General features: G+C 74.5%; 51 protein-coding genes and 1 riboswitch (1 of these 52 cut by a window edge). Of the genes, 24 read left to right on the forward strand and 27 right to left on the reverse strand.

Annotation, left to right across the window (positions count from 1 at the left end; translation table 11 throughout):
• Positions 1-138: 138 nt before the first annotated feature.
• Positions 139-573 (reverse strand): hypothetical protein, encoded by a 435-nt coding sequence (locus tag BUE45_RS08695; protein ID WP_073377262.1) that lies wholly within the window; start codon positions 571-573, stop codon positions 139-141.
• A 157-nt stretch (positions 574-730) separates the two neighbouring features.
• On the opposite strand from BUE45_RS08695, the gene BUE45_RS08700 reads away from it, so the two are divergent.
• Positions 731-1,582 (forward strand): MOSC domain-containing protein, encoded by an 852-nt coding sequence (locus tag BUE45_RS08700; protein ID WP_073377264.1) that lies wholly within the window; start codon positions 731-733, stop codon positions 1,580-1,582.
• A gap of 52 nt (positions 1,583-1,634) precedes the next feature.
• Here BUE45_RS08700 and BUE45_RS08705 read toward each other — a convergent pair whose 3' ends face one another.
• The 4 genes from BUE45_RS08705 to BUE45_RS08720 all read right to left on the reverse strand — a co-directional run bounded on the left by BUE45_RS08705 (position 1,635) and on the right by BUE45_RS08720 (position 7,285).
• Positions 1,635-4,706, reverse strand: coding sequence for a sacsin N-terminal ATP-binding-like domain-containing protein (locus tag BUE45_RS08705; RefSeq protein WP_073377266.1), 3,072 nt, complete (start codon positions 4,704-4,706; stop codon positions 1,635-1,637).
• Positions 4,707-4,805: 99 nt separating this feature from the next.
• The gene (locus tag BUE45_RS08710; RefSeq protein WP_073377269.1) at positions 4,806-5,561 is read right to left on the reverse strand and encodes a DUF3027 domain-containing protein; all 756 of its coding nucleotides are present in this window, start codon (positions 5,559-5,561) and stop codon (positions 4,806-4,808) included.
• Positions 5,562-5,751: 190 nt separating this feature from the next.
• Entirely contained in the window at positions 5,752-6,135 is a 384-nt protein-coding gene (locus BUE45_RS08715) for a cold-shock protein (RefSeq protein ID WP_073377271.1), read from the reverse strand.
• A gap of 382 nt (positions 6,136-6,517) precedes the next feature.
• On the reverse strand, positions 6,518-7,285 hold the full coding sequence (locus tag BUE45_RS08720) for a hypothetical protein (protein ID WP_073377273.1): 768 nt from the start codon (positions 7,283-7,285) through the stop codon (positions 6,518-6,520).
• A 242-nt stretch (positions 7,286-7,527) separates the two neighbouring features.
• Between BUE45_RS08720 and BUE45_RS08725 the strand changes: the two genes are divergently transcribed.
• The 8 genes from BUE45_RS08725 (at position 7,528) to BUE45_RS08760 (ending at position 16,883) form a co-directional block, all read left to right on the forward strand.
• Positions 7,528-9,258 carry an L-aspartate oxidase gene (locus BUE45_RS08725; RefSeq protein ID WP_073377275.1) on the forward strand — a complete coding sequence of 577 codons (1,731 nt, stop codon included), beginning with the start codon at positions 7,528-7,530 and terminating at the stop codon, positions 9,256-9,258.
• An 18-nt stretch (positions 9,259-9,276) separates the two neighbouring features.
• Complete coding sequence (locus tag BUE45_RS08730; protein WP_073377277.1) at positions 9,277-10,194, forward strand: RNA polymerase sigma-70 factor; 918 nt, start codon at positions 9,277-9,279, stop codon at positions 10,192-10,194.
• Positions 10,195-10,304: 110 nt separating this feature from the next.
• On the forward strand, positions 10,305-11,060 hold the full coding sequence (locus BUE45_RS08735; protein ID WP_073377280.1) for an SDR family oxidoreductase: 756 nt from the start codon (positions 10,305-10,307) through the stop codon (positions 11,058-11,060).
• A gap of 126 nt (positions 11,061-11,186) precedes the next feature.
• On the forward strand, positions 11,187-13,658 hold the full coding sequence (locus BUE45_RS08740; RefSeq protein ID WP_073377282.1) for a helicase-associated domain-containing protein: 2,472 nt from the start codon (positions 11,187-11,189) through the stop codon (positions 13,656-13,658).
• A gap of 48 nt (positions 13,659-13,706) precedes the next feature.
• Positions 13,707-14,126: a hypothetical protein gene (locus BUE45_RS08745; protein ID WP_073377284.1), complete on the forward strand. Its 420-nt coding sequence runs from the start codon at positions 13,707-13,709 to the stop codon at positions 14,124-14,126.
• A 133-nt stretch (positions 14,127-14,259) separates the two neighbouring features.
• Positions 14,260-14,730 carry a hypothetical protein gene (locus BUE45_RS34005; RefSeq protein WP_342746016.1) on the forward strand — a complete coding sequence of 157 codons (471 nt, stop codon included), beginning with the start codon at positions 14,260-14,262 and terminating at the stop codon, positions 14,728-14,730.
• Positions 14,731-14,768: 38 nt separating this feature from the next.
• Positions 14,769-15,170, forward strand: coding sequence for a hypothetical protein (locus BUE45_RS08755; RefSeq protein ID WP_073377287.1), 402 nt, complete (start codon positions 14,769-14,771; stop codon positions 15,168-15,170).
• Between the two features lie 66 nt (positions 15,171-15,236).
• Positions 15,237-16,883, forward strand: a complete 1,647-nt coding sequence (locus BUE45_RS08760; protein WP_073377289.1) for a DNA repair helicase XPB — start codon at positions 15,237-15,239, stop codon at positions 16,881-16,883.
• A gap of 3 nt (positions 16,884-16,886) precedes the next feature.
• Here BUE45_RS08760 and BUE45_RS08765 read toward each other — a convergent pair whose 3' ends face one another.
• Entirely contained in the window at positions 16,887-17,123 is a 237-nt protein-coding gene (locus tag BUE45_RS08765) for a hypothetical protein (RefSeq protein WP_073377292.1), read from the reverse strand.
• A gap of 205 nt (positions 17,124-17,328) precedes the next feature.
• Here BUE45_RS08765 and BUE45_RS08770 point away from each other — a divergent pair, with 205 nt between their 5' ends.
• The gene (locus tag BUE45_RS08770; RefSeq protein ID WP_143173297.1) at positions 17,329-18,279 is read left to right on the forward strand and encodes a R2-like ligand-binding oxidase; all 951 of its coding nucleotides are present in this window, start codon (positions 17,329-17,331) and stop codon (positions 18,277-18,279) included.
• 22 nt (positions 18,280-18,301) lie between these two features.
• Here the strand turns inward: BUE45_RS08770 and BUE45_RS08775 are convergent, their stop codons facing one another.
• Positions 18,302-19,387 (reverse strand): zeta toxin family protein, encoded by a 1,086-nt coding sequence (locus tag BUE45_RS08775; protein WP_073377296.1) that lies wholly within the window; start codon positions 19,385-19,387, stop codon positions 18,302-18,304.
• Between the two features lie 210 nt (positions 19,388-19,597).
• Positions 19,598-20,890 carry a glycoside hydrolase family 6 protein gene (locus tag BUE45_RS08780; RefSeq protein WP_073377298.1) on the reverse strand — a complete coding sequence of 431 codons (1,293 nt, stop codon included), beginning with the start codon at positions 20,888-20,890 and terminating at the stop codon, positions 19,598-19,600.
• Between the two features lie 227 nt (positions 20,891-21,117).
• Between BUE45_RS08780 and BUE45_RS08785 the strand changes: the two genes are divergently transcribed.
• The 3 genes from BUE45_RS08785 (at position 21,118) to BUE45_RS08795 (ending at position 25,088) form a co-directional block, all read left to right on the forward strand.
• A complete protein-coding gene (locus tag BUE45_RS08785; protein WP_073377300.1) occupies positions 21,118-21,537 on the forward strand; it encodes an NUDIX hydrolase in 420 nt (139 codons plus the stop codon).
• A 63-nt stretch (positions 21,538-21,600) separates the two neighbouring features.
• Entirely contained in the window at positions 21,601-23,322 is a 1,722-nt protein-coding gene (locus BUE45_RS08790) for an ABC transporter transmembrane domain-containing protein (RefSeq protein WP_073377302.1), read from the forward strand.
• A gap of 47 nt (positions 23,323-23,369) precedes the next feature.
• Positions 23,370-25,088 (forward strand): ABC transporter ATP-binding protein, encoded by a 1,719-nt coding sequence (locus BUE45_RS08795; RefSeq protein WP_084737068.1) that lies wholly within the window; start codon positions 23,370-23,372, stop codon positions 25,086-25,088.
• Positions 25,089-25,722: 634 nt separating this feature from the next.
• On the opposite strand, the gene groL is transcribed toward BUE45_RS08795, so the two are convergent.
• From groL to thrC, 7 genes are all read right to left on the reverse strand, one after another.
• Complete coding sequence (groL, locus tag BUE45_RS08800; RefSeq protein WP_073377306.1) at positions 25,723-27,351, reverse strand: chaperonin GroEL; 1,629 nt, start codon at positions 27,349-27,351, stop codon at positions 25,723-25,725.
• Between the two features lie 283 nt (positions 27,352-27,634).
• Positions 27,635-28,438, reverse strand: coding sequence for an ABC transporter permease (locus BUE45_RS08805; protein WP_073377308.1), 804 nt, complete (start codon positions 28,436-28,438; stop codon positions 27,635-27,637).
• Entirely contained in the window at positions 28,435-29,400 is a 966-nt protein-coding gene (locus BUE45_RS08810) for an ATP-binding cassette domain-containing protein (RefSeq protein WP_073377310.1), read from the reverse strand. Before BUE45_RS08810 ends, BUE45_RS08805 begins: the two co-directional genes overlap by 4 nt.
• Positions 29,401-29,506: 106 nt before the next feature.
• On the reverse strand, positions 29,507-30,109 hold the full coding sequence (locus BUE45_RS08815) for a PadR family transcriptional regulator (RefSeq protein ID WP_073377312.1): 603 nt from the start codon (positions 30,107-30,109) through the stop codon (positions 29,507-29,509).
• 82 nt (positions 30,110-30,191) lie between these two features.
• Positions 30,192-30,674, reverse strand: coding sequence for a GNAT family N-acetyltransferase (locus BUE45_RS08820; protein ID WP_073377314.1), 483 nt, complete (start codon positions 30,672-30,674; stop codon positions 30,192-30,194).
• A 436-nt stretch (positions 30,675-31,110) separates the two neighbouring features.
• Positions 31,111-31,389, reverse strand: a complete 279-nt coding sequence (locus tag BUE45_RS08825; RefSeq protein ID WP_073377316.1) for a ubiquitin-like small modifier protein 1 — start codon at positions 31,387-31,389, stop codon at positions 31,111-31,113.
• Between the two features lie 69 nt (positions 31,390-31,458).
• Positions 31,459-32,718 (reverse strand): threonine synthase, encoded by a 1,260-nt coding sequence (thrC, locus tag BUE45_RS08830; protein WP_073377318.1) that lies wholly within the window; start codon positions 32,716-32,718, stop codon positions 31,459-31,461.
• A 13-nt stretch (positions 32,719-32,731) separates the two neighbouring features.
• A riboswitch (SAM riboswitch) is annotated at positions 32,732-32,873 on the reverse strand.
• Positions 32,874-33,236: 363 nt separating this feature from the next.
• On the opposite strand from thrC, the gene BUE45_RS08835 reads away from it, so the two are divergent.
• Complete coding sequence (locus BUE45_RS08835) at positions 33,237-34,673, forward strand: alpha,alpha-trehalose-phosphate synthase (UDP-forming) (protein WP_073377320.1); 1,437 nt, start codon at positions 33,237-33,239, stop codon at positions 34,671-34,673.
• Positions 34,674-34,843: 170 nt separating this feature from the next.
• Positions 34,844-35,380, forward strand: a complete 537-nt coding sequence (locus tag BUE45_RS08840) for a hypothetical protein (protein ID WP_073377322.1) — start codon at positions 34,844-34,846, stop codon at positions 35,378-35,380.
• A 12-nt stretch (positions 35,381-35,392) separates the two neighbouring features.
• On the opposite strand, the gene BUE45_RS08845 is transcribed toward BUE45_RS08840, so the two are convergent.
• Together BUE45_RS08845 and BUE45_RS08850 are read right to left on the reverse strand one after the other, a co-directional pair.
• A complete protein-coding gene (locus BUE45_RS08845) occupies positions 35,393-35,986 on the reverse strand; it encodes a GrpB family protein (protein ID WP_073377324.1) in 594 nt (197 codons plus the stop codon).
• A 560-nt stretch (positions 35,987-36,546) separates the two neighbouring features.
• Positions 36,547-37,701: a S8 family serine peptidase gene (locus BUE45_RS08850; RefSeq protein ID WP_143173298.1), complete on the reverse strand. Its 1,155-nt coding sequence runs from the start codon at positions 37,699-37,701 to the stop codon at positions 36,547-36,549.
• Between the two features lie 193 nt (positions 37,702-37,894).
• On the opposite strand from BUE45_RS08850, the gene BUE45_RS08855 reads away from it, so the two are divergent.
• Together BUE45_RS08855 and otsB are read left to right on the forward strand one after the other, a co-directional pair.
• Positions 37,895-38,179: a DUF3263 domain-containing protein gene (locus tag BUE45_RS08855; RefSeq protein ID WP_073377328.1), complete on the forward strand. Its 285-nt coding sequence runs from the start codon at positions 37,895-37,897 to the stop codon at positions 38,177-38,179.
• Positions 38,180-38,430: 251 nt separating this feature from the next.
• Positions 38,431-39,258 carry a trehalose-phosphatase gene (gene otsB, locus BUE45_RS08860; protein ID WP_073377330.1) on the forward strand — a complete coding sequence of 276 codons (828 nt, stop codon included), beginning with the start codon at positions 38,431-38,433 and terminating at the stop codon, positions 39,256-39,258.
• 91 nt (positions 39,259-39,349) lie between these two features.
• Here otsB and BUE45_RS08865 read toward each other — a convergent pair whose 3' ends face one another.
• Positions 39,350-40,381, reverse strand: a complete 1,032-nt coding sequence (locus BUE45_RS08865) for a serine hydrolase domain-containing protein (RefSeq protein ID WP_073377519.1) — start codon at positions 40,379-40,381, stop codon at positions 39,350-39,352.
• Between the two features lie 171 nt (positions 40,382-40,552).
• Here BUE45_RS08865 and argJ point away from each other — a divergent pair, with 171 nt between their 5' ends.
• Positions 40,553-41,713, forward strand: coding sequence for a bifunctional glutamate N-acetyltransferase/amino-acid acetyltransferase ArgJ (gene argJ, locus BUE45_RS08870; RefSeq protein ID WP_073377332.1), 1,161 nt, complete (start codon positions 40,553-40,555; stop codon positions 41,711-41,713).
• 328 nt (positions 41,714-42,041) lie between these two features.
• On the opposite strand, the gene BUE45_RS08875 is transcribed toward argJ, so the two are convergent.
• Both BUE45_RS08875 and BUE45_RS08880 read right to left on the reverse strand, forming a co-directional pair.
• Positions 42,042-43,256, reverse strand: a complete 1,215-nt coding sequence (locus BUE45_RS08875) for an FAD-dependent monooxygenase (protein WP_073377334.1) — start codon at positions 43,254-43,256, stop codon at positions 42,042-42,044.
• 99 nt (positions 43,257-43,355) lie between these two features.
• Positions 43,356-44,570, reverse strand: a complete 1,215-nt coding sequence (locus tag BUE45_RS08880; protein ID WP_143173299.1) for an FAD-dependent monooxygenase — start codon at positions 44,568-44,570, stop codon at positions 43,356-43,358.
• A gap of 1,618 nt (positions 44,571-46,188) precedes the next feature.
• On the opposite strand from BUE45_RS08880, the gene BUE45_RS08885 reads away from it, so the two are divergent.
• The gene (locus BUE45_RS08885) at positions 46,189-47,271 is read left to right on the forward strand and encodes a DUF6924 domain-containing protein (RefSeq protein WP_073377336.1); all 1,083 of its coding nucleotides are present in this window, start codon (positions 46,189-46,191) and stop codon (positions 47,269-47,271) included.
• 42 nt (positions 47,272-47,313) lie between these two features.
• Here BUE45_RS08885 and BUE45_RS08890 read toward each other — a convergent pair whose 3' ends face one another.
• A complete protein-coding gene (locus BUE45_RS08890; protein ID WP_178378484.1) occupies positions 47,314-47,994 on the reverse strand; it encodes a TMEM175 family protein in 681 nt (226 codons plus the stop codon).
• Between the two features lie 169 nt (positions 47,995-48,163).
• Entirely contained in the window at positions 48,164-49,135 is a 972-nt protein-coding gene (locus tag BUE45_RS08895; protein ID WP_073377341.1) for an alpha/beta hydrolase family protein, read from the reverse strand.
• Between the two features lie 182 nt (positions 49,136-49,317).
• Here BUE45_RS08895 and BUE45_RS08900 point away from each other — a divergent pair, with 182 nt between their 5' ends.
• Complete coding sequence (locus BUE45_RS08900; protein WP_073377345.1) at positions 49,318-49,917, forward strand: TetR/AcrR family transcriptional regulator; 600 nt, start codon at positions 49,318-49,320, stop codon at positions 49,915-49,917.
• A 116-nt stretch (positions 49,918-50,033) separates the two neighbouring features.
• Here the strand turns inward: BUE45_RS08900 and BUE45_RS08905 are convergent, their stop codons facing one another.
• Positions 50,034-50,402: a winged helix-turn-helix domain-containing protein gene (locus BUE45_RS08905; RefSeq protein WP_073377349.1), complete on the reverse strand. Its 369-nt coding sequence runs from the start codon at positions 50,400-50,402 to the stop codon at positions 50,034-50,036.
• A gap of 4 nt (positions 50,403-50,406) precedes the next feature.
• The gene (locus BUE45_RS08910; protein WP_073377353.1) at positions 50,407-50,883 is read right to left on the reverse strand and encodes a hypothetical protein; all 477 of its coding nucleotides are present in this window, start codon (positions 50,881-50,883) and stop codon (positions 50,407-50,409) included.
• A gap of 390 nt (positions 50,884-51,273) precedes the next feature.
• On the opposite strand from BUE45_RS08910, the gene BUE45_RS08915 reads away from it, so the two are divergent.
• Positions 51,274-51,657 (forward strand): hypothetical protein, encoded by a 384-nt coding sequence (locus tag BUE45_RS08915; protein WP_073377357.1) that lies wholly within the window; start codon positions 51,274-51,276, stop codon positions 51,655-51,657.
• A gap of 154 nt (positions 51,658-51,811) precedes the next feature.
• Positions 51,812-52,825 carry a DUF6924 domain-containing protein gene (locus tag BUE45_RS08920; protein WP_073377360.1) on the forward strand — a complete coding sequence of 338 codons (1,014 nt, stop codon included), beginning with the start codon at positions 51,812-51,814 and terminating at the stop codon, positions 52,823-52,825.
• 48 nt (positions 52,826-52,873) lie between these two features.
• Here the strand turns inward: BUE45_RS08920 and BUE45_RS08925 are convergent, their stop codons facing one another.
• Entirely contained in the window at positions 52,874-53,539 is a 666-nt protein-coding gene (locus BUE45_RS08925; RefSeq protein WP_073377363.1) for a DUF4097 family beta strand repeat-containing protein, read from the reverse strand.
• 367 nt (positions 53,540-53,906) lie between these two features.
• Between BUE45_RS08925 and BUE45_RS33775 the strand changes: the two genes are divergently transcribed.
• Complete coding sequence (locus tag BUE45_RS33775; RefSeq protein WP_218619511.1) at positions 53,907-54,887, forward strand: hypothetical protein; 981 nt, start codon at positions 53,907-53,909, stop codon at positions 54,885-54,887.
• Positions 54,888-55,041: 154 nt separating this feature from the next.
• The gene (locus tag BUE45_RS08935; protein ID WP_073377370.1) at positions 55,042-55,392 is read left to right on the forward strand and encodes a hypothetical protein; all 351 of its coding nucleotides are present in this window, start codon (positions 55,042-55,044) and stop codon (positions 55,390-55,392) included.
• 111 nt (positions 55,393-55,503) lie between these two features.
• Here BUE45_RS08935 and BUE45_RS08940 read toward each other — a convergent pair whose 3' ends face one another.
• Together BUE45_RS08940 and BUE45_RS08945 are read right to left on the reverse strand one after the other, a co-directional pair.
• Positions 55,504-55,749: a helix-turn-helix domain-containing protein gene (locus tag BUE45_RS08940; RefSeq protein ID WP_073377374.1), complete on the reverse strand. Its 246-nt coding sequence runs from the start codon at positions 55,747-55,749 to the stop codon at positions 55,504-55,506.
• Between the two features lie 22 nt (positions 55,750-55,771).
• Positions 55,772-55,895, reverse strand: partial view of a helix-turn-helix domain-containing protein gene (locus tag BUE45_RS08945; RefSeq protein ID WP_073377378.1) — the 3' portion only. The gene runs 104 nt beyond the window's last position; the window shows 124 of its 228 coding nt (coding positions 105-228); the start codon falls outside the window, past its right edge — the gene reads right to left on this strand; it ends in the stop codon at positions 55,772-55,774.

The raw sequence follows: 55,895 nt of genomic DNA on the forward strand, positions 1-55,895 counted from the left end.
CGCGCCCACCCTCGCCGTACAGGGTCGCCCGGCACGCCGAAGGCGCGCACGGGACCACCATATAAGCAAAGAACTATATAAGCCAAGCCTGATATTGAGCGTGTCGTCCCCCTCCGTGACCGCGGCTGCGGCACGGGGTCAGCCGGTGAAGACGATCTCGCCGGTGCCCAGCGCGTCGCCGCCCTCCAGCAGGGTGAAGGCCGGGGTGTCCGGGTGGGCGACGACCGCGTCGTCGCACTCCAGGCCGATCCGGTGCGTCTCCCCGGGCGGGAACTCGCGCAGGTCCACCGGCAGCTGCGCGTAGCAGGTGGTGGACTGCTCCTGGTACTCGAACTCGATGGTGGGGCGGTACCCCGAGAAGAAGGAGGTGCTCCGGCCGCCGTCGCCCGAGGCGTTCATGGTGAGCTCCACCGTGATCTGCCGGCCGGGCTCGAAGGTCTGCTCGCTGCCCGCGGGCGGAGCGCCCTCCTCGACGCCGCCGGAGCCCGAGGAGGAGTCCGGTTCGTCCGAGGAGCAGCCCGCCACCGCCACGAGGGCGGCGGCCGCGAGGAGAGCGATGGGGATCGTGCGCATGGAGGGGTCCTGTCGGTTCGGATGTCGGCCGGGTTCGTTACGCCAGGGAGGACGCGCCGGAATATACCCCGGTTCCTTCCAGGCCTCGATGAGAAGTACAGCGGGTGCGGAGCCCGGGGGCAAACCGGGGGTGCCCCCATGCGCTAGCGTGCTCGCCATGGCCCGAATCTCCGAACTCGTCCACTACCCGGTCAAGGGGTGCGCGGGTGTCTCCCTGGACACCGCGGAACTCACCGCGGCCGGGCTCCGCCACGACCGCTCCTTCATGGTCGTGGACGGCGCGGGCGGCTTCCGCAGCCAGCGCAGGGACCCGCGTATGGCCCGCATCCGCCCCGAGGCGGGCGAGGGCGTGCTGCGCCTGGCCGCCGACGGCGTCGAGCCGCTGACCGTGGCCGTCGACCCCGGAGGGCCCCGGGTCGGCGTCACCCTGCACCGGGAGCCGTTCACCGGCGTCGACCAGGGCGCCGCCGCCGCGGAGTGGCTCTCCCAGGTGCTCGGCGCCCCCAGCCGGCTCGTCCGGGTGCCCGGCGACCACGTGCGGGAGACCGGCGGCCTGACCCCGGGCACCAGCGGGTTCGCGGACAGCACCGCCGTGCTCGTGGCCTCCTCGGCCTCCCTGGACCTGCTCAACGGCCGCATCCTGGAGCGCGGCGCCGAGCCCGTGCCGGTCCGCCGGTTCCGTCCCAACATCGTGGTCTCCGGGTGGGCCGCCCCGCACACCGAGGACCTCGTACGCGCCGTGCGCCTGGGCACCGCCGAACTCGGCTACGCCAAGGTGTGCATCCGCTGCGCGGTCACCACCGTGGACCAGGAGACCGGCGAGAAGCGCGGGCCGGAGCCGCTGCGCACCCTGGCGGGCTACCGGCGGGCCGACGGGGGCGGCGTGTCCTTCGGCGCCAAGTTCGCGGTCACCCGGCCGGGCGTGCTGGCCGTCGGGGACGAGCTGGAGGTCACGGCCTGGGGCGAGGCCGAAGAGGGCCTGGGCACCCGGCTGGCCGCCGTGCTCTGAACCTCCGCACCCCGGCACCGCGCCGCGGGAGGCCGGGGCTCGACCGCCCCGGTCACTGCTCCAGGTCGGCCTCGGCCAGGAGCAGCGGGGCCGCGTCGGGGTCGCGCAGCGCCGCCGCCAGCAGGTGCCGGCGCCCCCACTGCTCGGTGCGCCAGCACAGGGCGCGGGCCAGGCCCTCGTCGGTGGACGCGTGCACGACGCCGCCGCCCGCGTACCACTCCACCTCGACCCCGTCCACGACGAGTTCCGCGTGGTGCAGGTAGGTGCGGTCCGGCTGCTCCCCCTCGGGGTCCAGGAACAGGTCGGCCACCGCCGGGACCTGCCGCAGGACTCCGCCGGCGGGCACGTCGCCCTCCACCGTCTCGCTCGCCAGCTCCAGGTCCAGCACCTCGGCCAGGTCCTCCGGGGCCGCGGCCAGTACCAGCGGCCGCTCCGCGAGCAGCGGCAGCAGGTCCGGGGAGTCCACCACCACGGCGTCCTCCGCGTCGGCCACCACGATCGAGCCGCCCAGCACGGCGCGCACCCGCGAGGGCGGGGTGACCAGGTCGGCGTCCACCCCGGCCAGCGCCGTCCAGATCCGCAGCAGGCCGGGCCGGTCCACGTGCCGCTCCGGGTCGGCCAGCCGGGCCAGCAGGTCGTCCGGGCCGTCCGGGTCGGCCAGCAGCTCCTCCAGGGTGGTGCGCACGCCCAGGGCCCGGGCGAACTCGGGGTCGATGTCCGCGGGCGCCTCGTCGTACAGCCCCGCCAGCGCCGGCTCGGCCTCGGCGGCGCGCAGCTCGGCCGGGGCCGACCCGCCCACCAGGGCCCGGGTGCGCAGCCACCAGGCGGTGTACGACGTCGCGTCCACCACCCGGCCGTCGGGCATGAGCACGCGGGCCGGGTCGGTGACCGCGGCGCGCAGCGCGCCGCGCGACAGCATCTCCAGGGCCCGCGGCCAGCGGTCGTCGGCCACGTAGTCGAGGTCGGCGACGCAGAGCAGCTCGGGGACGACCGGCGGCAGCTCGGGGTCGCCCACCCGCTCCAGCAGCTCGTCGGCCCACTCGTCCAGGGCGTCGGGCGCCTCCTCGAACACGTCCAGGACGTCCCCGCCCAGGGCGGCGTCCTCGGCGCGCACCAGGGTGAACTCCCACAGCGCGCCGACCGCGCGCAGCACGTCGGTGCCGTGCCGCTCCACCAGGTCCGCGTGCACGGTGCCGAAGGGCGCGTCCTCGGACAGCACCTCCGCCAGGGGGGCGCCGGGCACGAGCAGCTCGGCGGCCACCGAGTAGCCGTCCTCGTCGTCGCGCAGCGCCAGCTCGGCCAGCCAGGGGGCGTCCGCGGCGGTGGTCCCGGAGGCCGCGACCAGGTCCAGGACCGCCTCCGCCAGCGGTTCGGGGTCGTCCGCGTCCAGGGAGCCGCGCACGGCGGCCTCGGTGCGCGCGTCGGCCAGGACCGCGGCCGGCCCCGCCTCCACGGCGCCCAGGCGCAGCAGGAGCGGGTGGACGGCCTCGGGGTGGACCAGGCGCACCCCCAGGGCCGCCAGGGCCTCGGCGTCGATCCGGGAGGCGCCGTCCTCCTCGGGGACCAGCAGGGACCGGGGTCCGCGGACCAGGCGCCCGTCGGCCAGCGGCACGGGCAGGGCGCCCAGCTCGTCGGTGTCCGCGCCGGCGGACAGCGCCGCGTACAGGCCCGCCCACCAGGACGGCGGCCGGTCGGTGTCGGCGAGCAGGTCGGCGATGTCGGCGGCGCCGATCCGGTGGACGCGCAGCGCGGCCAGCGCGGGGTGGCGGGGGTTGAGGCGGCCGGGCAGCAGCCCGGGGATCAGCTCGGCCAGGACCGCCGAGAGCGCCGTCCCGCCGGTGTCCAGCAGGACCGCCTCGTCCGGGGCGACGGGCGCGCCGGTCTCGGTGGCGAGGAACGGGGTGGTGCGCAGCGGCCCGGCGACCCGGGCGCGGAACCCGGCGTCCACGTGCCCCCCGCCCACGCGGGTGCCGGGCACCAGCTCCAGGGCGGCCTCGGCGCCGAAGCGGCGCAGCAGCGCGCAGTAGGCCTCGGCGGCCTCGGTGAGCAGCAGGTCGGTGGCCGGGCCCGGCTGCACCGCGCGGCGGTCGCTGCCCAGCGGGAAGGTGCCGATGAGGACGGCGGGCAGGTCCAGCCCGGTGTCGGTGGGGGTGGGCGCGTGCACCACGGGGTCGACGTCCTCCGGCAGCGGGGCCGGGCCGCCGTCGTCGTCGACGGGCACCGCCCAGGTGAGCGACCACGCGGTGCGGGCGCGCTCCTCGGTGGGCCGGTCGGCGAGCAGGGCGGGGTCGAACTCCCCGGTGCGGACGAGGGTGCGCCACCGGGTGGTGCGGGTGCCCTCGGCCTCGCGCAGGGTGGTGACCGGCTCCCCGCCGTCCTCCTGGCGGGTGGCGACGCGCTCGGCGCCGTCGACCAGGACGCGGACCTCGGCCAGTCCGGGCAGGGCCAGCAGCAGCGCCTCGCCGGTCCCGGCGAGCAGGGCGCGCACCCGGTCGCGGGCGTCGTCGTCGCGCAGCGTCAGGGAGACGACGGTGTCGTAGCCCCGCACGGTGTCGTCCCGCGCGCCGTCCGGGGCCGCCTCCGCGGGGAAGGGCAGGCGGAGCATGGGCACGTGCCCGCCGCGGCGCTCGACCTCGGCGCCCAGCCCGGACGGGTCGCCTCCGGAGAGCAGTTCGGCGACGGCCGCGCGGGCGAGGTCGGCGCTGAAGCGGACCGCCGCGCCGGCGGAGTCCACGGTGACGTCGTCGCCGAGTGCGGCCACGGCGGAGAAGCCCACCCCGAACCGGCCGGCCTCGGTGCCGTCGCGCTTGGTGGAGGCCCGCAGGGTCGCCAGCGACTCCACGCCCTGCGCGGTGAGCGGGGCGCCGGTGTTGGCGGCGACGAGGCGGTGGCCGTCCAGGGACAGCAGCAGCCGTCCGGGGACGCCCGCGCGGCGCGCCGCGTCGGCCGCGTTCTGGGCCAGCTCGACCACGACGCGGTCGCGGTAGCCGCCGAGGGCGAAGTCCTCCTCGGCGTTGGCGTCCTCGCGGAACCGGGCGGGGGCGTCCGCCCACGCCGCGAGTACGCGTCGGCGCAGTTCGGCGGTGTCGTAGGGGTCAACCCCGGTGGCGAGCGGCTCGGCCATGGTGGTCCCTCCTGGCGGCCGGCACGGCCCGGCACGATGCACATCAGACCCTAGCCCACCCTCTGCGGGGCGGGTGCAGGACGTGCCCGGGCCGGACCGTCAGGAGTCGGAGGAGACCAGTTCCAGTTCGGCGGTGTCGTCGAAGACGATGTGGTCGTAGCCCATCTCGTCGACGACGGGGGCGACCGGCTCGTTGCGCGACTGCGGCATGCGCACCTCGGAGTGGGCGCCGCAGCCGTGGTCCAGGGAGACGACGCGGCCGTCGTCGGGCGCGTAGCCGTTGGTGCACACCCCGAACATCTGGCGCAGCTCCCCGGCGAGGGGGGTCATGAAGCCGCAGGTGATGCAGCGGGCGGGCGCCGACTCGGCGAGCGGCGTGCGCGGTCCGGACTCGCCGTTGTACCAGCGCTCGGCGGCCTGCTCGCGACCGGTTTCGGACAGCACCTGCTTGCGGCCCAGGCCCAGTTCCCAGACCATCTGCCGGTCCACGCCCTCCTCGTCCAGCTCGCTGTCGGCGACCTGGGCGTAGCCGGGCACGAGGCGCTCGTCGTCCTCGTCGGTGGGCAGCAGGTCCCCGGGACCGAGGTCGCCGGGCAGCAGCCGCTCCTTCCAGGGCACCCACTCGGGCGCCACGAGGGCGCCCTCGCCGGGCAGGAGGACGACCTCGTTGACCGTGACGTCCTTGGCGCGCGAGGCGCGGACCACGGTGACGGCGTACGTCCACCCGGGGTAGGCCGGGTCGAGGCAGGTGAAGTAGTGGGTGATCAGACGGGTGTCCTCGACCTGGGGAGCGAGGTGCTCACCCACCCACTCGGGTCGCCCGACCTCGGCGGCCACCGAGCGGGCCAGGTCCACCGCCTCGATACACGCCTTGTCGGGTACAGGAGAACGTCGAGAAGGGCTCACGTTCCCCATTCTCACTGATGCACGGCACCGATTTGACCACAACGCGGGTCAAGGTTCGTCCGATACACCCTCTTGGTCGGCTCTTGGGGGGAAGCGGAACGGCCCCGGTCCGCGGACCGGGGCCGTCGTCCCACGGGGGTCAGGCCTCCAGGTCGTCGGCGACGGCCCGGAGCACCGCGGCGGCGCGGGAGGCGTCGCGGCGCTCCGGGTGGCGTCCGCGGCGGTACCCGTTGGAGAGGCCTTCGAGCAGTTTGATGAGGTCCTCGGTGATGACCACCATCTCGTCGGGGCTCTTGCGCCGCGCCTTGGCCACCGAGTGCTGGGCGTCCACCAGCTTGACCTGGAGCGCCTGGGCGCCCTTGCGCCCTTCGGCCACGCCGAACTCCACGCGCTGGCCGGGGCTCAGCGTGTCGGTGCCCGGGGGCAGTGCGGTGGAATGGACGAAGACCTCTCCACCGTCGTCGCGTGTGAGAAAACCGAAACCCTTGCCGCCGTCGTACCACTTGACCTTGCCGGTGGGCACGTGGGACCTCATGCTTTCAGTCGTTGCGGTGAGAACTGGTATGCAAGGCTAATACCGGGGGTGGCGGAACGCGAGGGTATAAACCCGGCCCCGGGCAGCGGAACGGGGCCCGGGTGCGGCTCACCCGGGCCCCGTGCGTTCCGGCGGCCCTCCCCGCTGCTGCGGAGTACGGGACGGGACTCGGCGGAGATACCGGGCCGCCCGAACGCGGTGCGGTGCCCGGGCTGGACGCCGGGCCACCTGTCTCACCGACACGGCCGCCGCCGAAGCGAAAGCGGCGGTGTACGACCTGGGTACCCGAGAAAACACTTCCGAATGCACGGTAACGGGCCGACCGGAAAAGGTTATTCCCCTGCTTTTGCCTACCGATGACCGGGAGGTCTCAGGCGGACGCCCGCCGCCGCTCGGCGGCCCGCGCCGACCGGGAGGCCTTCGGGGCGAGGTAGGCGACCGAGAACAGGGAGGCCGTGCCCAGGCCGATCACCCCGTACTCGGCCAGGGACCGCTGGACGTACTGGTCGACGAAGTCGGCCTCGCCGGTCCACAGCGCCATCCCCGCCAGGCAGGCCAGCAGCGGCGCCAGGACGGCGATCCACTTGTCCCGCACGCCCCACACCCGGCTCAGCAGGACGAAGGCGGCCCCGAGCACCCACACGAAGGACAGGCCCCACCCCCAGGGCACGGAGATCAGCAGCAGGGCCAGGGCGACCAGTTCGGCGGGGTGGTGGCGCAGGCACAGCACGAGTCCGCGCAGCATCCCGGTCTCGCGGGGCGCCCGGCCCTCCAGCCTCATCTCGGTGCTGCCCGGCCCCTCCAGCAGGCCCCGCAGCCCGCCGCTCGGACCGCCCCGCCAGGGCGGCGGCGGCCGGTCGGCGTGCCGGGGCTTGGGCGGGATCAGCTCCTCGTCCTCGATGTCGAGGTTGCGGCCGGTGATCTCGCGCTCCACCAGGTCCCGGGGGGTCCCCAGGCTCAGCAGGATGCCCCGGACCGCTTCGGGCCCGCCGCCGGGCAGCGCGGCGCGGCGCGCGTCGATCCGGGCGCGCAGATCGGCGAGGTAGGCGGTCCGTTCCCTGGCGGTCAGCCGACCGTGCAGGACCAAGCCGACCTCGGACAGATAGTCGAGTACCAATTGTTCCGAGCGCTGGGTCATGTCCCCATAGTGGCGGAGGATGACCTGCCTTTTAAGTCCCCTTTCCTATTTCGGTCGACTTATTCACCCCGTATACGGCCAGTCACCCGGCGGTGAACGGGGCCGGGGGTCGGGGAGGACGCCCGCGGCGGGCGCCGCGCCCGGCTGTGCCCCTGATCACCCCCGCCGGGTGTCACAGCGGCGGGGTCCGGGGAGTCTGTGCGGGTGAAGGGGCAGGGCACCACCTCGACCGGAGGCACTCCATGGACACCAGGGAACGGCGGATCTCCACGTCCGTCCTCGTCATCGGAACCGGCGGCGCGGGCCTGCGCGCCGCCATCGAACTCGCCGAGCGCGGCACCGACGTCCTGGCGGTGGGCAAGCGCCCCCGGTCCGACGCCCACACCGCGCTGGCCGCCGGGGGGATCAACGCGGCCCTGGGCACCATGGACCCCGAGGACAGCTGGCGCCAGCACGCCGCGGACACCCTCCGGGAGGGGTACCTGCTCGGCGACCCCCGCACGGTCCGCACCGTCGCCGAGGGGGCGGCCCGCGGTATCGAGGACCTGGAGCGCTACGGGATGCGGTTCGCCCGCGAGGCCGACGGGCGCATCTCCCAGCGGTTCTTCGGGGCGCACACCCACCGCCGCACCGCGTTCGCCGGGGACTACACGGGGCTGGAGATCCAGCGGACCCTCGTGGACCGGGCGGCCCGACTCGGCGTCCCCGTCCTGGACGACGTGTACATCACCCGGCTGCTGGTCGAGGACGGTGCCGTGTTCGGCGCGTACGGGTTCGGGCTGGGGGACGGGACCCGGCACGTGGTCCTCGCCGACGCGGTCGTCCTCGCCGCCGGCGGGCACACGCGGATCTGGCGGCGCACCTCGTCCCGCCGCGACGAGAACACCGGTGACTCGTTCCGCCTGGCGGTGGACGCGGGCGGCCGGGTCCGCGACCCCGAACTCGTCCAGTTCCACCCCTCCGGGCTGCTGTGGCCCGAGAACGCCGCCGGGACCCTGGTCTCGGAGGCGGCGCGCGGCGAGGGCGGCATCCTGCGCAACGGCCTGGGCGAGCGGTTCATGTCCGGGTACGACCCCGAGCGCATGGAGCTGTCCACCCGCGACCGCGTGGCGCTGGCCGCCTACACCGAGATCAAGGAGGGGCGCGGCACCGGGAACGGCGGGGTGTGGCTCGACGTCTCCCACCTGCCCCGGGAGACCGTCCTGGAGCGGCTGCCGCGCGTGCACCGCACCCTGCTCGAACACCAGATGCTCGACATCACCGAGTCCCCGATGGAGATCGCGCCGACCGCCCACTACTCCATGGGCGGGGTGTGGGTCCGGCCGGAGGACCACTCCACCGGCGTCGCGGGCCTGTACGCGATCGGCGAGGCCGCCAGCGGCCTGCACGGCGCCAACCGGCTGGGCGGCAACTCCCTCATCGAGCTCCTCGTCTACGGCCGCCTCACCGGGCGGGCCGCGGCCGAGTACTCGGAGGGGCTCGCCGTCCACCGCCGCTCGGCCGAGGCGGTCGGACGGGCCCGCGCCGAGGTCGACGGCCTGCTGGCCGCCGACGGGCGCGAGAACACGCGCTCCCTCCAGCGGGCCGTGCGCACGCTCATGACCGAGCACGCCGGCGTGGTCCGCGACGAGCGGGGGCTGCTGGCCGGGCTGGCGGAGCTGGACCGGGTCGAGGAGCGCATGAGCGACCTGGGCGTGCACCCCGACCTCGCCGGGTTCCACGACCTGGCCCACGCCTTCGACCTCAGGTCCATGGCGCTGGCCGGGCGCGCCACGCTGGAGGCGGCGCTGGAGCGCCGGGAGACCCGGGGCTGCCACAATCGTTCCGACCACCCCGGGACCGATCCGGCGCTGCGGGTCAACCTCGTCTGGTCCGGCCCCGGCCGGCTGGAGCGGGAGGAGGTCCCCGCGGTCCCCGCGGACATCTCGGAGCTGATGCACGAGGTCTCCAGCACCGGAAAACTCGTCGAGTAGCGAGGAGCCCGCGACCGCATGCCGACCGAGGAACGCGGCCCCGCCGCGGACGCACCCGGCACCGACCTGGAACGGGCCGAGGAGGTGTTCCGCGGCGTCCGGGGGCGCCTGTTCGGCATCGCCTACCGGATCCTGGGGTCGGCCGCCGAGGCCGAGGACGTGCTCCAGGAGGCCTGGATCCGCTGGCAGACCTACGACCGGGCCGCGGTGCGCGAGCCCGGGGCGTTCCTGGCCACCACCGTGACCCGGCTGGCGATCAACGTGGCGGGGTCGGCCCGGGCCCGCCACGAGTCCTATGCGGGCCCCTGGCTCCCGGAACCGGTGGACACCTCCGCCGACCCGGCGCTGGGGGCCGAGCGCGGCGCGGCCCTGGAGGTCGCCGTCCTCATGCTGCTGGAGCGGCTCACGCCCACCGAGCGCGCCGCCTACGTACTGCGCGAGGCGTTCGACTACCCCTACGACCGGATCTCGGAGATCATCGGGCAGTCCGCCGCCAACACGCGCCAGCTGGTGAGCCGGGCGCGGCGGCACGTGTCCCGCGAGCGCCGCGCCGGGGTCGGGGAGGCCGAGCAGAGGCGGCTGCTGACGGCCTTCGTGGACGCCGCCCGCGGGGGCGACCTGTCCGCGCTGGAGGAGCTGCTGGCCCACGACGCCGTCTCCTACTCCGACGGCGGGGGCGCCGTGCGCGCCTCCCGGTTCCCGGTGGTGGGGCGCGCGCGGGTCGCCAGGTACGTCCGCGCGTTCGCCGACCGGTTCTGGGCGGGCGTCGAGGTGGAGCAGGTACGGGCCAACGGGGCCGCCGCGGTGCGCCTCACCCGGGAGGGCGGGGTGGTCGCCGTGGTGACCGTGGCCGCCTCCGCCGAGGGCGTCGACCGGGTGCTGTGGATGATGAACCCGGCCAAGCTCGGCGGTTTCGCCGCGGCCCCCGGGGCGTGACGAAGATTTTCCCCGACCCGGCCCCGGACCCGTCACAGGCGCGGGGGGCGCCCGGTCATAGTCGGTGAACGGCCGGCGCACCGGGCGCCGCCACCACCGGAAGGCGCATCATGGCGAAGATCGTCGTCATCGGCGGAACCGGGCTGATCGGGTCCGGGATCGTCGGGAGGCTGGGCGAGCAGGGCCACGAGGCCGTCCCCGCCGCCCCGGGCACCGGGGTGAACACCCTGACCGGGGAGGGGCTGGCCGGGGCCCTGGAGGGGGCCGCGGTCGTGGTCGACGTGTCCAACTCGCCCTCCTTCGAGGAGAAGGCGGTGATGGACTTCTTCACCACCTCGACCGCCAACCTCCTGCGGGAGTCGGCGAAGGCTGGGGTGGGGCACTACGTGGCGCTGTCGATCGTGGGGACCGGGCGCTGGGAGTCCAACCCGTACTTTCGCGCGAAGGCCGCCCAGGAGTCCCTGATCGCCGGGTCGGACCTGCCGTACTCGATCGTGCACGCCACCCAGTTCTTCGAGTTCGCGCGCTCCATCGCCGACGAGGCCACGGCGGGCGGCGTCGCGCGCGTGGCGGACACGCCCATGCGGCCGATCGCCGCCGCCGACGTCTCCGCCGCCGTGGCCCGGATCGCCCTGGACGCGCCCACCGGCGGCGTCACCGAGGTCGCCGGCCCCGAGGAGATCTCCATGGAGGACCTGGTCCGGGCCCGGCTGGCGGCCGACGGCGACCCCCGCGAGGTCGTGGCGGGCAAGGAGAACCCGTACTTCGGCGCGGTCGTCGAGGAGGGCGCGCTGCTGCCCGGGGAGGGCGCGGAACTCGCCCCGACCCGGTTCGGGGACTGGCTCGCCGCGCAGACCGCGCGGTGATCCCGCCCACAGGGGCCCGGACACCGTCCGGGCCCCGGCCCGCGACATGCTTCTTCACCGCGGTGACGCTTTTCCCCCTCCGGCGGACTCCCACCTCGTCGCAGGTATCGCCTAGCGTTGGTACCGATGACCGACAACGCACCTCCCGACCTGCACGGACCGGGCACGGAGACCCCCGGGCCGGGCCGCCCCCCGACCTTCACCTCCTGGCTGCGCGAGCGCTCCGACGCGGAGCTGGCCGCCCTACTGTCCGTGCGGCCCGACCTGGGCCGCCCCCTCCCCGACGGCATCGGCGCCCTGGCCGCGCGGGCGACCTCCCGCAACACCGTCCTGCGGGCCCTGGAGGGCCAGGACGCGTTCACCCTCCAGGTCCTCGAAGCGGTCGTCGCCCTGGGTGACGACCGCCTGTCCGAGCCCGTGGGCGCCACCGCGGGGGAGCTGGCGGACGCCCTGGCGCCCGCCGCGTCCGCGGACGGCGGCGAGGCGCGGCGCGGCGCCGTCGCGGACGCCCTCCAGGGCCTGCTGCGCTCGGCGCTGGTCTGGTCCGACCGGGACCGGCTGCGCCCCGTGCAGGTGCTGCGCGACCTGCTGCCCGCCCCGGCCCGGCTGGGGCCGCCCGCCCGGGTGCTGCTGGCCGCACTGCCGCACGGCCGCCTCAAGCGGCTGGCGGCGGACCTGGCCCCCGACTCCCCCGCGCCCGCGCCGGTCGAGGCGCTGGCCCGCCTGCTGTCCGACCCCGCCGGACTCGGCGCGCTGCTGGAGCAGGTCGGGGAGCACGCCCACCGCCTGCTGGACGGGATGGCCTGGGGCCCGCCGCACGGCACCGTCGCCGACGCCCGCCGCGACGTCGGGGTGGCCGACGCCGGCTCGCCGGTGGAGGAGCTGCTGGCCCGCGCCCTGCTGCTGCCCAGCGGGGACGACACGCTCACCCTGCCCCGCGAGGTGGGCCTGCACCTGCGCGCGGGGGCGCTGTTCCGCGAGACCGCCACCGCCCCGCCGGGGTTCGCGGGCACCGCCCGCGACGCCGGGGGCGTGGACGGGTTCGCGGCCGGGCAGGCGTTCACGGTGCTGCGCGCCGTGGAGGAGCTGCTGGAGTCCTGGTCCGGGGAGCCCGCAGCCGTCCTGCGCAACGGCGGGCTGGGCGTGCGGGACCTGCGCCGCGCCGCCGCGGCCATGGAGACCGACGAGGCCACCGCGGCGCTGTACGTGGAGGTGGCCCACGCCGCCGGGCTGCTGGGCGCCGACGACCGGGTCGAGGGCGAGTGGCTGCCCACCCGCGAGTACGACCTGTGGCGGGAGAGCCCCCCGGAACGGCGCTGGCTGCGGCTGGCACAGGCCTGGCTGGACACCGACCGGGTGCCCTCGCTGAGCGGTTCCCGGGACTCCGGCGGCCGGGTGCGCAACGTGCTCGGCCCCGGCCTGGTCCGCCCGGCGGCGCCCCAGGCCCGCCGCGACGTGCTCGCCGAGCTCGCCACCGCCGACCCCGGGTTCTCGCCCGTCCCGGAGTCGCTGTCGGCCCGGCTCTCCTGGCGGCGTCCGCGCCGCCGCTCACCCGTGTACACCGAGCTGGTGGACAACGCCGTCGCGGAGGCCGCGCTGCTCGGGTTCACCGGCCGGGGGGCGCTGGCCGGGCACGTCCGGCCGCTGCTGGAGGGCGACCCCGAGGCCGCCGCCGCGCTGCTCGCCGGGCACCTGCCCCGGCCGCTGGACCACGTCCTGGTGCAGGGCGACCTCACCGCCGTCGCCCCGGGCCCGCTCGTGGCCGAGCTGGCCCGGGAGCTGGCGCTCATCGCGGACGTGGAGTCCACCGGCGGCGCGACCGTGTACCGGTTCACCGAGGACTCGGTGCGCCGCGGCCTGGACGCCGGGCGCGGCATCGCCGACATCCTGACGCTGCTGGAGCGCCACTCGCGCACCCCGCTGCCGCAGGCGCTGCGGTACCTGGTGTCCGACGTGGGCCGCCGGCACGGACGGCTGCGCGCCGGCGCCGCCTCCTCCTACCTGCGCTGCGACGAGCCCGCCCTGCTGGACGAGGTGATGGGGGACCGGCGGACCGAGGCCCTGGGGCTGGTGCGGCTGGCGCCGACCGTGGTGGCCGCCGCGGTGGGCCGGGCGTCGCTGGTGGACGGGCTGCGCAGGCTCGGCCACCACCCCGTCGCGGAGGGCGGGGACGGGGTCATGCGGCTCTCCCGTCCCGAGGCGCGCCGCGCCGAGCCCGTGGAGGTGCCGCCCGAGCCGCCGACCGTCGTCCCCACCGCCGAGCGGGTGCGCGAGATCGTCCGGGCCGTGCGCGCCGGGGACGAGGCCGCCACCGCGACCCGGCACCCGGTCCCGCTGCCCGAGGACGGGCCGCCCGGCTCCCGGGCGGCGGCGGTGCTGGCGGCGCTGGCCCGCGCCGCGGAGGCGGGGCGGCGCATGTGGATCGGCTACACCGACACCGACGGCCGCCAGGCCGGCCGGATCATCGGGCCCTCGGCGGCCGACGGCGGGTTCGTCACCGCCCACGACGAGACCCGGGGGGCGGTGCAGCGCTTCGCGGTCCACCGGATCACCGCCCTGGCCGAACTGGAGGAGGACGATCGGACCGCCACGCCGTAGGGTGGTACGCGGTTGCCAGTCGGCCCTCGGACAACGAGAGACACCCCCATGAGCGATGCGACCCTGCCCCCCGGAGCCTCGTCCCCCCGTGAGCACGGGCGCGACGACGGGCGCGGCGGTGAGCGCGGCGGCTCGGCGGACCCCGCCCCGGCGCGCGGGGAGGGGGACGCGCCGGCGCCCGCCTCCGGAGCGGCGAACAGCTCCACGATGGCGCTGATCCTGCACGCCTTCACGCTGCTGTGCTGCGGCAACTGGATCTTCGGCGTCGCGGGCATCGTGTTCGCGATCCGGGCCGCGCACGCCCGCGACCGCGGGCAGCCCGGCCGCGCGGAGGTGCTCACCCGCTACTCCTGGTACTGCCTGGGGGCGGCCGGGGTGATGCTCTTCGTCATGCTGGTGCTGACGTTCGTGGTGTTCACCCAGGCGGGGTCGTGGATCCAGGGCATCGTGCCGGTGACCAACTACTGATCCGCCGCGGGCGGGGAACCCGTGCCGGGCCGCCGGCGTCCCCTTCCGCGGGGGCGGGTACACCAAGGGTGCGCGGGGGCGGGTACACCAAGGGTGCGCGGGGGCCGCGTGCCCGCCGGGGGAAGGGGAGCACATGCAGAGGGGATCCGGGAGCCCCAGGGACTTCTGGGAGCGCGAGCAGGGCTCCGCCCTGCGCTCGGTCGCCCCCGCTCCCGGGCGGACCGCCCCCGCCCGGGGTGCCCCCGCCCCGTCGCGCGGGCGTCCGCCGCAGTCCGTCACGCCCGCCGCCCCGGCCGCCGCCCCGGTCCCGGCCGGCCCGCCCGCGCGGGTGGGCGGAACGGTCGCCGCCCTGGTCGTGGCGGTGCTCACCCTGCTGCCCCCGCTGCTGGGCGCCTACCTCGGGGTGTGGTTCGTCCTCCTGGGCTGCAACGTTCCCGGGATCGTGCTCGGCGTCATCGCACTGTCCAAGGTCCCCGACGCGGACGAGGTCGAGCGGTACCTGCGGTACACATGGGCGTGCAACCTGGCCTACGCCGCGCTGTGCGTCCCCGTGGTGCTCATCGTCCTGTTCGTGCTCGCGATGGCCCTGGTGCTCGGCTACTGAGCCCCGGCACGGCCCGCTCCCCCACCGAAGGAACCGCTGTGAACGACAACCCGTACGACCCCTACAAGGACGCGACCGGCGGCTACTCCGCGCCCGGCTCCGGCCCCTACGGCCCGTACTCCCACGACTCCTACTCCTACGGCCCGCCGCCCGGCGGGGTCCCCCCGTTCCAGGCGCCCCCGGGCAGACCCGAGCACGAGGGCCGGGCCATCACCGCGCTGATCCTGTCCTGCGTCCAGCTGATCCTGTGCTGCGGCGTCACCGCGGTCCCCGGCATCGTGTTCGGCGCCCTGGCCATCGGGGAGAAGTACGACCTCGAACGAGGTCGACGCATGACCAAGAACGCCTGGCTCTCGGTGTGGATCAACTTCGGGATCATCGGCTTCGTCATCGCGGCCTACATCGTGTTCATCGCGTTCGCGATCATCTCCTCGGCCTGACCCGGGCATGATCGGGGCCCGCGGTGCGTTGCACCTGGGGCCGCCCCCGCCGACGGAAGGTTCCGCGTGTCCTGCCTGATCGTCCAGTCCGACAAGACCCTCCTGCTGGAGGTCGACCACGAGCTGGCCGGCGAGTGCCGCCGCGCCGTCGCGCCCTTCGCCGAGCTGGAGCGGGCGCCCGAGCACGTGCACACCTACCGGATCACCCCGCTGGCGCTGTGGAACGCCCGCGCCGCGGGGCACGACGCCGAGCAGGTCGTGGACGTCCTCCTGCGCTTCTCCAAGTTCCCCGTGCCGCACTCGCTGCTGGTGGACATCGCCGAGACGATGGACCGGTACGGGCGGCTGCGGCTGGAGGGCGACCCGGCGCACGGCCTGGTGCTGCGCTCCTCCGACCGGGCGGTGCTGGAGGAGGTCGTCCGGTCCAAGCGGCTCCGGGGGATGCTGGGCGAGCGGCTGGGCGGGGACTCCGTCGCGGTGCACCCCAGTGAGCGCGGCAACCTCAAGCAGGCGCTGCTGAAGATCGGCTGGCCCGCCGAGGACGTGGCCGGGTACGTCGACGGCGAGGCGCACCGGATCGACCTGGTCCAGGACGGCTGGGAGCTGCGCGACTACCAGCGGGCCGCCGCCGAGGGCTTCCACGCGGGCGGCTCGGGCGTGGTGGTCCTGCCCTGCGGGGCGGGCAAGACCGTGGTGGGCGCCGCCGCGATGGCGATGACCGGCGCGACCACGCTCATCCTGGTCACCAACACCGTGTCGGTGCACCAGTGGAAGACCGAGCTGCTGCGGCGGACCACGCTCACCGAGGAGGAGATCGGGGAGTACTCGGGCACCCGCAAGGAGATCCGCCCGGTCACCATCGCCACCTACCAGGTGATGGCCGCCAAGCGGAAGGGCGTGTACACGCACCTGGAGCTGTTCGACGCCCGCGACTGGGGCCTGGTGGTCTACGACGAGGTCCACCTGCTGCCCGCGCCGATCTTCCGGATGACCGCCGACCTCCAGGCCCGGCGGCGACTGGGTCTGACCGCGACGCTGGTGCGCGAGGACGGCCGCGAGGGCGACGTGTTCTCGCTCATCGGCCCCAAGCGGTACGACGCCCCGTGGAAGGACATGGAGAACCAGGGGTGGATCGCCCCGGCGGACTGCGTCGAGGTGCGGGTGGACCTGTCGGAGTCCGAGCGGCTGGCGTACGCCACGTCCGAGCCGGAGGACCGCTACCGGTTCTGCGCCTCCTCCGAGGCCAAGACCGCGGTGGTGCGGGAGCTGGTGGAGCGCCACTCCGAGGGGCAGGTGCTCGTCATCGGCTCCTACATCGACCAGCTGGACGAGCTGGGCGAGGCGCTGGGCGCACCGGTGATCAAGGGCGAGACCCGCACCAGGGAGCGCGAGCGGCTGTTCGACGCGTTCCGCGAGGGGGAGCTGCGCGTCCTGGTGGTGTCCAAGGTCGCCAACTTCTCGATCGACCTGCCCGAGGCGGGCGTGGCGATCCAGGTGTCGGGATCGTTCGGCTCCCGGCAGGAGGAGGCCCAGCGGCTGGGCCGGGTGCTGCGCCCCAAGGCGGACGGCCGGGCGGCGCGGTTCTACGCGGTGATCGCCCGCGACACCCTGGACCAGGACTACGCGGCGCACCGGCAGCGGTTCCTGGCCGAGCAGGGGTACGCCTACCGCATCGCCGACGCCGCCGACGTCCTGTCCGGCGACGAGGTCTGAGGGTCAGAACGAGGGAAGCGCGCCGATGACGTAGGTCCCGGCGGCGATGGCCCATGCCGTGAGGGAGTAGGCCAGGGTCCGGGTGCGCAGCAGGCGGTCGTCACGTACCCCCGGGGCCGCGAAGGCGGCGACCAGCAGGGCGAGGCCGAGGAGCGCGGGGATCGCGGAGGCCAGCGAGAAGAGCTGGGTCTGGGCGGCGCAGGCGGTGTAGCCGGAGGTGCCGGGATCACCACAGAACACGTCGTACCCCGATCGGATCGTTCGGTGCGGGCGGGACAACCCGACCGTACCGTTTCGGCGGAGGCGGCCGGTCGGCCGATGCCGACCGTATCCGGGGCGGGGCGTTTTCGTGATCCACGACACCCGCCCCTCTTTACACGAAGCCGGTTCGTGTCCAATCATGGGCGGGACGGCGCGCCCCCCGGCTCCCCTCGGAGGTCCTCCCATGTCCGAACGCACCGGTTTCCACTCCCTGCGCGGCGGCGGCCTGAACTGGGACTCGCTGCCCCTGAAGCTGTTCGTCAAGGGCAACGCGAGGTTCTGGGACCCGGCCGGCGTCGACCTGGGCAGGGACGCCGAGGACTGGAAGGCCCTCGGCGGGGCCGCGCGCGAGCGCGTCCTGCGGCTGTGCGCGTTCTTCGCCGCGGGCGAGGAGGCCGTCACCGAGGACCTCCAGCCGTTCCTGCGCGCCATGGCCGCCGAGGGGCGGCTCGGCGACGGGATGTACCTGGCGCAGTTCGCGTTCGAGGAGGCCAAGCACGTCCAGGCGTTCCGGCTGTGGCTGGACGCCGTGGGCGTGCAGGAGGACCTGCACTCCTACGTGGAGGACAACCCGGGCTACCGGGCGCTGTTCTACGACGAGCTGCCTTCCTCGCTGGAGGCGCTGCTGGAGGACCCCTGCCCGCGCAACCAGGTGCGGGCCTCGGTCACCTACAACCACATCGTGGAGGGCTCCCTGGCGCTCACCGGGTACTACGCCTGGAACCACATCTGCACCGTGCGCGACATCTTCCCCGGGATGCGGGAGATCGTGCGCCGGATCGGCGACGACGAGCGCCGCCACATGGCGTGGGGGACCTTCACCTGCCGGCGGCACGTGGCCGCCGACGACGCCAACTGGGCGGTGGTGGGCGAGCGGCTGGAGGAGCTGCTGCCGCACGTGGTGAGCACCGTCGAGCACGGGGAGGGCGCCTCCGGCACCGCCTCCGGGGCCGCGGGGTACGAGCCGCCCCCGGGGGAGCTGCTGCGCTACGCCACCGACCGGGCGCTGCGCCGCCTGGGCGCCATCGAGTCGGCGCGCGGCGTGCCCGTGGCGCGGATCGACCTGGACGCCTCCCCCGAGCACCTGGAGGAGCGGTTCGGCGAGGAGGACCGGGCGGCGATGGCGCGCCTGTGAGCGCGGGAGCGGCCCGTCCCGGCTACCCGAACGACACCTCCTCCGGATGCCACAGCTCACGGCGGCCGCGCCAGGCCTCCAACGCGACCCGCCCGAACGGCTCCACCCGCCAGTCGCCCCCGGGGTCCAGGTGGTTGGCGTAGAGGACCTCGCCGTCGCGGGACAGGACGTAGAGGGAGTCGACCAGCCGGTGCGTCTCCAGGAACTCGACCGTGTTGGGGACGCCCTGGTAGAAGCGGTCGTGCAGGTGTTCGCGCATCCAGCGGCCGAACCCCTGGTGCTCCCGGGAGCGGCGGTGGCGGTCCACGACCGCGAACCGGCTGGCGGAGGCGTGCACGGCCAGGAAGGCGGCCTCCACGCGGTAGCCCGCCTCGCGAAAGCCCCCCGTCCAGGCGGCGGCCCAGTCGGCCCGCCCCAGCGGGTGGCTGCACAGCACGTCCGCCCGGCAGGCGCGGACGTGCTCCAGGGCGGGGGTGTGCAGCACCCCCACCTGCTCGGCGACCGTCCGCGAGGCGGTGCGGTCGTCGCGGCCCATCAGGCGCTCGTAGTCCGGGGACAGCCGCATCAGGTCGTCGCCGTCGTAGCTCACCGTGCCCTCGGGCAGGACGGGCAGGAGCAGCCGCTGGAGGGTGGACTTGCCCGAGCCCGGCTGGCCGCCGAACAGCAGCACCCGGGGGTGCTCGCGGGCGGTCCCGGTGAGCCGGTCGCGCAGTCCCAGGTCGAAGAGGTCGGCGGCCTCGGCCGCCGAGAGCGGGGGCGGCGTCTCGCCCCGGTCGGGTGCCGGGCGCGAGCGCAGCCCGGCCAGGAGCCGCACGAGGTCGCCGTCGGCGCGCTCGACCTCGTCCGGGGTGAGGAAGGGCAGGCGGGCCTCCGCCGCCAGCAGCTCCGCGGCGCGGTCGCGCAGGCCCCGGGCCGTGCAGGCGCCGATGGCGGCACTGAAGAGGTTGTAGGCGCGCTCCAGGGCCAGGCGCCGCTCCCCGGTCTGGGGCGGGAAGCCGCCGGTGCGGCTCTGGGCCAGGAGGGGCCCGGCGGCGGGGCCGGGTGCCGCGACCGGGGCGGCCGCCCCGGGTTCGAGCGCCTCCGGGGAGGGGTCGGTGTCCGTCGCCATGCCGTCACCCTTCCGGGGGCCGTGGCCGGCCCCGCGTTCGCTCACACCGGGTGATGCTAGTGCGTCCGCACGGGATCGGGTGGCGGTTCCGGCGGCCGGTACCGGACAGGGCGCGGGTCCGCGTGCCCGGAGGGCTCCCGGAAGGCGCCGGGAGCCCCCCGGGGGACCGCGCGGACCGGGCGGCGGGGGGTGTCCGCCCGGCCCGCGGGCTCAGGCCGCCGAGCAGGTCACCTCGGGCACCGCGGCGGAGCCCGAGTGGGATCCGGTGAACCCGAACCCGGCGGTGGCGCCCTGGGCGAGGGCGCCGCCCCACTCCGGGTGCAGCGCGGTGACCGCACCCCCGGAGGAGGTCACCCTGGCGTTCCACGCCTGGGTGACGGCCTGGCCGTCGGCGAACTCCCACTCGACCCGCCAGCCGTTCAGCGGGGCGTGCGCGGTGACGGTGACGGTCGCCTGGAAGCCGGTGCCCCACTCGTTGTCGATCCGGTACTCCGCGGTGCAGTCGCCGTCCGCGGGCTCTTCCGGCGGGCCGCCCGGTGCGTTGACCGCCATCTCGTGGGCCAGGTGGGGGACGAACGACCCGGCGGGCCCGGCGCAGCCGTCGGCCTCGCCGGGGAGCTTGACCCACAGGAACGCGTCGACGGCGGAGTCGCCGGTGTCCGTCGTGCTCGGGGTGCCCAGAGCCCGGCCCGGCGGGTCGCACCACTCGTCGTCGGGGGAGGGTCCGTTGCCGTTGCGGCTGGTGTCGACCACCGCGCCCAGGCCGGGGACCCCGGTGGCGGCGATGACGGCCTTGGCGAAGGCGACCTCGTCGGCGGTGTGCCGGTAGTTGGAGGTGTTGGTGGAGACGCCGTCCGCGCTTCCCGCGATGTCGGCGCCGTTGAGCAGCTCGGCGGCCCGGGTCGGGCTGAGCCAGTCCGAGTGTCCGATGTCGAAGTAGACGCGGGCCTGGGAGGACCCCGCCTTGAGCGCCTTGCCGGCGTAGGCCATGGAGTCCAGCAGCGCCTGCGTGTCCCCGGGCTCGCTGCACCCGCTGACCAGCGGCAGGGCGTCGGGCTCCACGATGATGTACGCGGGCCGGCCGTCGAGTCCGGCGGCGAGCTCGTCCACCCACGCGCGGTAGGCCTCGTGGGAGGGGGCGCCGCCACCGCTGTGGTTGCCGCAGTCGCGGCCCGGGATGTTGTAGACGACCATGATGGGCACCTGCCCGGCCGCGTCGGCGGCGCCGAGCAGCGCGTCCACGTCCGCGCGGACGGTCTCGGGGTCGTGCCGGGTGAACCAGGTCCCCTGGGCGACGGAGGCGATGCGCTCCTCGATGAGGGCGGCCCGGGGGTCGGAGGGGTTCTCCGCCACCCAGCGGGAGGCGGAGGTGTCGGGGTTGACGTAGAAGCCGGTGTCGGCGGCGGCCGGTGCCGCGGTGAGGGTGACCGCGGCGGCGGCCAGCAGCGCCGCGGATCCGGCGGCGGCGCCGAGCGCCGCGCGCAGGCGGGATGTGCGGGACATGTGTGTACCTCGGACGGTTCGTGCTTGGATGGTCCCCACCATCTGGGAGCGCTCCCAGTCCGCAGGTACCGTAACCCGACGCCACCGCGCCCGCACAGGGGGTCCGGGGCGGCGTTTCCCAATGGTTACCTTCTCCCCCGGCGCCGCCCGGGCCGCGCCTCCCCCGCCGCGCGGCCGGGCCCGGGCGCGCGGAGCGCTCCCGCCCCGCTCCCCCTAACCTGGAGTCCATGTCCGCCTCCACCACCCCGCCCGCCGTCATCGACGCCCTGGCCTGGGTCCACGTCCGCGACGGCCGGGTCCTGTGCGTCCGCTCCCGCGGGCGCGACGTCCTCTACTCCCCCGGCGGCAAGCGCGAGCCCGGGGAGACCGACGAGCAGACCGTGGCCCGCGAAGCCCTCGAAGAGGTCGGCGTCACCCTCGTCCCCGGCACCTTCCGCCTCGTCACCGTCGTCGACGAGGTCGCCCACGACCAGGCTCCCGGCACGCGGGTGCGGATGGCCTGCTACGCCGCCGACCACGAGGGCGAGCCGCGCCCCAGCGCCGAGGTCTCCGAGATCGCCTGGGTCGGCCACGCCGACCGGGGGCGCTGCGCTCCCGCCACCCAGCGCCTCATAGAACTCCTGCACACCACCGGAGAGGTGGTCTGAGCAGGGGGTTCCCCACCGGAAAACCAGTGGCCCCGGACGCTCGCCCCCGCTTACAGTCCGTGTGTGCGCGACCTTCCCCAGCCCCCGGGCGACCCCGACCACCGCTCCGCCGACCGCTACCTGCTCTGGATGGCGCGGAAGGAGTGGCGCGCCCTGCTGTGGGCCGGGGTCCTCGCCAGCGGGTACACCGCCGGCACCGTGCTGCTGTCCGCGGTCATCGGCGCGGCCCTGGACTCCGGGCTCGACACGCGCTCGGTGCTGTCCTGGGCCGGAGTGCTGTCCGCGGTCATCGCGGTCGCCGTGGTCTTCATCCCGCTCGCGCACCGCGCCGAGTGCTTCACCTGGTACGCCTCCGCCTACCGCACCGTGCAGGTCGTCTGCTCCCGGGCCGCCGACCTGGGCCCCACCCTGACCCGGCGGCTGCCCTCCGGCGAGGTCATCGCCGTGGGCACCGAGGACATCGAGCGGATCGGGGACTTCTGGGAGCGGTTCGCGATGATCCTGGCCTCCCTGGTGTCCATGGCGGTGGTGGCCGCCCTCATGCTCACGTCGCACGTGGTCTTCGGGCTGATCGTGCTGGCCGCCGTACCGGTGATCATGCTCGGCATCGCCCCGGTGCTGCGCCCCCTGGCCAGGCGCCAGGAGCACCAGCGCTCCCGCAAGGCCGAGCTCACCACCCGGGCCTGCGACCTGGTCGCGGGGCTGCGGGTGCTGCGCGGCGTGGGCGGGGAGCGCACCGTGGGCGACCGCTACCGGGACGAGTCCCAGCGGGTGCGCGCCGCCGGGGTGCGGGTGGGCTGGCTGGACGCCGCCCTCCAGGCCCTGCGCGAGCTGTACCCGGGGCTGCTGCTGGTGGGCATCGTCTGGTACGGCGCGCGGCTGGCCCTGGACGGGGAGCTGACCGTGGGGCAGCTGGTGGCGTTCTACGGGTTCACGACCAACCTGGCCGTGTCCGTGCGCCACCTGATGACGGGCGTGTCCCTGTACATCTCCGCGCGGGTCGCCGCCGGGCGGGTGTCCCGGGTGCTGGCCCTGGCCCACGACCACCCCGACCCCGAGACGCCCGCCGAGCCGCCGACCGGCCCCTGCGGACTGTACGACCCGGCCAGCGGGGTGCGCGTCCCGGCCGGGCTGCTGACCGGCGTGGTGTGCGCCGACCCGGCGGACGCCACCGGGATCTCCGCCCGGCTGGGCCGCTACGCCGAGGGCGGGCACCTGGTGGAGGAGGCCACCGGCCGCTCGGTCCCGCTGTCCGACCTGCCGCTGCGCGCGGTGCGCGAACGCGTCCTGGTCGCCGCCAACGACGCCCACCTGTTCTCGGGGCCGCTGCGCGAGGAGCTGTCGCCCGACGGCGGCCTGTCGGAGGAGCGGCTGGCCGCGGTGGTGCGGGTGGCCGCGGCCGAGGACGTCGTCCGCCGGTCCCCGTCCGGTTGGGACGCGCTGCTCACCGAGCGGGGCCGCGAGTACTCCGGCGGCCAGCAGCAGCGGCTGCGGCTGGCCCGGGCGCTGGCCCACGACCCCGACGTCCTGGTGCTGGTGGAGCCCGCGTCCGCCGTGGACGCCCACTCCGAGGCGGCCATCGCCGCCCGGCTGGCGGACGAGCGGTCCGGGCGCACGACGGTGCTGGTGACCACCAGCCCGCTGCTGCTGGACCGCACCGACCACGTGCGGTTCGTCCGCGGCGGCCGGGTCGCCGCTGAGGGCGCCCACCACGACCTGCTGGCCGCCGAACCCGGGTACGCCGCCACCGTGCTGCGCACGACCGTGCTGGAGGAACAGCCGTGACCGCCACCGACGAGCGCCGGGGCCTGCTCCCGGTCGCCCCGCCCCCGATGGTGTGGGCCCGGCTCTCCCTCCTGCTGCGCGGCCACGGCCGCGTCCTGGCCGCGGTGGTCGGCCTGTACGGGCTGGCGGCCCTGGCCGCGCTCGCCCCGCCGTGGATGCTCGGGCGGATCGTCGACGCGGTGCGCGCGTCGGCCGCCCCTGAGCGGATCGACCTCATGGCGCTCCTGGTCGTGGGCGCGCTGCTCTGCCACGCGGTGCTCACCCTGGTGTCGGTGGCGCTGTCCATCCGGTTCGGCGAGGCGGTCCTGGCCGAGCTGCGCGAGAACTTCGTGCGGGCCGTGCTGCGGCTGCCGCTGGGCACCGTGGAGCGCGCGGGCAGCGGCGACCTGATGGCGCGCACCGGGCGCGACGTCGGCCACCTCAGCCACACCGTCCGCCACTCCCTGCCCGTGATGGTGGTGAGCGGGGTGACGGTGGTGGTCATCTTCGGCGCGCTGACCGTGCTGCACCCGGTGCTGCTGCTCGCCTGGCTGCCGTCCGCGGCGGTGATCTGGCTGTCCACCCGCTGGTACGCCCGGCGCGCCCCGGCCGGGTACCTGCGGGAGCTGGACACCTACTCCGAGCTGACCCAGGGAGTGACCGACACGGTGGAGGGGGCGCACACCCTGGAGGCCCTGGGCCGCCAGGACCGCCAGCGGGTGCGCACCGACGGGCGGATCCACAGCGCCTACCTGGCCGAGCGGTACACGCTGTGGCTGCGCACCGTGTGGTACCCGACGCTGGAGTTCTCGTACCTGGTGCCGACGGCCGCCACGTTCGTGGCCGCGGCGTACCTGCACGCCCAGGGGGAGCTGACGGTCGGGCAGATCGCCACGGCGGTGTTCCTGGCCGTGCAGGTGGTGCGGCCGGTCGACCTCCTCATCGACCAGGTGGACAGCCTGATGATGGGGTTCACCAGCCTGCGCCGCCTGATCGGCGTGGAGCTGGCCGAGGAGCCGGCCGCGGACGACGCGTCCGGCGGGCGGGGGGAGCCGGGCGCCGTCGAGATCTCGGGGCTGCGCTTCGGCTACACCGGAACCGAGGTCCTGCACGGGGTCGACCTGACGCTGGAGCCGGGCGAGAGGCTGGCCGTGGTGGGTCCCAGCGGGGCGGGCAAGTCCACGCTGGGCAAGCTCATCGCGGGCGTCCACACGCCGACCTCCGGGACCGTCCGGGTGGGCGGGCGGGACCTGACCGGGCTCTCCCCGCGGGCCCGCCGGGAGAAGGCGATCCTGCTCAGCCAGGAGAGCCACGTGTTCCGCGGGACCGTCGCCGAGAACCTGGCGCTGGCCCTGGACCGCGAGGAGGCGGACCGCGACGCCCTGTGGGAGGCGCTGGCCGCGGTGGACGCCGACTCCTGGGTGCGGGCGCTGCCCGAGGGCCTGGACACCAGGATCGGGTCGGGGCACCTCTCCCTGGACCCGGCGCACGTGCAGCAGCTGGCCCTGGCCCGCGTGGTGCTCGCCGACCCCGGGGTGCTGGTGCTGGACGAGGCGACCTCGCTCATGGACCCGGGTTCGGCCCGCCACCTGGAGCGCTCGCTGGCCGGCGTGCTGGCGGGCCGCACGGTGGTGGCGATCGCCCACCGCCTGCACACCGCCCACGACGCCGACCGCGTCGCGGTGGTCGAGGACGGCCTCGTCCGGGAGCTGGGCTCCCACGACGAACTCCTCGCGGCGGGGGGCTCCTACGCCGCCCTCTGGCACGCCTGGCACGGCACCCCCTGACCCGCGCCGCGGGGCGGCGGCCGGGCCGGGCGGCCTCCTCGCCGAAGCCCTCCGGTGCGGGCCGGGCGTCCCCTCCCCGCCGATCTCGCCGGGAGGGGCGCGCCGCCCCCGCCGGTGCCGCGGTCAGGACCTCGGGAGCACACGGAGCGGCGCGGCACACCGGAAACACACCGGACCCCACGCTCAGCACCGAAAACACACGCCGCGTAGGTCGGCAGAAGTTCACCGGGCCACGCGGGCCGGCAGGAGCACACCCGCACCACACGGGCCATCAGAAACACCCCGGACCACACACGGCACCGAGAACACACCGGTCCGCACAGGCCGACGGGAGCGCGCGAGACCGGGCGGAACACCGGAAGCACACGGAACGGCGCGGCACACCGGAAACACGGGATCACACAGGCCGACACGAGCACGTCCGACCACACAGGCCACCGGAAACACCCCGGGCCGCGCGCGGCACCGAGAACACACCGGTCCGCACAGGCCGACGGGAGCGCGCGAGACCGGGCGGAACACCGGAAGCGCACGGGGCCGACAGGGCCCCGGGAACGCGGAACCGGGCGGCCCCGAGGGGACCGCCCGGTCGTCGCGGGCTGAGGTCGCGTATCCGGACCTCCGACGCCGTGGACTAGAAGTCCATGCCGCCCATGCCACCGGTCGGGTCGGCCGCGGGGGCCGCCTTCTCCGGCTTCTCGGCGATGACGGCCTCGGTCGTCAGGAACAGACCGGCGATGGAGGCCGCGTTCTGCAGAGCGGAACGGGTGACCTTGGTCGGGTCGATGACGCCGTCCTTGAACAGGTCGGTGTACTCGCCGGTGGCGGCGTTGAGGCCGAACCCGGGCTCCAGGTTGCGGACCTTGTCCGCCACGACGCCGCCCTCGAGGCCGGCGTTGACGGCGATCTGCTTCAGCGGCTCGGCGATGGCGCGGCGAACGATGTCGGCACCGATGGCCTCGTCGCCGTCCAGCTCCAGCTTCTCGAACGCGGGCACGCTGGCCTGCAGCAGCGCGACACCACCGCCGGGGAGGATGCCCTCCTCGACCGCGGCCTTGGCGTTGCGGACGGCGTCCTCGATGCGGTGCTTGCGCTCCTTGAGCTCCACCTCGGTGGCGGCACCGGCCTTGATGACCGCGACGCCGCCGGCCAGGCGGGCGAGGCGCTCCTGGAGCTTCTCGCGGTCGTAGTCGGAGTCGGTGCGCTCGATCTCGTTGCGGATCTCGTTGACGCGACCGGCGATGGCGGTGGCGTCGCCGGCACCGTCGACGATGGTGGTCTCGTCCTTGGTGACGACGATCTTGCGGGCGCGGCCGAGCATGTCCAGCTCGGTGCTCTCCAGCTTGAGGCCGACCTCCTCGGTGATGACCTGGCCGCCGGTCAGCACGGCGATGTCGCCGAGCTGGGCCTTGCGGCGGTCACCGAAGCCCGGGGCCTTGACGGCGACGGACTTGAAGGTGCCGCGGATCTTGTTGACCACCAGGGTCTGGAGGGCGCCCTGCTCGACGTCCTCCGCGATGACGACCAGCGGACGGCCGGCCTGGAGCACCTTCTCCACGATGGGGAGGAACTCGTTGTTGTTGGAGATCTTGGAGTTGGCGATGAGGATGTACGGGTCCTCGAGGACCGTCTCCATGCGCTCCAGGTCGGTGGCGAAGTAGGGCGAGATGTAGCCCTTGTCGAAGCGCATGCCCTCGGCGAGCTCCAGCTCGAGCCCGAAGGTCTGCCCCTCCTCGACGGTGATGACGCCTTCCTTGCCGACCTTGTCCATCGCCTCGGCGATGGTCTCGCCGATCTGGGTGTCGCCGGCGGAGATGGAGGCGGTGGAGGCGATCTGCTCCTTGGTCTCGATCTCCTTGGAGAGGTTGCCCAGCTCGTCGCTGATGCGGGCGACGGCGGCCTCGATGCCCCGCTTGAGGCTGATCGGGTTGGCGCCGGCGGCGACGTTGCGCAGGCCCTCGCGCACGAGCGCCTGGGCCAGGACGGTGGCGGTGGTGGTGCCGTCACCCGCGACGTCGTCGGTCTTCTTCGCGACCTCCTTGACGAGCTCGGCCCCGATCTTCTCCCACGGGTCCTCGAGCTCGATCTCCTTGGCGATGGAGACACCATCGTTGGTGATGGTGGGGGCGCCCCACTTCTTCTCCAGGACGACGTTGCGGCCCTTGGGGCCGAGCGTGACCTTGACGGCGTCCGCAAGCTGGTTCATGCCGCGCTCGAGGCCGCGACGGGCCTCCTCGTCGAACGCGATCAGTTTGGCTGCCATTGAGTTCTTGTCCTCCCGTGACCGGGCTGATACGCGATGGGACGAGGCGTGCGCCCGCGACGGACGACCGCGGACACACCGGCGACCCTGTTGCCGGCGGCCGCGGTCTCGCAGCCTCGATCCGGTTTAGCACTCAGCCTGGGCGAGTGCTAACCCGATCCCTTTTTAGCACTCGCCCCGGGAGAGTGCAAACGATGCGGTCACGATTCCACCCCCTCTTCAAGCCGCGTTCACCTGCACAAACACCCCGCAGGGCGGTCTTTTCCGCTGGCGGCGGACGAGGTCAGGCGGAGATCCTGCGCATCGCGCGCGAGCCCAGGAGCAGGACCAGCAGGGTGGCCGCGACGGCGACCGCCCAGCCCAGGGCCACGACCGCGTTCCACTCCCCGGCGAACAGCGCGCGCTCCGCGTCCACCACGTAGGCGACGGGGTTGATCCGGGAGAGGCCGTACAGCCAGCCCGGCGCCAGCTCCATCGGCAGCAGCACGCCCGACAGCAGCATCAGCGGCATGACGGCGGTCTGGACGATGGGCGCGAAGACGAAGGTCCGCCGGACCCTGAGGGCCACCAGGTACGACACCGAGGACACGCCGGTCCCCAGCACGACCAGCAGGAGCAGGCCGACGACGAGCCCGGCCACCGGGACGCGGAACCCGAACGGCAGCACCAGCACGACGATGAGCACCGCCTGCGCCGTCATCACGGCGACGTCGCCCAGCACCCGTCCCAGCAGGAGCGCCACCCGGCTCACCGGGCTGGCCGTCAGCCGCTCGTGCGCGCCGGAGGCCAGCTCGGGCAGCAGCCCGAACCCGGCGAAGCCGGCGGTGAACAGGGCGAGCATCACCAGGAGCCCGGGCACGAACCACTGCCAGGGGTTCTCGCCCTCGGCCCCGGCCAAGCCGGAGAGCAGCGGCGCGAACAGCACCAGGTACAGGACCGGCTGGAGCATGCCGAACAGGAGCAGGGCGGGGCGGTGCAGCAGCGGCCGCATCTGCCGGGCGAAAACGATCCCGGTGTCCCGGAGCGGGGACGGCCGGGGGACGCCGGCCTCGGCGGCGGCGGTGGGGGCGGCGGTTTCGGTGGTCACGGGTTCTCCTCCCGCAGGCTGCGGCCGGTGAGGGCCAGGAAGACGTCGTCGAGGGTGGGGCGCTGCACCCGCACCGTGGTCGGGGCGACCCCGGAGGCGTCCAGCGCGCGCAGCAGCTCGGGCAGGACGGCGTCGCCGCGCTCGACCCGCAGCCGCACCCCGGGCTCGCGGCCGGAGACGGCCTCGACCCCGTCGGCGGCGGGCAGCCTCCCGGCGATCTCGGCGCCGGTGGCCGCGGACCCGCCGTCGGCGACGGTGAAGGAGACGAGGTCGCCGGAGACCCCGGCCTTGAGCTCGTCGGCGGTGCCGTCGGCGATGACCCGGCCGTGGTCGATGACCAGGACCCGCCCGGCGGCCCCGTCGGCCTCCTCCAGGTAGTGGGTGGTGAGCACGATGGTCGTGCCGGACTTCTCCCGCAGGCGGGCGATGTGCTCCCACAGGTTGGCCCGGCTGTGCGGGTCCAGGCCGGTGGAGGGCTCGTCCAGGAACAGCAGCGGCGGGCGGTGGATGAGCCCCATGGCGATGTCGAGGCGGCGCCGCTGCCCGCCGGAGAGCCGGGTGACCTCGCGGTCGGCGGCGCCCGACAGCTCCAGCACGTCGAGCAGTTCGGCGGTGCGCGCCCGGGCCGTGGCCCGGCCCAGGCCGTAGAGCAGGCCCTGGGTGTACAGCTCCTCCCCCGCCCGCTGGTCCTCGCCCGCGCCGTGGCCCTGGCCGACGAACCCGATGCGGCGGCGCACCCGGGCCGGCTCGGCGCGCACGTCGCGCCCGGCGACCACGGCGGTGCCTGAGGTGGGTTCGAGCAGGGTGGTGAGCATCCTCAGGGTGGTGGACTTGCCCGCGCCGTTGGGGCCGAGCAGGGCGACGAGCTCGCCCTCGGCGACGTCGATGTCGACGCCCCGGACCGCTTCGACGGTCTCCTTGCCGACGCGGAAGTGCTTGGTGAGATCCCGGGTCCGGATCATCCGCGACTCCTTATTCAAAGTTGAATAAGAAGGAGTCTGCCGCACCGGCGTCCCGTATTCAAGTTTTAATACGGACACCCGGCGGCGCCCGGCCCGCGGCGCGGGGCTACCCCCTCGGCACCCGCTCCGGCGGCAGGCCGAAGGCCCGCGGGTCGTCGTCGGCCATGGTGTAGCGCCCCTCGCGGAGTTCGCGGATGAGCCCGCGGGTCCACTCGATGCCCGCCGCCACCGTCAGCCGCTGCAGCTGGAACAGGGGGCGCACGTGTGCCGGCTTGTCCCACTCCGCGGGGTCGCGCCGGGACGTCTCCAGCGCCTCGGCCGCGTACTCCTCCAGCACGGCGAGCCGCTCCTCGAACAGTTCGATCACCCTGGCGCGCGGCAGCGAGGTCATCAGGGTGACCCCGGCGCACAGCAGCGCGTGGTCGTCGCCCGCGTGGGCGAGCGCCTTGCGCAGCAGCCGGTGGAGCTCGGTCACGCCCTCCTCGGTGATCTCGTAGGAGGTCCGCTCCACCGGCCCGTCGTCCTCGGCGGCGACCTCCCGCAGCCTGCCCTCGGCCGTGAGCTTGCGCAGCGTGTGGTAGATGGAACCCCACTTGACGTTGGCCCAGTCCGAGGCGCCCCAGTCCATCAGCTCGCGACCGACCCGATACCCGTGGGCGCGTCCCGACATGCGCACCACACCCAGGACCAACAACCGCGTCGCCGACATCGCCGCCTCATCCGGAGCACCCCGGGGACCGCCCCCGGTGGGACTCCAGGTTACGACCGGTCCCGGGGACCGCCCCGACGCCTCACAGGTCCTGGAAGTACCGGACGACGGGCAGCGGGGTGAGCCCGGCCTTCTCGTAGGTGCGGCGTGCGCCCGCGTGCGCCTCGTCCCCCCCGGTCTCGATGACGGCCATGCCCATGCCCTGGGCGCGGATCCAGTCCACCGCGTGCCGGGCGAGGGCCTCGCCCGCGCCGACCCGCTGGTGGGCCGGGTGCACGGCCAGCAGGGTGACCTCGCCGGAGTCGTCCTTGGGCCGGACCACCACGGCGTAGAACCCGGCGACCTCCCCGTTGCGGACCGCCACCCGCACGGTGGTGTCCGCGTCGTCGAGGGCACCGCCGACCTCCGCGTGCTGGCTCATCCGCCAGTCGGGGATCATCCGGTCGTAGATGCGCGCGCCGAGTACCCGCCGCAGCGAGTCGTGCACCGGCTCCCATGCCAGCAGCGACAGCTCCAGCACCGCCTCGCGGTCGCCGTCCCGGAAATCCCTGATCTCGATGCCCATAGCGGCACCGTACCGACCGGCTCCCCGGCCCGACAGGGGTTTTCCCGCGGCGACCGGGCGACGCGGGTCACGGCCCGCCGAACGGGTCCGCACCCGGAACCGCCGGCCGCTCCCGCCCCGTCTGCGGGGCCTCGCACGCGGGCCCGCACCGGGCGGTGCGGCCCCGCCCCCTGGCGGAACCGCGCCCGCCCTGCTCACCCGGGCACGCGCCCCGAAGTCCGCCCGAGGGCCTCGCACCTGGGCGCGTACCCCGCCTCCGGCACGCCCCGCAGCGCGACCCCGCCCGGGAACACCGTCCCGCCCCCGCACCCCCGACCGCGCCCGGGAACGAGGGCGGCCCCGCGTCCGAGGGGACGCGGGGCCGGGGAGCCGCCCGGCCTTGTGGGCCGCGGCGGTGTACGGGGTCCGGCGCCCGGGGCGCCGGAGGGGCCGGGGCTCAGCAGCCGCCCGCGACCGCGGGGATGATCGAGATCTGCGCGCCGTCGGCGATCTCGGTCTCCAGGCCCTTCGCGAAGCGCACGTCCTCGTCGCCGACGTAGACGTTGACGAACCGGCGGACCCTGCCGCCGTCGTCGAGGATGCGGGCCCGGATGCCCGGGTGGTTGGCCTCCAGGTCGTCGATGACCTCGGCGAGGGTGCTCCCCTGCGCGGTCACCTGGGCGGCGTCGTCGGTGTAGGTGCGCAGGATGGTGGGCACGCGAACGCTGGCGCTCATGGCGTCCTTCTTCTCTGTGTGGGTCGTGGGATGAAGGCCCCGGGGCGCGGCGGCGCCCCGGGGGCGGGGTCAGGCCAGCCCGGCCTCGGTGAACGCCTTCAGCGACGGGGCGATGGTGGCCGTCACCCCGGCACTGACCGCGTTCAGGGTCTTGAGCCCGTCGCCGGTGTTGAGGACGACGGTCTCGGCCCCGGGGTCGAGCCGGCCCTCGCGGACCAGCTTGCGCAGCACGCCGGTGGTGACGCCGCCCGCGGTCTCGGCGAAGATGCCCTCGGTGCGGGCCAGCAGCGAGATCGCCTCGACCACCTCGTCGTCGCCCACGTGCTCCACCGATCCGCCGGTGCGGCGGGCGATGTCGAGGACGTAGGGGCCGTCGGCCGGGTTGCCGATGGCCAGCGACTTGGCGATGGTGTCGGGCTTGACCGGCTGGATGACGTCGTGGCCCTTCTCCCAGGCCTGCGCGACCGGGGAGCAGCCGGTGGCCTGCGCGCCGAAGATCTTGTACGGCCGGTCCTCCACCAGGCCCAGCTCGACCAGCTCCTGGAAGCCCTTGTCGATCTTGGTGAGCTGGGAGCCGGAGGCGATGGGCACGACGATCTGCTCGGGCAGCCGCCAGCCGAGCTGCTCGGCGATCTCGTAGGCCAGCGTCTTGGAGCCCTCGCCGTAGTAGGGGCGCAGGTTGACGTTGACGAAGCCCCAGCCCTCGCCCGCCTCGTCGCCGATGAGCTCGGAGCAGAAGCGGTTGACGTCGTCGTAGTTGCCGTCGATGGCCACGACCCGGCCGCCGTAGACGGCGGCCATGACCACCTTGGCCTCCTCCAGGCCCGCGGGGATGAACACGCAGGACCCGAACCCGGCCCGGGCGGCGGCGGCTCCGACGGCGCCGGCCAGGTTGCCGGTGGAGGAGCAGGACAGGGTGGTGAACCCGAAGTTGCGGGCGGCCTCGACGGCGATGGCCACCACCCGGTCCTTGAAGGAGTGGGTGGGGTTGCCGGAGTCGTCCTTGACGTGCAGGGAGGCCAGGCCCAGTTCGGCGGCGAGGCGGTCGGCCCTGACCAGGGGGGTGAGGCCGGGGTTCATGTTGGGGAGTTCGGCGACGTTGTCCGGGACCGGGAGCAGGTGCCGGTAGCGCCAGATGTTGGCGGGGCCGCTCTCGATGTCGGCACGGGTGACGGTGCCGAAGTCGTAGGCCACTTCCAGCGGGCCGAAACAGAACTCGCAGGCGAACCGGGGGGCGAGGTCGTAGCGCTCACCGCACTCGCGACAGGACAGCGCTGCTGCGGGTCCGAAGGCGCGGACGGCGGTGGGTTCGGTGGCGGTCATCGCCATGGCGAGGCGTCTCCCCTCATCTTCCCTGGCGGACACCTTGTCCCCAGGCCGGAGTTGGCACCTGTCCCGGCCGCCTCGCGTGTGCGCGAGCGATGTACGCCGAGATGGTTGCCGGGGCTTCGCAGGGCCGGTCCCTCCACCCCTCTGGATGAGCAATATGAAATTGTCGAGCGTTGTGTCGGTTCCTTCCGGATCCGGCATGGTCACTGTAACGGACGGGTCGGGCCGTTTTCCACGGGGCGTGATCCGGGTAACACGAACCGACTCACATGGTGAGACGGCGCAGGTCCGGGGGTGACGCGTGCACGTGCCGTGTTTCCGGGGGGTGACATCGCACGCCGGGGGCCGGAGGTCGGGTTTGGGGCGGGTGCCCACCGGCGAGACCTAGGGTGCGCCCTCCGCCGTCCGCCGCCCGCCTTTCGCGCACCGGGCGGTGTGCCGGACCCGGGGGCCGTTTCCGTATTCTTCGCCCGACCCGTCAGACCCGCGGAACCGCGCGCCCGAGAGGACGAGACCACGTGGACAAGGCACAGATCCTCATCGCCTCCAACCGGGGGCCGGTGTCCTTCTCGACCGCGCCGGACGGTGCGCTGGAGCACCGGCGCGGCGGCGGGGGCCTGGTGTCGGGGATGATCTCGGTGGCCACCGAGGTCGACGGCATCTGGGTGTGCGCCGCCCTGTCGGACGCGGACCGCGAGGCCGCCGCCCGCGCCCCGGGCGCGCGGCTGGACCTGGAGTACGACCTGGACGGCATGCGCGTCCACATGCTCGACATCCCGGAGGAGACGTTCCAGGGGGCGTACACGGGGGTCGCCAACTCGACGCTGTGGTTCCTCCAGCACATGATGTACGACACCCCGAACAAGCCCTCGTTCGGCTCGGAGTTCCGGCGCCGGTGGGAGGACTACACCGCCTACAACAACGCCTTCGCCGAGGCGCTGGTGGCGGGGGCGGCCGACGGCGCCCGGGTGGCCGTGCAGGACTACCACCTGGCGCTGGTGCCGCGCATCCTGCGGTCCCGCCGCCCCGACCTGCGCATCGCACACTTCTCGCACACCCCGTGGGCGCCCCCGGAGTACCTCCGTCTGCTGCCCGACGACATCGCGCGGGAGCTGCTGTCGGGCATGCTCGGCGCCGACCGGCTGGGCTTCCTCAGCCCGCGGTGGGCGGACGCGTTCCTGCGCTGCTGCGCGGAGATCCTGGGCGCGGACGTGGACTTCTCCCGCCGGACCGTGGAGCACGGCGGCCGGGTGGTCGGGGTGGGCGTGCACGCCCTGGGCGCCGACGAGGCCGAGCTGCGCGCGAGCGCCGCCGACCCGCGGGTGGCGGCCCGCCGGGAGACCCTGGAGGAACTGGTCGGGGACACCCGGCTGATCGTGCGCGTGGACCGGACCGAGCTGTCCAAGAACATCGTGCGGGGCCTGGAGGCGTACCGGGAGCTGCTGCTCGCGCACCCGGAGTGGCGCGGCCGGGTGACCCACCTGGCGTTCGCCTACCCGAGCCGCGGCGACGTGCCCGAGTACCGCGAGTACACGGACCGGGTGCTGCGGGTGGCCAAGGAGATCAACGAGGAGTTCGCGACGTCCGGGTGGACGCCGCTGGTCCTGGAGGTCAACGACGACTACCCGCGCTCGCTGGCCTCGTTCCAGCTGGCCGACGTGCTGCTGGTGAACCCGATCCGGGACGGCATGAACCTGGTGGCCAAGGAGGGCCCGGTGCTGTCGGAGCGGGACTCCGTGCTGGTGCTGTCGCGCGAGGCCGGGGCCGCCGACGAGCTGGGCCGGCACGCGCTGACGGTCAACCCCTACGACACCGTGGAGACGGCGCGGGCGCTGCACCGGGCGCTGTCGATGCCCGCGGACGAGCGGCGGCAGCGGCGGGAGCGGCTGGTGGAGGCGGCGGTGGCGCTTGCGCCCCGGCGGTGGTTCCAGGACCAGCTGCGCTCCCTGGGCTGACCGGCGCCCGGAGCGCCCCTTCCGAGGGGGCGGCGGTGGTTCCGGCACCGGCCGCGCTCCCCGGACCGGCCGGGGCCCGGCCGCCCGCCCCGGCGAGCCCCCTCGCCCGGGGGAGGCTTCTCCCCCCGTCGGGGGAGGCCGGCCGCCGCGGTGCGGGCGAGACTCGTGCCATGGACTTCCCGGACGCGACCTCCCGCCCTTCCTCCACCGCCGTCCCCGCCCCGCGACCGCCCTCGGGCGGCGGGGTCCGCGGCTCCGCCGGGCCCGGCCCCGTTCGGGGGCCGGCCCGCACCGCCCGGTGGGCGGTGGCGGCGGCGCTGTGGTCGCTGTTCTACGTCGCGTCCAAGGTGGCGTACGCACTGGACGGGCGGCTCGGGGTGACCGGCGGCCCCCGGGTGGCGGCCGACTCCTACGCCGCCTACGGCCCCGGGGAGGTGGCCGCCGCCCAGTGGGCCAACGCCGGGGTCGGGCTGGGTGCGGCGCTGCTGTTCGCGCTGTGCGCCCTGCCGAGCGCCCGCCGGGTACCCCGTCGGCTGTCGCTACCGCTCCTGGGCGGGGTGGCGGCCGTGGTGCTGGCGGGCGCGGTCGGCATGGTGGTGCGGGATCTGTCCGCCGGTTCGGGCGGAACGTTCTTCGGTCTGTACTGCCTGGTGTGGGGCGTCCTGGCGACGGGTGTGACGGTGGGTCTGGCCCGGCGCCGCCCCTGAGCGGTGTGCCGGTCAGGCCTCGGGCGCGGGTGCCCCGGCCTCGGCGAGCAGCTCGCGCACCACCGCGGACTTGGCCTCGGAGTAGTCCTGGATCTTCTCCCAGGTGCGCTCGGACAGCTCGCGCTTGACCGCCACGTAGCGCTCGCGGGCGCCGGCGTCGGCGATGAGGTGGTCGCGGAACATCCGCATCCGCTCGACCTCCGGGCAGCCCTCGCTGAAGACGTGCAGGTTGAGGTTGACGTCGGGGCCCTTGAACACGCGGTGCTCGTACCAGGCGGGCTCGCGGATCACCAGCATGTAGCCGACGGAGTAGAGGTCGGGGAGGTAGGCGCCCTCATCGGCGGAGTCGGCGACGACCAGCAGCAGGTCGACGCAGGGTTTGGCGGGCAGGCCCGGGACCGCGGTGGAGCCCACGTGCTCGAAGAGCAGGACACGGTCGCCGAGGGCCGCGCGGACCCGCTCGGCCTCGCGGACGAACAGGTACGGCCACTTGGGGTCGTAGTCGGAGATGTGGACGCGGCCGTTGACGAGGTTGCGGTGCTCGGGGGAGGGATCCATCCGCAATTCCCCGCGGGAGGGCAGCGGTGACGCTTCGAGGGGAGACATTCCACAAAGGTTTCTCCGTTCACCCTCCTGAGTCAAGAGTATACGGCGTCGCTTACATATGCACGTGTATTCGTCACACCACTAACAGCCGAATCGCCACGGAGAGCAACGCGCCGGACACTCTTGGGCAGAATATCTCCCTCTTTTTCTTCGGCTTCTCCCTTTCCCGCGTATCTTTCCTTCCGAAACCCCCTCCCCCGCCGCGCAGACCACAGAGGACAGGCATCACAGCAGGTCAGATCAGCAAGAGCACCCCGGCGGCCCCGGCCGTACGCGCCGGGGGCCGCGGCCCGGGACAGGTGTTCGAGGAAACGGCCTTCGTCCGCGCCCCCAACGAAAGCCGCTCCCCCGGCGAAATGGGCGTGCCGCGCCGGTCCGGCACGGTTCCCATGCACGCCTCGGGCGGACGCCCGAGCCCCGCGCGGAATCGGCCGGATCGGTGCGGCGAAATGGTGGGGGAATAGTACGCACGGCGCCGCCCGGCCCTTCTGCCTGGGCGTTCGGCGGCGGGTGCGCGGAGCGCCCGCCCGTGCGGCCCGGGGCCGTGCGGGCGGGACGGGTCAGTTCCTGCGGCGGCGGCCGCCCTTCTTGCGGCGGGAGGCGGGCGGCGCCTCCGCGGCGCGCTGCGCGGCGATCTCGGCGTCCTCCAGCGCGCGCTCCGCCTTGACCCCGTAGGGGTCGGCCGAGGAGCGGCGCACCCACACCACGATGAGGGCGATGCCCAGGGCCAGCACCAGGCCGACCATCGCGAACCACACCCAGACGGGCACGGACGGCCTCTCCTGGGCCTGCTCGGCCAGTTCCTCGTCGATGAGCGGGACGTCCTGCGCCGCTCCCGAGGCCTGCGCCTCGGCACCGGTCAGGTGCAGGCTCGGCAACCCGCCCGGACCCTCCTGCCCGCCCTCCACCAGGGCCGCGCGGATCTCCTCGGGGCGCAGCTGCGGGTGGGCCGAGCGCAGCAGCGCGGCCGCGCCCGCGGTCATCGCGGCCGCGTACTCGGTGCCGGTGACCTGGACCTGCCCCATGTCGGGCCCGGCGGTCTCCAGGTCGGCGCCGGGGGCGACCAGTTCGATCGCCCCGGCGTCGGGCGAGCCGGAGATCAGCTCCGACTCCTCGTCCACGCCGCCGACGGCCAGCACGTTGGGGTCGGCCTGGTTGTCCGCCGGGCCGACCACCAGGGCCCCGGCGGCGACGGCGTCGCGGGTGGCGCCGGTGAGGTCGGAGCCCTCGGGGATCTCGGGGAGCAGGATGACCTGCGCGCCGGAGTCGGCGGCGTGGCGCACGGCGGCGGCCAGCCGGTCCTCGGTCGGGATGACCAGCAGCACCGAGTCGGGGGACACGCCGAGCACGCCGCCGTCGGCGTCCATGCCGTGCCCGTGGCCGGCCACCAGCGCGGCGGCGGCGCTGCCCGCGTCGGCGTCGCCGTCGTTGGAGCCGAGTTCCTCGTCGATCGTCAGGTTGTCGACCAGATCGGGGTGGTCGGCGTGCACCGAGGCCCCCGGGAGGGCGACGGTGATGCCCTGGCCCTGTGTTTCCGGCCACAGTTCCTGGGCGTTGACGGCCTGGAGCCCCCATTGTTCCGGGCGGAAATCGGGCACCCCGTCCGCCGCCGCGGGGGCGGCTGCCAGGCCGAACAGGACGGTCGCTGCCACGGCGACGGTCCCGGTGTGTTCCCTGTGACGGCTGATGCCCCCGAGCACGACAGGCTCCCTCATGTTGCTCCCCTGTACGGCCGTAATTCTGTCACGAGCACAGGTTCCCGGCGTGGACAAGTGGCGGTGGAGGTAGGAAAGGCAACTGTATCGTCGCTGCCAGTCCTAGGTTTTCCGCTCCGCATCCGGCATGTCGAGTCGCTAGCATGAGTCGGGCCGATCCGGACAAACCAATTTCCCGTGCAGGGGGTGTCCCATGCCGAATATCGGTCCGGCCGAAGACGGCCAGTCGGCACTTGCCGATCGCGATCAGCGCATCCTGGCCTTCGAGCGCCAGTGGTGGAAGTTCGAAGGCTCCAAGGAGCAGGCGATCCGCGACGAGTTCGGGTTCTCCGCCACGCGGTACTACCAGCTGCTGAACGGGCTGGTCGACCGCCCGGAGGCGATGGCCTTCGACCCCATGACGGTCAAGCGGCTGCGCCGGGTGCGCGCCGACCGCCAGCGCCAACGCAACGCGCGGCGGCTGGGCATCCGCCTCTGAGGCCCCTTTTCGGTCACACGCCGACCGGAATATCACGGACGCGACCACAGGCCCGAAACCAGACAAAAAGTGCGGGTGCGCACCGAAGTGCGCACCCGCCTCTCTCATCCCACACGAACCACCATGATGCCCCGGACCCGGTGAACGGCGGCCGAACGCGGCACGGACATCGGACACCGGTCGTGCGACGCCCGCGGGGCCCGCGCCCGTTCCGGTTAGGTTGGAGTCCGCCCCTGACGGAAAGGCCCGCCATGCAGCTGCCCGCACCCGGAACGACCGAGGGGCGCGCCGCCCTCGCCGCCCTGCTGTCCGACCCCGCACGGGCGCTGGTCGCCTTCGACTTCGACGGCACCCTCGCGCCCATCGTCGCCGATCCGCGCGACTCCGCGCCCGAGCCGGGGATCGTGGAACTGCTCGCCGCGCTGGCCGGCCGGCTGGGCACGGTCGCCGTCGTCACCGGGCGCCCGGCCGCCACCGCCGTCCGCCTGGGCGGGCTGGACCGGGTGCCGGGCATCGTGGTGCTGGGCCACTACGGCGCCGAGCGCTGGGAGGACGGGCGCGAGACCGCCGTCCCGGTGCCCCCGGGGGTGGACCTGGTCCGGGCCGAGCTGCCCGGGCTGCTGGACTCCCTCGGCGCACCCGAGGGCACGTGGGTCGAGGACAAGGGACGCTCGCTGGCGGTGCACACCCGCCGCACCGCCGAACCGGACGCCGCGCTGGACCTGGTGAAGCCGCACCTGGTGGAGCTGGCGGACCGGGCGGGCCTGCGGGTGGAGCCGGGCCGGATGGTCATCGAGCTGCGCCCCGCGGGCGTGGACAAGGGCGCGGCCCTGTCCGCCCTGGTGGCGGAGCGGGCCGCCGGCTCGGTGCTGTTCGGAGGCGACGACCTGGGCGACCTGCCCGCGTTCGACGCGGTGGTCCGGCTGCGCGCCGAGGGCGTGCCCGGGCTGACCGTGTGCTCGGCCTCGGCCACCGGGGAGGCCGCCGGGATCGCCGAGGCCGCGGACCTGGTGGTCCAGGGGCCCGCGGGTCTGGCGGCGTTCCTGGGCGGCCTGGAACAGGCCCTGGCCCGGGGCTGAACCGGGCGGGGGAGGCCCCGGAGGCCTCCCCCGGTCCGCGTGCGCCTGCGCGGACCGGGACCCGCTCCCGCTCCGGAGGCGGGCTCTCCCCCTACGGCGTGGAGTCGTGCGACTGCGGCGACACCGCGGACCGGGCCGCCGCGCGCAGGTCCGCCAGGCCCGTGCGGTCCCGGCCGTAGTGCACCGCGTTGGTCAGCACCCCCACGTACCGGCTGCTCTCGGGGTGCATGAACAGGCTCGTCCCGGTGAACCCGTTGTGGTACACCACCCCCTCGGCGGTCACCAGCCAGCCCAGCCCGCGCCACAGCCGCTGCCCGGCGTCCACGTGCGGCCGCCAGCTCGCCCGCACGAACGAGGGCGGCACCGGGCCGTCGCCGCCCTCGTGGATGCGCAGCAGCTCCCGCGCGAACGCTCCCAGGTCGATGGCGGTGGTGAACGCTCCGGCGTGCCCGGCCACCCCTCCCATCAGCGCGGCGGCCTCGTCGTGCACCACGCCCCAGGTCGGGGCCGTCCCGGGCAGGCGCCGCTCCGTGGGGGCGACCCCGGGTGAGCGGGCCAGCGGGCCGAACGCCGTCGACCGCATGCCCATCTCGTCCCACAGGTCCGCGGCCAGCCGGTCGAGCCCCGTCCCGTACAGCCGCTCCAGCACCAGGCCGAGCAGGATGAACCCGCGGTCGACGTACCGGTACCCCGGCTCCTCCAACGGGTCCGCCAGGATGGCCTCCGCCAGGTCCTGGTCGGTGCCCACGTACCTCTCCAGCCAGGTCACCGGATTGAGGCGGCCCGTGTGGGTGAGGATCTGCCGGGTGGTCACGGAGGCCCCGGGCAGGCCGTCCGCGGCCAGGTATTCGGACATCGGGGCGTCCAGATCGAGCATCCCCTCGGCCACCGCCTGGCCGACCAGCGGCCAGGTGGCCATCACCTTCGTCAGACTCGCGACGTCGTAGGCGACGTCGGGGGCGGTGTCGTGGATCTCGTCGATCCTGCCGACCGCCACGAACTCCCACATGCCGCCGGTCCCGATGACGGCGGCACCGCCCGGCAGCCAGCCCGCGTCCACCATCACCTTCAGGACGCCGCGGATACGCGCACCCGTCTCCGTGAGCCAATCTCCATCACGCACCACACGCCTCCCCCGGGTCTTCTCCGCTCACTCGGGCGGATACCCCGTTGTCCACACGTTGTCACACCGTTCCGGACTCCGAGAAGGACGAAACCCTCGCAGGTCAGGGCCGTAATCAAGGCCTTGATCCCGACCGGAGTAGTCTGGCGCCCACGACTCCGAGGAGGACGATTGAGCAGCAAGACCCCCGTTCCCGCCGGTTTCCGCGGTGTCGCCGGGAACATCGGGATCAAGGACCCCCAGGACGACTTCTTCGCGGTGGTGTCCGAGGTGCCCGCGCACGTGTCGGCCGTGTTCACCCGGTCCCGGTTCGCGGGGCCCAGCGTGCTGCTCAGCCGGCGCGCCGCCGCCGACGGCCGGGCGCGGGGCGTCGCGGTGATCGCCCGCAACGCCAACGTGGCGACCGGCGCGGCGGGCGAGGAGCACGCGCGCGAGTTCCAGGAGCGGGTGGCCGCGGCGGCGGGGGTGCCGGCCGAGGAGATCCTGGTGGCGTCCACCGGCGTGATCGGCCGCCCCTACCCGATGGACAAGGTGCGGGCCCACCTGGACGGGCTGCCCGGGGAGTTCCCGGCCGCCGACCTGGACCGGGCCGCGGCGGCGATGATGACCACGGACACCCACCCCAAAACCGCCTCGGCGCGGGTGGGGGAGGCGACCGTCACGGGGATCGCCAAGGGCGTCGGCATGATCGAGCCGGACATGGCGACGATGCTGGCGTGGTTCTTCACCGACGCGCGGATCGACCAGCCGGTGCTGGACGCGGTGTTCCGCCGGGTGGTGGACCGCACCTTCAACGCGCTGAGCATCGACACGGACACCTCCACGAGCGACTCCGCGGCGCTGTTCGCCAACGGGCTGGCGGGGCCGGTGGAGCCGGCCGCGTTCGAGGAGGCGCTTTTCGGCGTGGCCCTGGAGCTGGTGCGGATGATCGCCGCGGACGGCGAGGGCGCCGGCAAGCTGCTGGAGGTGCGGGTGTCCGGGGCGCGCGACGACGCGCAGGCCAAGCGGGTCGCCAAGGCGGTCGTGAACTCCCCGCTGGTCAAGACGGCCGTGCACGGCGCCGACCCCAACTGGGGGCGGGTGGCGATGGCGGTCGGCAAGTGCTCGGACGAGACCGACATCCTGCCGGAGCGGACCCGCATCCTGTTCGGCGACGTGGAGACCTACCCTGCGGAGGCGACCGACGAGGTGCTGGCCCGGGCGGCCGAGCACATGAAGGGCGACGAGGTCGTCGTCTCGGTGGACCTGGGGATCGCCGAGGGCGGGTTCACCGCCTACGGCTGCGACCTGACGGAGGGGTACATCCGCATCAACGCGGACTACACCACCTGACCGCCCGCGGAGGGGGCGGGGCCGCGCGCCCCTGCCCTGCCTCTCCGCCCGTCCCGCGTCCGCCCGGAGGGCGCCGGAGGGCGGGTGCGTCCCACCCGCCCCCTGCGCCCGGGGCGCGCGAACGGCGGCAGGAGCGCACCCGCCGCCGGCGGGGCGGCGGTGTCCTCCGCGGCTCCGGGCGAAGGGCACCGCGCCCGGGAGGCCGGTGCCCCCGGCCCGGCCGCCCCCGGGACGCTCCACGTGCCGGCCGGGGCCGGCGCCAGGGCTGTCGGCCCGGACCGGACGGGGCCCGTGGGCCCGGACCGGGACTCCCCCGCCGGGGGCCGGGTCAGACGGTGTCGCGCTCCCCCGCGGGCGCGTACCGCTCGAAGGGGAACTCCGGACCGGCGTCGGTGAGGTTGTTCCCGCCGGTGACGAACGACGTCACCCGGGTGGCGACCGCACCCGCCCACACCGCCGCGCGGGTCAGCCGCAGTCCGCTCGACCCGCCCGAGGGGGCGACCCCGTCCACCGTGTACTCCCCCATCCACTGGGCGTGCTCCACGTGCGGGCGCATCGCCGCCTCGTAGGCGAAGTACCCCGAACGGTGGTCGCCCTCCACCCTGGCCAGCTCGCCGGCGAGCGACATCGCGCCCTTGAGGGCCAGCGCCGTGTCCATGCCGGACATGGGGTCGGAGCAGAACGCGGCGTTGCCGAGCAGGACCACCCGCCCCCGGCTCCAGGTGTCCAGCCGGACCTGCCGGGTGGGCGCGATCCGCACGTCGGCACGGGACATCTCGTCGAGGATGCGCGGCACATGCCACCCGTCTTCGGCGAAGGCTGCGGCCAGCTCCTCGGGGGTCTCCCGCTCCGTGTCCCGCCCGCCGCGCGGGCGGCGGTGGAGCAGGACGGCCTCCAGGGCGTCCTCCCCGGGGATGTCGCTGAGCATGGCGCCGCGACCGGGCCTGACCAGGACCGACGACAGGGCGTCCTGCCCGGTGAAGTCGGGGACGGTGAAGATCGCGACGGTGACGCCGAGGTCGTGGACGTGGTCCGCCTCGGTGCCCTCGAAGGAGAGCCCCCGCACCGTGGAGTGCAGCCCGTCCGCGCCGACGACCAGGTCGAACCGGCGCGCGGGGCCGTTCTCGAACTCCACGTCCACCCCGTCCGGCGTCTCCTCCAGGCCGGTGACGGAATCCCCGAACACGTGCTCGGCGTTGGCGGAGGCCAGGGCGCGCAGCTCCCGCAGGAGCGGGTCGCGGCGCACCACCAGGGTGGTCTCCGGGGAGGCGGCGGGGACCCGGACCGGCTCGGCGTCGTCGCGGAAGTGGAACTCGACGGTGGGCGGGGGGCCGACCTCGTCGGCGAGGCGGTCGACGATGCCCATGCGCTCCAGGACGCCGACGCCGCCGAAGCCGATCTCGACGCGGGAGATGCGGGAGGACGCCCGGGGCTCCCGGTCGACGACGGTGGGGGTGAAACCGTGCTGTGCGGCCCAGTAGGCGAAGGCGGAACCCGCCACGCCTGCTCCTGCGACGAGAACGGTCCTGTTCCGGGTGGGCACGCGTACCTCCTGGTGTCGTGGACGCCCATGCCGGGGACACGGACCCCGACAAAAGGACCCTACCCGCCCACGGGCCGTATACCTCCTGCTCGCACGCCGTCAGGCGGCTTCGAGGCCCCCGTCGCGGTCCGCCGCGGGCAGCTGGCGGGCGAGCGGGAACCCGGGCTCGTCGTCGCGGGGCGCGTACGACACCAGCCGGGAGACCAGGGACAGGAGCCGCACGCCGGCGCGCATGGCCTGGAAGCCCAGCGCGCCGCCGCGCGGGGCGACCCCGCTGACGGCGAGCCCGCCCAGGGACTGGGCGTGCTCCACGTGCGGGCGCATCGCCGCCTCGTAGGCGAAGAACCCGGCCCGGTGGTCGCCCCCGGCGCGGGCCAGCTCGCCCGCGAGCGCCATCGCGCCCTTGAGGGCGAGCACGGCGCCCATGCCGGACATGGGGTCGGGGCAGAACGCGGCGTCGCCGAGCAGCACCACCCGGCCGCGGCTCCACACGTCCATCCTGACCTGCTGGGAGGGGGCGAAGTGGACGTGGGCGTCGCGCATCGCCTCCAGGATGCGCGGTACCTCCCACCCGTCGTCGGCGAAGACCCGCGCCATCTCCGCCTTGATCCCGTCCTGGGTCAGAGAACGCGGGGCGGCGGCGGAGCGGTGGAGCAGGACGGCCTCCAGGTCGTCCCGGGCGGGCATGGTGGTGAGGACGGCCCCCCGACCGGGCTTCACCAGGGCGCTGGAGAGGTCGCGCTGCCCGGTGAGGTCGGGGACGGAGAAGATCGCGAGGTTGGTGCCCAGGTAGCGGGCGTGGTCGGCGGTGGTCCCGCCGAACACCAGCCGCCGGACGTTGGAGTGCAGCCCGTCCGCGCCGACGACCAGGTCGAACCGGCGCGCGGGGCCGTTCTCGAACTCCACGTCCACCCCGTCCGGCGTCTCCTCCAGGCCGGTGACGGAATCCCCGAACACGTACTCGGTGCCGGGGCCGCGCAGCGTGTGCAGGGCGCGGACCAGCGCGGTGCGGCCGACCACCGTCTCGTCGCCGACCGACACTCCGGGGGGCCGCACGGGCGCCGCGGACTCCCCGAAGCGGAACTCCAGCTCCGGCGGGGGTCCGGTCTCCCCGTCGAGGAGGTCGACGGCCCCCATGTGCTCCAGGACGCGCCGGCCCCCGGCGCTGATCTCGATGCGAAAGCCCTCGGAGCGCACGTCGGGGAAGCGCTCCACGACCGTGGGCGTGAACCCGTGCCGGACGGCCCAGTGGGCGAAGGCGGAACCGGCGATGCCGCCGCCCGAGACGAGGATGGTCGGTTTCCGGCTGGGCACGGGGGCCTCCTGGTGTCGTGAACCGCCGTGGGCTTATTGAACGAACGTACATTTTTTCGGGTCGCCTGTGACCCGTTTTCACCCGCTCACGACCGAAATCCGGGATGTCCGGGGGTGCGCCCCTAGGGGTTCGCGGAACACGGGCGCCACAGCAGGAACACCGGCACACCGGACACCGCCACCACCGGGGGTTGCCCGCCCGCCTGGAGCGCCCAGCCACAGCCGGAGGGCATCGCTCCCACGCAAGGTCGCGCGGGGTAGGGCCGCGGGTACCTTCTCGGCCCGCCGCAGGGGGTGTCGGGACACGCTCCCGCGTGCTGCGCTCCAGGGGGTGAGACGGACGTGGAGGTTTCCAGGACGGTCACCCGCTGGGAACGGCGGTCTGTGGTCGCGCCCGACCAGAACCTTTGGCTTCCAAGACGGTCACCGCTTGGAAAGGCACAGACCGGCGGAGCCGGATCCGCCCCCACGACACGACGGGCGGCAGACGGACAGGCGAGAGCGTGGGTCGCACGTCCCGGGCGGTGGGGGTGTGCTTTCCGGGGGCGGGTCCGGGCGAGGCCTGCCCCGCCCAGCCCTCTGAGAACGGAGGAAGGGTCCGCCTGCACAGCCGCGGTTACTCACGACCTCGCTTGGAACACCAACCACAGACGCAGTAACCAGCACCAGAGCGCCCTCCCGCACCACGACGCACCGAGGCCGCGCGTGCGTGCCGCCCCCACCCCCGCGCGGCCGGGCGAGCAGGGCCCCGCGGCCTTACCCCGCGCGACCTGAGGCAGCGCGACACCCTCCGGCTGGGGTCGGGGGCTCCGGGCGGGTGGACACCCCCCAGGGGCTGGGCGGGGCAGGTCCGTGCGGCCTTCACTCCCGTGTGTCTGGGGAGGGAGGTACGCCCTCCCGAAACCCGCTGGGGTCGGGGTGGCGATTCATGCTGACCGGCTGTGCCTGGGGCCCCAAGACAGTGCACGTTTCACCCCCTATGGCGTTGGGAGGGCATGGGTGTGCTCTACGTACGGGCCGCTTGTCGCGCCCACCACCGTTTTCAGGGGGCATTCCTCCCGATCCGGGCGGCTGAGCTGGGATCGCCTCGCTCGACCCAGCCCCGGAACACACCCCCACCACCACGGACGTGTGCCCAACGCGCAGCACGGGAGGTCTGCCGCCCGCCGACTGCGCCGGGGCCAGGTCCACGCTCCGCTGGCCGCCGTTTCCACATGGCTGAGCTTCTGGAGAACTCCGGTCGAGCTCTCACCCCCTGGAGCGGAGGTCGCGGTCCGCTGACCGGCTGTGGCCGGGCGCCCCGGTCGGGTGGAAAACCATGTGGCACAGGCCCCGGTCCGCCGACCGGCTGCGGCCGGGCGCCCCGATCAGGCCAAAAACCACTACGGCACAAACCCCGGTCACCTCAACAGCTGTGGCCGGGCGCCCCGGTCGGGTGGAAAACCATGTGGCACAGGCCCCGGTCCGCCGACCGGCTGCGGCCAAGCACCCCGGTCAGGTCGAAAACCACTACGGCACAAACCCCGGGACACCCTCCCGCACCGAAGCGTCGTGATCCGCTGGTACCAAGGGAACGCCCCGGCACCCCCTGCCCTTCTCCTCCCTGAGAGGCCCTCCCATGGCCCGCCCCTCCCTGCCCCTGCCCCCGCTGCCTCCCGAGGCCGACGACGCCCCCGAGGTGTCCGGCATCCTCCTCCTGCGCACCGGCGGCGACGACGCGACCTGGAAGGACGTGCTCCACCGCCTGGGCGACCCGCCCGGTCTGCGCACCCCGGCCCCGGACGGCGACCGCCCCGCGCTCCCGCAGGAGGGGCCGATCCGCCGGCTCCTCCTCGCGGTGGACGACCCCCGCTGGCACGGCGCCTCCGAGCAGGAGGTGCGCGAGGCGGTACGGGCCGGGGCGGACGGGTCGTGGATTCCGGACGTGGTCGTGCTGGTCACCGACGGGACCGCGGCCGACCCGGTGCTGCGGCCGCTGCTCGCCTTCGACACCGGGGACCACGGTGCGGCGTTCCGGATCGCCCCCCGCCAGACCGCCGCCTTCTACCTGGTCCTGCACCTGCTGAGCCTGGACCTGGCCGTCCAGGACTTCGAGGAGCGCTCACCGGCCGACCCCTGGGACGACGAGGACGGCGAGGAGATGACGGACGAGGACCTCCCCCACCCGGCGGGCTTCTACCTGGAGGCCCCGGACCCCGCGCCGCGCTACAAGAGCCCGGCCCGGCCGCTGCCCCCGATCCCGCAGGAGGGCTGGGGGCTGCTCGTGCGCACGGACTTCGGCGACGACGCGGCCTGGGCGGCCCTGGTCGCGCACATCCACCACCCGGGCAACGTGCTCAACTCGGCCGGGGAGGAGGAAGAGGACTTCGTGGACTTCTTCCAGATCGTGGACGACCCGGTCTTCGAGGGGGCCACCCCGCAGCAGCTGATGGCGCTGGTCCACGCGGACGGGGACTCGGACGAGATGGCCTCGGGCGTCCTGCTGATCGCGGACCGGGAGGCCCTGGCCGAGCCGCGGGGCGACCTGCTCGCGGTGCCGCTGGACGACCACTTCGGCCTGACCTTCCGCCTGGCCTCGGGCCAGGCCGGCAACCTCTCCGTCAACCTGGCGATCGCCAACCAGGACCTGGAGGACTACATGGGCAGGGAGTTGGCGGACTCCCTGCTGGAGGACTGGTGGCGCCGCGCCATGCGCGGCTGAGTCCGCGCCGCCCCCGGCCCGGACCGGGGGCGGCGCACCCGTTCACCCGTCCGCCGCGGCCCCCGTCCCGGCGGCGGGGTGCCACCTGCCCAGCCACGGGTCGACGAGTCTGCGCGCGGGCCCGGAGAGCCACATGACGAGCAGCGCGTAGTAGCCGATCCCGGGCACGAACGCGGCCAGGCAGGCGGCGGCCCCGAAGAGCAGGAGGTTGGCCAGGGCGACGGCCACCCCCTCGCGGACCCGCGCCGCGCCGATGGTGTGCAGGGCGGGGTGGCGGGCGAGGTGGACGCGGACGAGCAGCCACATCAAACCGGTCGCCGCCATGCCGGCGATGTAGACCAGCACGAACGAGCGGTCGCCCGTCCCGGAATGGCCGGTCAGCGCGGTCGCGACGGGCATCCAGACCAGGGTGAGGAGCCATGCCAGGCTCAGCCACAGCAGCCCGTTGGAGACCGCCACGACCCGGGCGAACACGCGGTGGTGCCCGATCCAGAAGAAGCCGATCATCACGAAGCTGATGAGGAAGGCCAGGATCTGTCCCGAGTGCTCGGAGAACCACGCCCCGGCCCCGCCCTCCCCCTGCTCGGAGGCGGACTCCATGAGCGGCAGGATCAGCAGGGTGAGCGCGATGGCCACCACGGCGTCCACGAAGGCCTTGGCGCGTTCGGCGGGGAACACCCGCTCCAGCGCGGCGAGCCGCGTCCCGTCGTCGTTCCCGTGCACAGTCCGCCCCCTCGGCGCCGACCCGGCCGCGCCACCGGTCCGCCGCGCGCCCCGGAGCCGGCGCCGCCAGCATAAGCACGCACCGCCCGCGTACCCTGGCAACGCCATGCGCACCCGCAACGGCATGCGCCGGCCCCGGCCGTTTCCCACCGGCCCCGCCCTCTCCCCCCTACTTGGACTCCACGCTCCCGACCGCGTCCGGTCCCGTCGTCAGCTCCTCCCTCGCCCGCCGCCAGGCGTCGTCCCCGGAGCCGAACCGGCCGTGCAGGTAGGCGGCCGTGAGCCGGGCGACCGCGGCGACGTGCGCCGGGTTCTCGTCGTCGAGCATGTGGCTCTCGGCCGCGTCGTAGCCCTGGATCCCGCCGAGCAGGTGGCCGGCGCCGAAGACCGTGAGCAGCGCCTTGGGCCCGGGGGCCAGGTCGTACGGGTCCCGGTGCCAGGCGGGGCCCGCGTCCGTGAAGTGCCGGGAGTCGTCCGCGTCACCGGCGACGACCAGTGCGGACGCGGTCATCGTGGAGAAGTCGATGTCGCGCAGGAACGGCACCTGGTCGGCCATCGGCCCGTTGAGGGCGTCCCCGCCCCGGCCGGGCGCGGCCAGCACCACCCCTTCCGTGATCCGGGGGTCGCGCAGGTTCACCCGCTCCCCCGTGTCGGGGTCGGTGACCTCCGCGCCCAGCAGGAGTTCGGCGGTGAAGCCGCCCATCGAGTGCCCCGCCACCGCGACGCGCCCGTGGTCGAGGCGTCCGGCGAGCAGCGGCACGGCGTTCTCGACCTCGTCGAGGCGGTCGAGGACGCGGGTCATGTCCCGTGCGCGGGAGCGCCAGAACAGCGGGGCGCCGGGGGCGGTCCCCCACAGGCGGTCGAGCCGCCGCGAGCTGAGGTGGGTGGGCTGGACCACGGCGAAACCGGCCGCCGCCCAGTGGGAGGCGATCGGCGCGTAGCCGTCCTCCGAGGAGAGGCCGCGCGCGCCGCCGTGGCCGTGGGACAGCAGGACGACCGGCAGCCCGGAGCCGGTCTCGGGCGCGGTGACCCGCAGCGTGAGGTCCACCGGGCGTCCGGGGACGGGCAGCACCACGGGGGCGTAGGACAGGACCGGGGCGCTCCGGTCCGGAACTCCGGGCGGGGTGGTCGGTTCGGACATGGTGTGCCGTTCCCTTCTGTTCCCCCGGCCGGCGCGCGGGCCGGCCGGGGCCGAGGAGTGGCCGATCGCGCCGCACGCACACAATCGGAACATTGCTCCGCTTACGATACGGAGCACTGTTCCGATTGGCAAGCGGAGTATCATGGCCGGTCCCGTCCCGTCCCGCGAGAAAGGGGTCCCTGGTGCCCACCCCAGGCCGACCGGAGGCGCCCGCCGTCGACCGGCGCAAGCGGGCCGACGCCCAGCGCAACCAGGAGAAACTGCTCGCCGCCGCAGCCGGGGTGTTCGCCGAGGCGGGCGTGGACGCGCCGATCCGGCGGATCGCCGCGGAGGCGGGCGTGGGCATGGGAACGGTCTACCGGCACTTCCCGACCCGCGCGGACCTGGTCGCGGCCGTCTTCCGCCACCAGATCGAGGAGTGCGCCCAGGCGGGGCCGGACCTGCTGGCCGCCGCCGACTCACCGTTCGCCGCGCTGCGCGCGTGGGTCGACCTCTTCGTGGACCTCCTGGTCACCAAGCACGGCCTCGCCCAGGCGCTCCAGTCGGACACCAGCCGTTTCGCGCCCCTGCACGCCCACTTCCTGGACCGCCTGCTGCCCGTGGCCGAACTGCTGCTCGACGCCGCCGCCGCGGCCGGGGAGACCAGGCCGGGCACCCGGCCCTACGAACTGCTGCGGGGCATCGGCAACCTGTGCGCCGGAGACGACGGCGATCCCCGCTACGACCCCCGGCGGCTGATCGCCCTGCTGCTCCAGGGCCTGCGGAGCCCCGGGACCGGCTGACACCCCGCCCCCCGACCCGCCCGGCGCCGCCCCGGACACACGGGAGGGCCCCCGCGCGACTCTCCGTCGCGCGGGGGCCCGTGCCCTCCGGGGGCCGGAACCCGGCCCCGCCCTTCTCACCGCTCCTCGGCGCCCGCCCGGCGGCCCGGCCGGTGCTCTGCGTCCTGCGCGTGGTAGCCCGCCCCCCGCTCGCCCGCCGCGGAGGCGATCAGCTGGAGCGCCCGGATGTGTCCGGTCAGCGCCTCCCGCCCGGCGGAGGTGAGGTTGAGCCAGGTGCGCGGGCGCTTGCCGATGTAGCCCTTGTCCGACTCCACGTAGCCCAGCTTGTCCAGCGCGCTCACCTGCTTCGACAGTGCCGAGTCGGTCAGTCCGACCGAGTCGCGCACGTAGCCGAACTCCGCCCACCGCGTGGCCGCCAGCAGCGAGACGATCGACAGCCGCGTCGGGTTCAGCAGGGCCTGGTCCAGCTCGCCCGGGTCTCCCACGGCGCTACGCCTTCGGTGCGCGCGAGGCGCTGTCGAGCAGCCGGCGCCAGAGCGGCATCGTCGCGACGATCACGGCGCTGCCGATGGTCATCGGGTAGGGCACGTCGAAGTTGCGCATGACCGTCGCACCCACCGCGACCACGATGATCAGCCCGAGCATCGTGAGCATGCGCAGCACCCTGGCGCGGGCCGGCGTCCCCGCCGGCCGGGCGACGGGCGAGCGCTGGTAGCCCAGCGCGGCCCCGGAGCGCTTCCAGCGGGGCAGGAAGGTGAACAGCAGCGCCGCCGCGACGAGCGCGTAGAGCAGGGGCGTGCGCAGTTCGGGCAGCAGGTCCGAGGTGACGCCGATCGCGAGGACCGCCAGTGCGAAGGCCCAGATCGTCCACGTGGGGTGCGCGTCGGGGGCCGTCGCCTGCTCGCGGCGGTCGCTGATGTCCTGGAGGGCGTTGGCCGCTTCTTCGGGGGTCGGCTGCGATCCCATCTCGAAAACTCCTTCGTGTCGTTCCTTCGGTACGGCGGGCTCCGCTCGGTCTCCGGTGCTTGCCGCGGTTTCACGTCCTTGCCTACAAGGAAAGTACACCAGCACTTTCCCTCTAGGCAAGTACATGCTCCAAGGAAAATCACGATGGGGTCGAAGTCGGACACGGAGAGGAGGCGGCGCCGCGCCACCGCGCGCGGCCCCCGACCTCGGGTGCCCGGGCCTCTCCCGACACCCGTGACCTGGCACGGAGCGCCACCTCCGGGCCCGACCCTCCCGGCGGGCCCCGCCGCGGGGCGCAGCGGTCGTACGCCCGGCGCGGGCGGGTAGAACACAGGGACCCCGCCGCCCCGTCCAGGGCGTGGCGCTCCCCCGAACCCGCGAAGGACCCCCGTGCCCAAGTCCCTCATGGCCGCGACCGCCCTGATCGTGCTGCACATCCTGGCCTGCGCCCTCGGCCTCGCGCTGGCGTGCCTGCTGATCCTGATGGTCGCGGACCACGGCAGGGAGGTGACGGCCGCCCACTGGACGTCCGCCGGGGTACCGCTGGCCGTCATCGTCCTGCTGGCCACGGGGCTGGTGCGCGTCCTGCGCCGCCACCGGGACGGGCGCGTCCTCATCGTGGCCGCGGAGGTCCTGCTGGGGGTCCTCCTGTTCCCGGAACTGCTGGCGACGCTCCACCCGCTGGGGGGCATCTTCCTGCTCTCGGCCGCGGTCATGGTCGCCCTGGCGTTCTCCCCGGGGACCTCTGCGTGGCTGTCGCCCCGCAGGGACTGACCGGGACCGCCGCAACGGCCCCGATGCCGGCCCCGGCACCGCCCGGCTCGCCGCGCAGCCGCCGGACCGCCGCGGAGCCCGTCCGCCTGTCGTGGCAAAAGGGTAGAAAGGTGGCGCCCCCTTCTCCCTCGATCACTTTCGGTGAGGCCCCCTGATGTCCCGTCCCTCCCTCCCCCTGCCCTCCGCCGCGGACGGCGGCCCGCGGGTGCACGGCACCCTGCTGGTCCGCACCGGCTGTGACGACCGCACCTGGGCCGACGTGCTCGCACGGATGGGCGCGCTCCCCGGCCTGGTCGTGCCGGACCCCGACGGCCGGGTGCCGGCCGGGGTGCCGGCCGACGGGCCCCCGCGCCGCCTCCTCGTCGTGGACGACCCCGCCTGGCACGGCGCAGGCGAGGAGGAGGTGCGGGAGGCCCTGGCCGGGGACCGGGCATGGGTCCCGGACCTGGTCCTGCTGGCCCAGGAGCGGACCGCAGCGGAACCCGGCCCGCGCCCGCTGCTCGCCTTCCGGCCGTCCGCCGGCACCGGGTTCTGGATCTCCCCCCGGCAGGCCGCCATGGTGCACCTGATCCTGCACCGCACGATCACGGACCTGGTCTTCGAGGACTTCGAGGAGTACGCCGCCGCCCCGCCCGGGGGCGGGGCGGACGACCTGCCCGACCCGGCGGGCGGCTTCCTGGAGGCCATGGACCCCGCCCCGCGGTACGAGGCCCCGGCCCGCCCGCTGCCCGCGCTCACCCCGGGCAACGACGCCCTGCTCGTACGCACGGACTTCTCCGACGACGCGGCCTGGGCCGCCCTGGTGGAGCTGGTGCGCCACCCGGGAGAGGAGGGGTTCGGCGACATCGTCGACGACTTCGGGGACAACATCGACTTCGTGGACGACCCGGCCTTCGGGGGCGCCTCCCCGGAGCAGCTGATGGCGGCGGTCCTGTCCGGCCCGGAGGAGACCGACCTGTCGGCGAACCTGGTCCTGATCGGGGACGCCGCCGCCATGTCCGGCCCCGATCGCTCCCTCGCCGGGATCTCGCTGCTGGAGGGACCGGGGTGCCCCTTCCGGGTTCCCGCCGTGATCGCCGGGATCATGGTGGTCAACCTGGCCCTGGCCAACATGGACCTCGACGACTACGTGGACGTCCCGCCCCGGGACCTCGTCCTGCCCTGGTGACCGCCCCGGCCGGCCCCGGAGCGGGTGCGGGGAGGCGGGGGGCTCGGGTCAGAGGCCGCGGGCGGTGATGTCGCCGTAGGAGGTGGTGGCGCGGATGTCGAGTCCGGCGGTGCCGTCGTTGCGCAGGGCGTTGTCGATGCGGCCGTAGGAGGTGCCCGCGTCCAGGGAGGCGGACACCCCGGGAGCGGCGGTGACGGTGATGTCGCCGGACCCGGTGCGCAGCTCCAGGAGGCCGCGCGAGGCCTGGTCGACCCGGATGTCGCCCTTGGCGGTGCTGATGTCGGCGGGGCCGGTGAGGCGGCCGACGGTGATGTCGCCGTCCTTCAGGGCGAGGCGGGCGCCGGCGGCCTCGTCGAGCTTGACGGGACCCCGGGCGCTGTCGAAGGAGACCTCGCCGAGCCGTCCGACCCCGCGGAGTTCGACGGCGGCGGCCCTGGCGTCCACGGCGGAGCCCGAGGGCAGCCGGACGGTGGCCTCGACCGAGCCGGGGTGGCCCGAGAGGAGGCCTTCGGCCCCGGGCGCCTGGATGCGCAGGACGCCGTCGTCGAGGGCGACCCCGACCCGCTCGGCCGCCCTGGTGTCACGGCCCTTGGCGGGGTCGGCGGGGCGGACCTCGACGGTGGTGTCGGCGCGGTCGGCCGCGATGAGGCGGACGTGCCCGGCGGGCAGGTCCAGGACGACGGTGATCGGGGCGGCGGTGGGGAACTGCTGCACGGTGGACTCCTCGGCCTCGTTGTTTCTAATAATGGAAACGCTACGTTGCGTTCATAAAATAGGCAATCTTCCAGGCGCGCAAATTCTCTTTACCAGCAGGTAAATTCACTATAATCGTTGCAAAGCCTGGAAATCTAACGCAACGATGCCGCACCGCTCGTTGCAATGAATGGGAATTGAACGCTCCACGGGAAACCCGGGCGCCGACGGCCGGCGGGCGCACTGCCGCGACCCCGGGGACAGGCGTGCTTCCACCCGGGCGGACGGCCGGGGCGATACGTCGCCTTGTAAAGGCTTTGTCGTTCCTTGTTGCAACTCAGAGTGACGAAGAGTGACTTCAAGTTACGAATTGCCGACGATTCCGGGTATGGACGAATGCTCGAAGTCGACGCCGAAGGCCTTCCAGGCCGTCAGTGCTCGCAACCTCATGCGCGTCGCCACCACGTTCACCGGTGCGGTGCTCATCGGCCCGTTCCTGTGGAGTGCGGCTCCCGCCTCCGCCCACGACACGGACACGGGATACCACGGGTATTACGCCGAGTCCGTCGCCCAGTCGCAGCCGGGCGAGACGACACCGGAGATCGCCCGGGCGGTCGAGGAGGCGATGAACGACCAGTCGCTCCCCGTCGTGCCCGGGGTCGACGTGGACGAGGTGCTCGAGTTCACGGAGTTGCGCGGGGCGTACCCGCCGCCCGAGGAGCCCGGGGAGGAGGGGCCGGGCAAGCCCGGCAAGCCCGGAGAGCCCGGCAAGCCCGGAGAGCCTGGTAAGCCCGGAGAGCCTGGTAAGCCCGGGGAACCCGGCAAGCCCGGGGAACCCGGCAAGCCCGGAGAGCCCGGCAAGCCTGGGAAGCCCGGCAAGCCCGGAGAGCCCGGCAAACCCGGGGAACCGGGGAAGCCCGGAAAGCCTGGAGAGCCCGGCAAGCCTGGGAAGCCCGGCAAGCCCGGGGAACCGGGGAAGCCCGGAGAGCCCGGAGAGCCCGGCAAGCCCGGAGAGCCCGGAGAGCCCGGCAAACCGGGCAAGCCCGGAAAGCCTGGAGAGCCCGGCAAGCCCGGCAAGCCCGGCAAGCCCGGCAAGCCTGGGAAGCCCGGGAAGCCCGGTGACTGCGAGGATCACGGCAAGCCGGGCAAGCCCGGGAAGCCGGACCCGTGCGAGCACCCCGAGCCTCCGAAGCCCGAGCACCCGAAGCCGGAACACCCGAAGCCCGAGCAGCCCGAGCCCCAGCAGCCCGAGCTCGCCAAGACCGGCGTCCCGGTCGCCGTTACCGCCGCGGCCGGACTGCTGACCGCGCTGGCCGGTGCCGGTGCGATGTTCCTGGGCCGCCGCCGGTCCGAAGGGGCGCGCGGCTGAGTGACCCCGCCCTGTGATTCGACATCCCGCTCGGGCCCGCACCTGTCCAGGTGCGGGCCCGCTCCGTTTCCGGCCCCTTGAGGAGCCGGGCGGCCGACTGCACCCATGACGCGGTCCAGGATGTACGCGGGGGGCCGGGCGGTAGCCTCGCCGCATGGGTGATCACGTTGAGCAGATCCGGCCGCTCGACGCCTCGATGGACGAGGAGTGGTCGCGCAGGACGCGGGAACCGCACCTGCGCGCCGTGTCGGCCTCCCGGCACCGGGACGGGCACTGGTGGTGGGTCGGCGTCGATGTCATGGAGTTCGTCCGTACCGAACCGCTGGAATCCGAGCTGCGCCGCCGCATCGCGGAGGCCCTGGCGGGCGTCGGCGGCGTCACCGGTGTCGAGGAGGAGGACCGGGAGGTGTGGACGGTGACCGGCACCCCGGCGGGCAGGGCGCTGGTGGAGGCGGTCGCTCAGGTGGTGGACGACCTGGCCGACCGGACGCGCGGAGCGTTCTAGCGCGGTGCTCCCGTGTGTTCCCGGTGCGGGCGGCGGGCGGCGGCGGGTACGGCCACCGGTGAGCCCCGGTCCGTGCAGGCGGAGCATCAGGCGGTGGCCGGTGGCCGCCGGTCACGGCGGGAGGACCCGTCCGGGAGGATGCGGGCGCTGGACCGCGGGTCCGGCCGGACGGCGGACCGTGTCCGGGCGGAGGAGCGCTTCGATATCGGTGCGGTGGAACCTGCGGTGTCCGCCCGGGGTGCGGAACGAGGCCAGCTTGCCCTCGTCCGCCCAGCGGGCCACGGTCACGGCGGTCACGCGCAGCATCCGGCCGACCTCCCCGCTGCTCAGGGGACCGGTGTTCTCTGCGGGTTTCATGGGCGAGCGGTGCTCCGGGAGTTCAGGAGGACGGAGGGGCGGAGGCGGACCCGGCGTCTTTCAGAAGGCGGTCGATGTCGGTCCGCCGGAGGCGGTGGTGGCCGCTGGGGGTGCGCACGCCCGGGAGGCGGCCGTGCGCGATCCAC

The sequence above is a fragment of the Nocardiopsis flavescens genome (genome assembly GCF_900141985.1).
In the GTDB taxonomy this organism is placed as follows: Bacteria; Actinomycetota; Actinomycetes; order Streptosporangiales; family Streptosporangiaceae; genus Nocardiopsis; species Nocardiopsis flavescens.

What these genes read in the sequence shown, in the direction of transcription:
- BUE45_RS08695 (WP_073377262.1), bottom strand. Translation starts at nt 573, where the DNA reads ATGCGCACGATCCCCATCGCTCTCCTCGCGGCCGCCGCCCTCGTGGCG.
- BUE45_RS08700 (WP_073377264.1), top strand. Translation starts at nt 731, where the DNA reads ATGGCCCGAATCTCCGAACTCGTCCACTACCCGGTCAAGGGGTGCGCG.
- BUE45_RS08705 (WP_073377266.1), bottom strand. Translation starts at nt 4,706, where the DNA reads ATGGCCGAGCCGCTCGCCACCGGGGTTGACCCCTACGACACCGCCGAA.
- BUE45_RS08720 (WP_073377273.1), bottom strand. Translation starts at nt 7,285, where the DNA reads ATGACCCAGCGCTCGGAACAATTGGTACTCGACTATCTGTCCGAGGTC.
- BUE45_RS08725 (WP_073377275.1), top strand. Translation starts at nt 7,528, where the DNA reads ATGGACACCAGGGAACGGCGGATCTCCACGTCCGTCCTCGTCATCGGA.
- BUE45_RS08730 (WP_073377277.1), top strand. Translation starts at nt 9,277, where the DNA reads ATGCCGACCGAGGAACGCGGCCCCGCCGCGGACGCACCCGGCACCGAC.
- BUE45_RS08735 (WP_073377280.1), top strand. Translation starts at nt 10,305, where the DNA reads ATGGCGAAGATCGTCGTCATCGGCGGAACCGGGCTGATCGGGTCCGGG.
- BUE45_RS08740 (WP_073377282.1), top strand. Translation starts at nt 11,187, where the DNA reads ATGACCGACAACGCACCTCCCGACCTGCACGGACCGGGCACGGAGACC.
- BUE45_RS08745 (WP_073377284.1), top strand. Translation starts at nt 13,707, where the DNA reads ATGAGCGATGCGACCCTGCCCCCCGGAGCCTCGTCCCCCCGTGAGCAC.
- BUE45_RS34005 (WP_342746016.1), top strand. Translation starts at nt 14,260, where the DNA reads ATGCAGAGGGGATCCGGGAGCCCCAGGGACTTCTGGGAGCGCGAGCAG.
- BUE45_RS08770 (WP_143173297.1), top strand. Translation starts at nt 17,329, where the DNA reads ATGTCCGAACGCACCGGTTTCCACTCCCTGCGCGGCGGCGGCCTGAAC.
- BUE45_RS08775 (WP_073377296.1), bottom strand. Translation starts at nt 19,387, where the DNA reads ATGGCGACGGACACCGACCCCTCCCCGGAGGCGCTCGAACCCGGGGCG.
- BUE45_RS08780 (WP_073377298.1), bottom strand. Translation starts at nt 20,890, where the DNA reads ATGTCCCGCACATCCCGCCTGCGCGCGGCGCTCGGCGCCGCCGCCGGA.
- BUE45_RS08785 (WP_073377300.1), top strand. Translation starts at nt 21,118, where the DNA reads ATGTCCGCCTCCACCACCCCGCCCGCCGTCATCGACGCCCTGGCCTGG.
- BUE45_RS08795 (WP_084737068.1), top strand. Translation starts at nt 23,370, where the DNA reads ATGGTGTGGGCCCGGCTCTCCCTCCTGCTGCGCGGCCACGGCCGCGTC.
- groL (WP_073377306.1), bottom strand. Translation starts at nt 27,351, where the DNA reads ATGGCAGCCAAACTGATCGCGTTCGACGAGGAGGCCCGTCGCGGCCTC.
- BUE45_RS08810 (WP_073377310.1), bottom strand. Translation starts at nt 29,400, where the DNA reads ATGATCCGGACCCGGGATCTCACCAAGCACTTCCGCGTCGGCAAGGAG.
- BUE45_RS08815 (WP_073377312.1), bottom strand. Translation starts at nt 30,109, where the DNA reads ATGTCGGCGACGCGGTTGTTGGTCCTGGGTGTGGTGCGCATGTCGGGA.
- BUE45_RS08820 (WP_073377314.1), bottom strand. Translation starts at nt 30,674, where the DNA reads ATGGGCATCGAGATCAGGGATTTCCGGGACGGCGACCGCGAGGCGGTG.
- BUE45_RS08825 (WP_073377316.1), bottom strand. Translation starts at nt 31,389, where the DNA reads ATGAGCGCCAGCGTTCGCGTGCCCACCATCCTGCGCACCTACACCGAC.
- thrC (WP_073377318.1), bottom strand. Translation starts at nt 32,718, where the DNA reads ATGGCGATGACCGCCACCGAACCCACCGCCGTCCGCGCCTTCGGACCC.
- BUE45_RS08840 (WP_073377322.1), top strand. Translation starts at nt 34,844, where the DNA reads ATGGACTTCCCGGACGCGACCTCCCGCCCTTCCTCCACCGCCGTCCCC.
- BUE45_RS08845 (WP_073377324.1), bottom strand. Translation starts at nt 35,986, where the DNA reads ATGTCTCCCCTCGAAGCGTCACCGCTGCCCTCCCGCGGGGAATTGCGG.
- BUE45_RS08850 (WP_143173298.1), bottom strand. Translation starts at nt 37,701, where the DNA reads ATGAGGGAGCCTGTCGTGCTCGGGGGCATCAGCCGTCACAGGGAACAC.
- BUE45_RS08855 (WP_073377328.1), top strand. Translation starts at nt 37,895, where the DNA reads ATGCCGAATATCGGTCCGGCCGAAGACGGCCAGTCGGCACTTGCCGAT.
- otsB (WP_073377330.1), top strand. Translation starts at nt 38,431, where the DNA reads ATGCAGCTGCCCGCACCCGGAACGACCGAGGGGCGCGCCGCCCTCGCC.
- BUE45_RS08885 (WP_073377336.1), top strand. Translation starts at nt 46,189, where the DNA reads ATGGCCCGCCCCTCCCTGCCCCTGCCCCCGCTGCCTCCCGAGGCCGAC.
- BUE45_RS08895 (WP_073377341.1), bottom strand. Translation starts at nt 49,135, where the DNA reads ATGTCCGAACCGACCACCCCGCCCGGAGTTCCGGACCGGAGCGCCCCG.
- BUE45_RS08910 (WP_073377353.1), bottom strand. Translation starts at nt 50,883, where the DNA reads ATGGGATCGCAGCCGACCCCCGAAGAAGCGGCCAACGCCCTCCAGGAC.
- BUE45_RS08920 (WP_073377360.1), top strand. Translation starts at nt 51,812, where the DNA reads ATGTCCCGTCCCTCCCTCCCCCTGCCCTCCGCCGCGGACGGCGGCCCG.
- BUE45_RS33775 (WP_218619511.1), top strand. Translation starts at nt 53,907, where the DNA reads ATGGACGAATGCTCGAAGTCGACGCCGAAGGCCTTCCAGGCCGTCAGT.
- BUE45_RS08935 (WP_073377370.1), top strand. Translation starts at nt 55,042, where the DNA reads ATGGGTGATCACGTTGAGCAGATCCGGCCGCTCGACGCCTCGATGGAC.
- BUE45_RS08940 (WP_073377374.1), bottom strand. Translation starts at nt 55,749, where the DNA reads ATGAAACCCGCAGAGAACACCGGTCCCCTGAGCAGCGGGGAGGTCGGC.